The sequence below is a fragment of the Variovorax raffinosi genome, from assembly GCF_051216615.1.
Taxonomy (GTDB): domain Bacteria; phylum Pseudomonadota; class Gammaproteobacteria; order Burkholderiales; family Burkholderiaceae_C; genus Variovorax.
The window spans coordinates 1-55157 of record NZ_JBPJZR010000007.1 but is presented as its reverse complement, the minus strand read 5'-3'; the positions used below and the strand labels follow the sequence as shown (position 1 = coordinate 55157).

The window sequence follows — 55157 nt, the reverse complement described above, 5'->3', positions numbered from 1 at the left end:
GGCGGTCTCGGCTTCGGCCGAGGCGAACTCGTCGCGCACCCAGCGCAGGATGATGCCGCCGTTGTTCACCGGTCCGCCCACCACCCAGCGACGCTCGGCCAGCGCATAGCAGAAGGTGCGGCCTTCGGGGTCGGTCATCGGGTGGTCGACCACGGTGCGCATCGCGCCGCTGGTGCCGATGGTCACGGCCACTTCGCCGGGCGCCACTGCGTTTACGCCGAGGTTGGAGAGCACGCCGTCGTTGGCGCCGATGACGAAGGGCGTGTCGCGCGACAGGCCCAGTTGCGCCGCGACGTCGGCTGCAAGGCCCTCGATGTGCCAGGTGGTCGGCACCGGGCGCGGCAACTGGTCGGCGCGCACGCCGGCGAGCGCGAGCGCGCCTTCGTCCCAGTCGAGCTGCTCGATGTTGAAGAGCCCCGTGGCCGAGGCGATCGAATGGTCGACCTGCCACTGGCCGAAGAGCCGGAAGAACACGTATTCCTTGATGCCGACGAAGCGCGCCGCACTGGCGAAGAGTTCGGCGCGCTCGTGGCGCAGCCACACCAGCTTGGCCAGCGGCGACATCGGATGGATCGGCGTGCCGGTGCGGCGGTAGATCGCGTCGCCGCCCCATTCGTCGCGGATGCGCTCGGCCCACGCCGACGCGCGGTGGTCGGCCCAGGTGATGCTGCGCGTGAGCGGCTTGCCCGCGGCGTCGATCAGGATCAGGCTGTGCATCGCCGCGCTGAACGACACGGCGAGCACGTCGGCGGGCGCCGCCTTGCTCTCCTTCACGCAGCCGGCGATGGTGGTGAGCACCGCCTGGAAGATCAGCTCCGGGTCTTGCTCGGCGGCGCCGGCCTCGGGCTGCAGCAGCGGGTATTCGACCGTGTCGTGCGACAGCACGCGCCCGGCCGGCGTGAAAGCCACCGCCTTGGTGCTGGTGGTTCCGATATCGACCCCGATGACGATGCGGCCCATGGCTTCGGTCTCCTTCGCTTATGCGATCTTGTTCATGCGGTCACCTTCAGACGACCATGCTCAGCAGCATGATGAGCACGATGGCCACGACCGAGATCAGCGTTTCCATCACCGTCCAGGTCTTGAAGGTCTCGGCCACCGTCATGTTGAAGTATTGCTTGACCAGCCAGAAGCCCGCGTCGTTGACGTGCGAAAGAATCAGCGACCCCGCGCCCGTGGCCAGCACCAGCAGCTCGCGGTTCACGCCCGGCACCATGGTGGCGAGCGGCGCGACGATGCCCGCGCCGGTGATGGTGGCGACCGTGGCCGAGCCGGTGGCGATGCGGATCACCCCCGCAACGAGCCACGCCAGCAGGATCGGCGAGACCTGCGCATGCAGCGCCATCTGACCGATCGCGTTGCCCACGCCGCTGGCCACCAGCATCTGCTTGAAGCCACCGCCCGCGCCGATGATCAGCACGATGGCTGCGGTGGGCGCCAGGCTGTCGTCGACGAACTTCATGATCTGTTTGCTGGTGAAGCCGCGCGCATAGCCGAAGGTGTAGAGCGACAGCAGCAACGCCGCCAGCAGCGCGGTGATCGGGTGGCCGATGAAGTCCATCCACAGGCGCACGATGTTCTTTTCGTCCAGCGCCACGTCGGCGAAGGTTTTCAGCAGCATCAGCGCCACCGGCAGCAGCACCGTGACCAGCGTGATGCCGAAGCCCGGCAGCTCGCGTGCCTCGGGTTCGCGCGCCAGTTGCTCCAGCAGCTCGGGCGAGGCCTCGCCCGGCACGTACTTCGAGATGAACTTGCCGAAGATCGGGCCCGCGATCATCGCGGTGGGCAGGCCGACGATGAGGCCGTAGAAGATGGTCTTGCCGATGTCGGCGCCGAACACGCCGATGGCCAGCAGTGGCCCCGGGTGCGGCGGCACGAGGCCGTGCACCACCGACAGGCCCGCCAGGAGCGGAATGCCGATGCGGATCAGCGACACGCCGGTGCGCCGCGCCACGATGAACACCAGCGGAATGAGCAGCACGAAGCCGATCTCGAAGAACAGCGGAATGCCGACCAGGAAGGCCGCGAACATCATGGCCCAATGCACGCGCTCCTTGCCGAAGGCGTCGATCAGCGTGCGCGCGATGCGGTCGGCACCGCCCGACTCGGCCATCATCTTGCCGAGCATGGTGCCCAGGCCGAGCACGATGCCCACGAAGCCCAGCACGCCGCCGAAGCCGTCCTGGAAGGACTTCATCACCAGCTCCACCGGCATGCCGGAGGTCAGGCCCAGGAAGCCCGCGGCCAGCGTCAGCGCGATGAAGGGGTGCACGCGCCAGCGCGTGATCAGAAGGATCAGCCCGAGGATCGCCACCAGGGCGTCGACGAGCAGAAAAACCTCTTTGCTCATTCCGAACATGTGTGTCTCCTGAATCCGGGCGCTGCGAGGGCGGCCGGTGATCGATGAATGGGATAGCGCTATCCCGCACAATCCAAAAAAACCAGCTCTTTGGCGCGCTCGGGTTTCTCCGAATCGGCCAGGAGGCTGGACAGCGCTATCCTAGGACAGCGCTGTCCAATCCAATCTTGGTACTAACCCTTAGACCTCATCGACCATGGCCGACGCCCCCGAGCGCCCTCGCTCCCGTTCCTCCAGCCACGTTACGCTCGATGACGTGGCCCGTGTGTCAGGCGTCAGCCCGATCACGGTGTCGCGCGCCCTGCGCGGCGCGCGCAATGTGTCGCCCGACCTGCAGGCTCGCGTGCAGGCGGCGGTCGACCAGCTCGGCTACGTGCCCAACGTGGCGGCGCGCGCGCTGGCTTCGGCGCGCAGCTCGCACGTGGCGGTGCTGATCCCGTCGCTGACCAACCAGCTCTTCGTGGAGTTGCTCGAAGCGGTGCAGGACGCGCTGGCGCCGCACGGTTTTCAGTCGCTCATCGGCGTGACCCACTACGACCCGGCGCAAGAAGAGGCGCTGCTGCGCAGCTACCTCTCGCAGCGGCCGGCGGGCGTGCTGCTCACCGGCTTCGACCGCAGCGCCGCCGCCTTGCGGATGCTCGAGCGCAGCGACGCGCCCTGCGTGCACCTGATGGAAACCTCGACCGCGCCCGGCATCCACAGCGTGGGGTTCTCGCAGCAGGACGCGGGCCGTGCCATCGTGCAGCACCTGCTGCAGCGCGGCCGCCGGCGCATCGCCTATGCCGCGGGCCAGCTCGATCCGCGCGTGATGCTGCGGCTGGAGGGCTATCGCGAGGCGCTGCGCGCGGCCGGCTGCCACGATCCGGCGCTCGAGCTGCTGGTGCCGGGGCCGACTTCCATCGCGCTGGGCGGCCGGCAATTCGAGGACCTGCTCGCGCGCCATCCCGACGTGGACGCCATCTTCTATTGCAACGACGACCTCGCCCAGGGCGCGTTGCTCGCCGCGCTGCGTGGCGGCGTGCCGGTGCCGCAGCGCGTGGCGATCGCCGGCTTCAACGACCTGGGCGGCAGCGACCAGATGCTGCCGCCGCTGACCACGGTGCGCACGCCGCGCCAGGCGATCGGTGAGCGCGCGGCCTCCATGCTGCTGGCGTTGATGCGCGAGGAAGCGGTGGCCGAGCGCACGGTGGACCTGGGCTTCGAGTTGATGGTGCGGCAGAGCAGTTGAGTCGAGGGGGCGCGGCCTCGCGGCACGTCGAACCGTTCGTGTTCGTGTCGCCCTGGTCCCTCTTCGCAGGCGCGCCCGTCCGCGACCGTTCCGCTGGGCGAAAAAATCATTTGCACCCTGGTGCTTTCAGCGCGAGGAGGTGCGGCCTACAGTGCGCCGTATCGACAAGACAACAGGAGACGCCACGATGCGCAACCTCAACCAGGACAACATCACGCAAGCCGTGCTCGCGCGCTTTGCCGACACGCCCGACCCGCGCCTGCACGAGATCATGACCAGCCTGGTGCAGCACCTGCATGCCTTCGCGCGCGAGGTGAAGCTGACCGAGGCCGAGTGGTTCCAGGGCATTCAGTTCCTCACGGCCACCGGCCAGAAGTGCGACGACAAGCGCCAGGAGTTCATCCTGCTGTCGGACGTGCTGGGCCTGTCGATGCTGACCATCGCGATGAACAACGACAAGCCGGCCGGCTGCACCGAAGCCACCGTGTTCGGCCCGTTCTACTTCGAGGGCGCGCCCGAATACGAAAACGGCGCCGACGTGGCCAACGGTGCCATCGGTGCCCCTTGCGACGTGCATGCGACGGTGCGCGGCCTTGGCGGCGAGCCAGTGCCCAGTGCGGTGGTCGACGTGTGGCAGGCCGACGAGGGCGGGCACTACGACGTGCAGCTCGAAGGCCTGGACCACGCCGAGAACCGTGGCCGCCTGCGCACCGCATCCGACGGTTCGCTGCACTTTCGCAGCGTGCTGGCCGAGGCCTATCCGATCCCGGTCGACGGGCCGGTGGGCGACCTGCTGCGTGCAACCGAACGCCATCCGTGGCGGCCCGCGCATCTGCACTTCAAGATCGAGGCGCCGGGCTACGAGCGGCTCATCACCCATGTGTTCCGCGAGGGGGACCAGTGGCTCGATTCCGACGCGGTGTTCGCGGTGCGCCAGTCGCTGGTGGCGCCTTGGACGTTGCAGGACAACGGGCGGTGGCGGCTTGACTTTGACTTTGTGCTGAACCCCGAGGTGCAGACTGCCTGAATTGGTTGTCTTGGGGTGTTGGGCGTTGCTGTTCAGGGCGGGTGCGAATGACACCAGGAGCTCCCCTCCGCGAATGTCCCCCGCTTCGCTCCTCCTTTATTTCGCTGCGGGGAGCACCTGGTGTCATTCGCACGTGGACACGCTCTGCGTTTGCGGCCGATCAACCAGTGCTCTGAGCGCTCACGTCGATACGGGGCTCTTTTTCGCGAAATAAAGGAGGAGCGAAGCGGGGGACATTCGCGAAAAAGAGCACCGTGTCGGCGTGAGTGTCGCCCTGAACAACGCGCTGCAAACCCGCCCCAGGCCTGCTACGCTCGCCAAGCCTGCCGCCACGGCGGGCTTTTTTCTGCGCTCTTCATTCCCATGGCCTTTCCCCTCATCACCGATCCGCATTTCTATGCGGTCGCCATTCCCGCCGTGCTGCTGCTCGGCATCAGCAAGAGCGGCTTTGGCGCCGGCTTCGGGTCGCTCGCTGTGCCGATGATGGCGCTGGCGGTCACGGTGCCGCAGGCCGCCGCGATCCTCATGCCGCTGTTGCTGCTGATGGATCTGCTGGGCCTGGCCGCATTCCGGCGTGACTTCGACCGCTCGCTGCTGAAGTTCCTGATCCCGTTCGGGCTGCTGGGCACGGTGATCGGCACGCTGCTGTTTCGCATGCTGTCGCCGCACTCGGTGGCGGGCATCGTCGGCGTGTTCACGCTGCTGTTTCTTGCGCAACGCCTGCTGTTTCCGCCCAAGCCCAATGACCCGTTGCCTTCGCGCGGGGTGGGGGCGGTGCTGACGACCGTATCGGGCTTCACCAGCTTCATTGCCCATGCGGGCGGGCCGCCGGTCAATGCTTACGTGATTCCGCTGCGGCTCACACCGGTGGTGTTCACCGCGACGATGGCCTACTTCTTCTTCGTGGTGAATCTCAGCAAGTGGATTCCCTATGCGTGGCTCGGGCTGCTCGACTTTCGCACGCTGGCCACCTCGCTGGTGCTGATGCCGATTGCGCCCTTCGGCGTGTGGGTCGGCATTCGCATTGCACGCCGCATCGATGCGACCTGGTTCTATCGCTTCGTGTACCTGGGCATGTTGCTCACGGGCCTCAAGCTCGTGTACGACGGGTTCATCGCCTGAGCTTGAGGCCGGTGCTGCGCAAGCTCAGAGTTCGACGATGGATGTGAAGCCGCCGTAGATCATCCGCTTGGCATCGAAGGGCATGGTCTTTGGGTCCATCGATGTGATGCGCGGGTCTGCCATGACCTTCGCGTTCACCGTGTCGCGGTGCTTGCGCGATTTGTAGGTGATCCACGAGAAGGCCACTGTCTCGTCGGCCTTCAGCTTCACGCTTTGCGGGAACGATGTGAGCTTGCCGGGCTTCACGTCGTCGGCAATGCACTCCACGTATTCGAGTGCGCCGTACTCCATCCAGACCTTGCCGGCCTTGCGTGCCAGCTTGCGATAGGCCTCGACATTTTTGGTGGGAATGGCAACGATGAATCCGTCCACATAGCGAGCCATGGGTGATCTCCTGAACATTGAATAGAAGCGTTGAAGAAAAAACACGGGCGTTGGCATGGCGTCGCGTTCACGACGCCGCCGTTTCGCCCGCCGTGCCTGGGGTTGCCGTTTCTTCGTTGTTCTGCATTTGCCCCGGCGAAGCGGTGCGAAGCAGCAAGACCCCGATCAGACCTGCCACCGCCGCGAATACGGCGCCGACAAGAAACGCAAGGTTGTAGCCACCGGTGAGCGCCAGCGGCATCTGCGCGCCGGCCGCTTCCATGGAGCCGGTGCGTGCCGCCGCGGCGCTGGCCAGCACGGCCAGGCCCAGCGCGCCGCCCATCATGAAGGCGGTGTTGACCACGCCCGAGGCCAGGCCCGAATCGGCCGGATCGACCTCGCTCATGGCCGCCAGCAGCATCGGGTTGAACGCCATGCCGGCGCCCAGGCCCAGCAGCATCATGCCGGGCAGCACATCGGTCACGAAGTTGCCGTTGACCGGCGCGCGCGCGAACAGCGCCAGGCCGATGGCCGCGAGCCACAGCCCGGCCGCGAGCGGCCGGCGGATGCCGAAGCGCATCACCAGCTTGGCCGACAGGCCCAGCGAGAACACCGCCATGATCACGTTGGCCGGCAGGAAGGCCAGCCCGATCTGCATCGGCGTGTAGTTCAACACCAGCTGCATGTAGAGCGCGGAGATGAAGAACCACGCGAACATGGCCGCGGCCCAGAGCACGCCCACCACGTTCGCCACCGACACGCTGCGCAGGCGGAACAGGCCCAGCGGCATCAGCGGATGCTGCACGCGCGCCTCGATGGTGATGAACACGGCCAGCAGCACGACGGCCGCGCCGAGCAGGCTCACCGTTTGCGTGGAGCCCCAGCCGGCCTCGTTGCCGTTGACCACGCCATACACCGCCAGCATGAGCGACAGCGTGACGGTGACCGCGCCGGCCACGTCGAGCTTTTCGCCATGCGCCTGGCCGCGCGCGTTGGGCAACAACGCCACGCACAGTGCGTACACGGCAATGCCGATCGGCAGGTTCACGAGAAAGATCCAGTGCCAGCTCAGCGTGCTCGTGAGCAGGCCGCCGAGCAGCACGCCGATGCTGCCGCCGCCGGCGCAGACAAAGCCGTAGACGCCCATCGCCTTGGCGCGCTCGGCCGGCTCGGTGAAGAGATTCATGATCAGCGAGAGCGACACGGCGGAGACCACCGCGCCGCCCAGCCCCTGCACCGCGCGCGCCGTGACCAGCAGCACCTGCGAGTTGGCGATGCCGCAGGCCAGCGAGGCGAGCGTGAACAGAACGAGGCCGATCAGGAAGAGCTTGCGGTGGCCGTACAGGTCACCGAGCCGGCCGCCCAGCAGCAGGAAGCCGCCGAAGGTCAGCATGTAGGCATTCACCACCCAGACCAACGAGGTTTCGGTGAAGCCCAGGTCGGTACGGATAGAAGGCAATGCCACGTTCACGATGGTGGTGTCGAGCACGATCATCAGGACGCCGAGGCAAAGAACCATCAATGCGAGCCAGCGCTTGCGGCCGTCGAGTGTGTCGGTCATGGGAGGTGGTCTCCAGGAGGCGCGAAAAGAAAAAGTGAAAGGGTCAGACCAGCGGCTTGCCGCCGTTGATCAGCCAGGGCGTGCCGAAGCGGTCGGTCACCATGCCGAAGGCCTCGACCCAGAAGGTCTTGCCGAAAGGCATCGTGACGTTGCCGCCGTCGGCGAATGCGTTGAACACGCGCTGCGCGTCGGCCACGGTCTCGATGGTCAGCGCCACGCCGAAGCCCTTCATGCCTTCATAGGGCTGGCCGGGCATGGTGTCGGAGGCCATCAGCATGCCGTCGCCGTAGGTCAGCGCCGCATGCATGATGCGACTCGCCGCGCCGGGCGGGAACTGCTCGGCACCGGGCGCTTCGCCCATGGTCATCATCATGTGCATCTTGCCGCCGAGTGTCTTCTCGTAGAAGCGCATGGCCTCTGCTGCATTGCCGTCGAACGTGAGGTAAGCGTGAATGGGGGACATGGTGAGGTTTCCTTCGAGGTGAGTGGATGTGGGTTGCGTGGATGCGCGTCGAGTGGGCCGGTCTACTTTTCTGTCGCGGTCTTGAGGTTGGCAAGGCCGGCCTCGAAATCCTTGCCGATCATCTGGTCCATGTTGAAGAAGATGCCCATCAGCTTGGCGACGTAGGGGCTCTTGCCCTGCATCGACCAGGTGACCTGCGTGGCATCGCCTTGCGGCTGCAGCGTGAACTCCGCCAGGTTGTGGCCTTCCATGGGGCTGGTGAAGTCGAGGTTGATCGCGATCTTCGAGGAAGGCGATGACTCTGCGATTTCCATGCGGCCCGCGCCTGCCTTGCCCTTGCTGTCCCAGGCATAGGTGGCGCCCTTGCCGCTGGCGCTGCCGCCGAAGGTGCGCTTCATGTCGGGGTCGAGCTTTTCGTAGGGCGACCATGCGCCCCAGCGATGGAAGTCGTCGATCAGCGGAAAGATCTTCTCGGCCGGTGCCTGGATGCGCGCGGTGCGTTCCACGCGGAAGGTGTCGGGCCGGGTGGCGGCGTAGATGAGCAGCACGGCGATCAGCGCGAGGACGACAAGGGCGATTTTCTTGAGCATGAAAAAACTCCGAAGGCAGGGTCAGGCAGTGGGATGGCCGAAGGGCCGCATCAGTCGGCGTTGACTACCAGCAGCCAGCCTACGCCGAAGCGGTCGCTGAGCATGCCGAAGCTGGAGGTGAAGAAGGTCGGGATCAGCGGCTGCATCACCTGGCCGCCGTTGGCCAGCGCATCGAACCACTTGTGCGCTTCGGCATCGGTCTTGGCGGTGAGCGCCAGCATCACGCCCTTGAACTCGGGCTGGCCGGAGCAGCGGCCGTCGGAGGCCATCAGCTCGGTTTCGCCGATGCGAACGACCGCGTGCATCACCTTGTCGGGTGCAGGGGCGGCACCGGCGCAGCCGGCTTCGGCGTTGTTGCCGGGGGCGCCTTCGGCCGGCGCTTCGCTGTAGCGCATCAGCTGGACGACTTCGGCGCCGAGCGCCTTCTTGTAGAAGGCGAGGGCTTCGTCGCAACGGCCCTCGAACGAGAGGTAAGACTGGACTTTCATGGCGTTTCCTTTGGCGAAGAGGTGTGGGGATGGCCTCCGGTGTCTCAGGCCGCAAACAATCGGATTACTTTGTGTACACCGTCCACAAAGAATAACAGAGATAATGGACAGTGTCCACATGGAGAGGCAATGAAGCTCAACAACGTCCCCGCCGGCCTGCCCGCCGCCCGCAGCACTTATCGCCACGGCGATCTGCGCCGTGCGCTGCTGGACGCAGGCATTGAATTGGCCCGCGATGGCGGCCCGGACGCTGTGGTGCTGCGCGAAGCCACGCGGCGCGTGGGCGTGGTGCCGAACGCGGCGTACCGCCATTTCGGCAGCCGGCAGGAACTGCTGCTGGCGGTGCGCGAAGCGGCCCTGTCTGCCGCTGCCAGCGCAATGGAAAAAGAACTGGCGGTGCTGCCCTGCGACCAGCCGCCCGCCGACTTTGCGCGGGCGCAGGTGCGCGCCATCGGCACCGCCTACCTGCGGTTCGCGCAGGCCGAGCCCGGCCTGTTCCGCACGGCGTTCGTGATTTCCGACGAGGGCAATGGCGAGCTGGGTCCGGCAAGGGCCGGTGCCAGCGGGCTCGACTCCTTCCAGTTGCTCGGCGCGGCCATCGACCGGCTGGTGGATGCGGGCGTGCTCGATCCGGCGCGCCGCCCCGACGCTGAATACTTCGCATGGTCGGCCGTGCATGGCCTGGCGCTGCTCGTCATCGATGGGCCCTTGCGCGGCACCGATGCCGCCGCTGTCCATTCGCTCGGCCAGCGCCTGATCGACATGGTCGAGCGCGGCCTTTGACCGCGTTGGCTACAGGTAGATCTTCTGCAGCAGCTTGATGAGCGTCTCGCGCTCGCGCGCCGTGAGCTTGGCGCTGGCATCGGCTTCGAGCTGCACCACGGCCTGCTCGGCTTCCTGGATCAGTGTTTCACCGGCCGGCGTGAGGTGCAGCCCGACCGCGCGGCCGTCGTGCGGGTGCGGGCGGCGCTCGATCAGGCCCCGGCTGTCCAGCGTGGCCACCAGGCTCACGAGGTTGGGCGGCAGGATGTCGAGCGTGTTGCACAACTGCCGCGAGGTGGCACCCGGGTTGTGCGCCAGCAGTGACAGCACCGAAAAGTCGATCTGCTTGAGCCCATAGGGCGCCATGCGCTCTGCAAAGAGATCGCTGACGATCAGCCAGGCGCGACGGGCGTTGTAGCCGACCAGGGTTTCGAGCATGCTCGCGTCGAGCCGGTCGGACTTGCCTTGCGGCGCCGCGGTCAGCTCGCCTTTCGCGGGGACGGGTTTCGTTGAAGGGCGCATGGCAAGAGCGTAACCGCCCGCGCGGTCGCTGGATGCCTATTGCGCGACACCGGCAGCTTTCGTCGTTCCTGCCGAGTGCGTCAGGGCCACGGTTTCGCAGGCCCGCTTGACGATGCCCAGGCGCATCTCGAACTCGGGCAGCACCCAGCGCCGGAAGGCCGCTGCTGCCCGTGTCCGCATGGCGCGGCCCGGGTCATTCGGGGCGGTCGCTTCGTCGGCCACCTCGATGCGTGCCCAGGCCCAGGCCATCATCGTGAGCACCACCACGCGCAGGTAGTCGTCGGCCACTTCATATGGCAGCACGGGGTTGGCATGTGCGGCCATCGCCACGGTGGTGCCCAGGTAGCGCAACTGCGCCAGCCGGCGCTGCACGTCGGCATCGGCCTCGCGCGAGGCATCGAGCGTGTCGCGCAATTCGAGCAGCACCGCCGACATGGCGGTGCCGCCATCGGGCAGCACCTTGCGCACCAGCAGGTCGATGGCCTGGATCTCGTTGGTGCCCTCGTAGATCATGGTCACGCGCGCATCGCGCACCACCTGCTCGATGCCCCATTCGCGCACATAGCCGTGGCCGCCGAACACCTGCAGGCATTCGCTCGCGCCCTGAAAGGCCTGCTGCGTGCACGCCGCCTTCAGCACCGGCGTGACCAGCGAGCACCAGCGCTGCGCGCGCTCGCGGGCCTTGGGGTCGGCGTCGTGCGCGGCGATGTCGAGCATCAGCGCGCTGCGGTAGGCAAGGGTGCGCGCGCCATCGATCCAGGCGCGCTGCGTGTCGAGGATGCGGCGGATCGCGGGATGCTCGCCGATCAGGTCGGCAGGCTCGCCGCCCCGGCTCGCGGGCACGGGACCGGGTGCGCGCATCTGGCGGCGCTCGGCTGCATAGACGTCGGCCTTCTGCCAGGCGGCATCGAGCAGGCCGATGCCCTGCAGCGCCACATGCAGGCGCGCCGAATTCATCATCACGAACATCGCAGCCAGGCCCCGGCCCGGTTCACCCACCAGCCAGCCGGTGGCTTCGTCGAAGCGCATCGTGCAGGTCGGACTGCCGTGCAGGCCCATCTTCTCTTCGATGCGTTCGCAGTGCACCGCATTGCGCGTGCCGTCGGGCAGCAACTTGGGCACGAGCACCAGCGACAGGCCCTTGGGGCCGGCCGGCGCATCCGGCAACCGGCACAGCACGAGGTGCACGATGTCCGGCGTCAGGTCGTGCTCGCCGCCGGAGATAAAGATCTTGCTGCCGCTCACGCGCAGGCTGCCGTCGGCTTGTGGCGCGGCGCGCGTGCGCACCTGCCCCAGGTCGCTGCCCGCGTGCGCTTCGGTCAGGCACATGGTGGCCAGCCATTCGCCAGTCGCGATCTTCTGCAGATAGCGCCGCTTCAGTTCCTCGCTGCCGTGGTGCTTGAGGCAGGCATACGCGCCATGCAGCAGGCCCGGCGCCATCGTGAGGCCGTGGTTCGCGCCCGCGAGCCATTCATAGAGCACGGCTTCGAGCACGGCGGGCAGGCCCTGTCCGCCATCTTCGGTGGCCGCCGAGAGCGCCGGCCAGCCGCCATCGACAAAGGCCTGGTAGGCCGCGCGAAAGCCCGGCGGCGAAACCACCTCGCCATTGGCGAATCGGCAGCCGACTTCATCGCCCTCGCGATTGATCGGTGCGACCACCTCGCCGACGAAGCGCGCGGCCTCTTCGAGCACCTGCGACTGCAGGGCTTCGTCGACCTCGGCAAAGGGCGCGAGCGCAGCGAGGCGCGTTGGCGCATCGAGCACGGCGTTCAGCAGAAAGCGGACGTCTTCGGGGCGGGGCTTGTAGTCCATCGGGGCTCTTGAAAAATCTAGGGTGCGGGGCTCTTGCAGGCGAAGCTGCTGGCGCGCTCGGTGTCGCCGCCGGTGTAGGTGGCGACTTGCGGATACGGGCACAACGGTCGTGTGCGTTGCGGCGACCAGTTGGCCGGCACCTCGGTGTTGGGCACCGGTGAACCCGCGCCGCGCGCGGAAGCGGTGATGGACGCGGGCGCCTTGCCCTGCTCGACCCAGTCGACCAGCGCGCCCAGCATGTCGAACTGGTCGGTGGCCGGGCCGCCCGCGCAGTGGTTCATGCCGGGCACCGGGAAGTAGCGCGCGAACGAAGAGGCATCGCCGCCATTTGCGGCCTGCACGCGCTCGTACCAGGTGGCCGTGTCGTCCGAAGAGAACACCGGGTCGCTGGTGCCGTGGTACACGATCATCCGGCCGCCACGCTCGCGCAACGCGCTCAGGTTCGCGGCATCGGGTGGTATCATGAAAGACAGCGCCGATTCGCGGAACACGCCATCGATCGCCGCGATGCGCGGTGCGTCGCGGTCCATGTCGAAGCCCAGCGCGAAGGGCAGGCCCTGCGGCCGGTCGGCCAGCGGCGGCGTGCTGAAGATGAAGGCCATCGCACCGGCATCGCGCGTCGGCGGGCTCGCGAACTTCCACTCGCGCCAGTTGCTGCCGCTGATGCCCGCGTCGAACGGGAAGCTGCTGTAGATCGGCTGGCCCGCGCTGTTGCGTGCGCCCTTGAACACGTTGGCCAGCGCATTCTTCTGCGGTGCGCTGAGACACTGGCCGTTGCGCGTACCCGCAGCACACGTCGGCACGGCGGCCTGGATGTCAAAGCGCGTGCGGCAGGCATTGACGTTCGACACGATGCCGTCGGCCAGTCCGTCGAGCGCATCACAGCGCTCCAGCACTTTGTCGGCCACGAGCTTCAGCTCTGCCGGCGTGAAGGCGCTCTGCAGGTCGGGTTGGCCGGTGGACGTCTTCGCGCTCGCGACGGCCGCGTACTGCTGCGCGCCGTAGAGCTGTGCCACCGCCGCCTTCGGCAGATTGAAACCGGGGTCGCCCGCGAGGATGCCGTCGTACTGCCCCGCCGAGCGCACCGCCGCCACCATCGCATGCCGTCCGCCATTCGAGCAGCCGCCGAAGTACGAGCGGTCCGGTTCACGGCCGTAGGCCTTGGCGATCAGGTTCTTCGCCATCGGCGTGAGCTGCGCGACCGCGTTGTAGCCGTAGTCGAGCCGCGCCTGCGGATCGAGCCCGAAGCGCGGACCCATTGAACCCGCATGGCCCGCATCGGCGCTGATGACGGCAAAGCCCATCTGCAGCGCGCTGCTGCGCGGACCGCCACCACCGATGCCGCCCAGCGCAGGCACCACCACGCCATCGAGGCCGCCGTTGGCCTGGTAGAAGAAGCGGCCGTTCCATGCGACGGGCAGGCGCATCTCGAAGCCGATGGCGTAGCGCTGGTTGTCGACGGGGCTCGTGCGTTCGTTCATGCGGCCCTGCACGAGGCAGTGCGCGGGTGCGGCCATCGCGATGCCGCCGACCGTGACGGTGCCGGCAGGCACATCGGTGACGGAGGTGTAGACGGTGCCCGGCAACGCGGCACGCGCGGCAAGGTCGGTGCAGGCCTGCAGCGTGCCGGGGCGAGCAGCGGCCAGTGGCGCATGCGGTGCAGGCGCGCGACTGGCGCACGCCACGAGCAATGCAGCAACGCCGAGCGCGGTCGCGCACAGGCCGAGGTGAAGGTGGCGCTGTCGGGTCATGTCGTCTCGTCTCCTTGCCGCGAATGCCGCGGCTTCTTTCTTCAGGCCGCCTTGCGTGCCGCACCCAGGTAGGTGTCGATCACGCGCGAATCGACGGCCAGCTTCTTCGCTTCACCTTCGAGACTCACGCTGCCCATCTCCAGCACATAGCCATGGTCCGCAACTTCGAGCGCGGCGCGCGCGTTCTGCTCCACCAGCAGGATGGTCACGCCGGTGGCGCGCAGTGCATCGACGGTGCGGAAGATCTCCTGCACCACCAGCGGCGCGAGGCCAAGGCTGGGCTCGTCGAGCATCAGCAGCGTGGGGCGCGACATCAGCGCGCGACCCACCGCGAGCATCTGCCGCTCGCCACCCGACAACGTGCCGGCCAGTTGCGCGCGGCGTTCCTTCAAACGCGGGAACAGCGTGTAGACCTCGTCGATGCGGTCGCGCCATTGCTTGTTGCGCAAGCGCACCTGACGAAACGCGCCAAGCACGAGGTTGTCTTCGACCGGCATGGTGGCGAACAGCTCGCGCTTCTCGGGCACCAGCGCAATACCGAGCATCACGCGCTCTTCAAGCGTCATCGCCGAGATGGGCTGGCCCTTGAATTCGATGACGCCCTTGGAGGGCAGCACGCCCATGAGCGCATTGAGCAGTGTGGATTTGCCCGCACCGTTCGGGCCGATCACGGTGACGACGCTGCCCTGGTCGGCCCGCAGGTCGATGCCATGCAGAACTTCGGCGCGGCCGTAGCCGGCGTGCAGGTCGCGGATGCGGAGCAGGGGCGTGTTGTTGTTCGTCATGTCAATGCTCCGTGCCCAGGTACGCGGCGCGCACCTTGTCGCTGTTCTGCACCTCGGTGGGCGTGCCCTCCATCAGGTGCGTGCCGAACTCCATCACCACGATGTGGTCGCAGATGTCCATCACCAGTCCCATGTCGTGCTCGACCAGCAGGATGCTCATGCCCTCGCCGCGCAGTTGCCGCAGCACCTGGCCCAGCGCTTCCTTCTCCTTGTGGCGCAGGCCCGCAGCAGGTTCGTCGAGCAGCAACAGGGCAGGGTCGGCACACAGCGCGCGTGCAATTTCAAGCAGGCGCTGCTGGCCCATCGCGAGGTTGCCCGCCAGTTCGTGCAGCAAGGCGCCCATGCCCACGCGCTGCAACTGGCGCTCGGCTTCGCGAAACAGCGCGCGTTCTTCGGTGCGGTCGATGCGCAGCATCGCGGCGATGGCGCCCTTGTGGCCACGCAGATGCGCGCCCAGCGCCACGTTCTCCAGCACCGTCATGTCGGCCACCATCTTCACGTGCTGGAAGGTGCGCGACACGCCGCGCTGCGCGATCTGCCGCGCGCCCAGTCCCCCGATGGCTTCGCCCCGAAAGCGCACCGCGCCGCCCGACAGGCCGAGCACACCGGTCACGAGGTTGAAGGTGGTCGACTTGCCCGCGCCGTTCGGACCGATCAGGCCCACGATCTGGCCGGCGCGTGTCTGGAAGCTGATGTCGTTCACCGCCACCAGCCCGCCGAAGGTCTTGCGGATGGCCTGCACGTCGAGCACCACTTCGCCGGCGGCCGGCTTGGCGCGCGCGGGCAGGTCCTTCGCCCCTTGCCAGTCGACACTGCGGCGCGGACGCGGCAGGCGCCGGTCGACAAAGGCCCACAGCCCTTCGGGCAGGTACTTGAGCACCAGCACGATCATGATGCCGAACACGATCAGTTCGTAGCTGCCGGCGGTGCCGATGAGCTTGGGCAACAGCACCTGCAGCTGGTCTTCGAGCAGCTTGACCACACCCGCGCCGGCAATCGCGCCCCACACATGGGCCGCGCCACCGAGCACCGCCATGAAGAGGTACTCGATGCCCATCTTCAGCCCGAAGGGCGAGGGGTTCACCGTGCGCTGGAAGTGCGCGAACAGCCACCCAGAGATCGACGCCAGCATGGCCGCCAGCACGAAGATGCCGATCTTGAAGCGCAGCGTGTTCACGCCCATCGCCTCGGCCATCTGCGAGCCGCCCGCCAATGAGCGGATGGCACGGCCGCTGCGCGAGTCCAGCAGGCGTATCACCGCGAACGCCGCAAGGATCGCGAAGGCCCAGACCACGCCGTAGAACAGGCGCTGTTGGCCGAACTCGAAGCCGAACACCGACAAACCCTTCACGCCCAGGATGCCGTCGTACTTGCCCAGCGCATCGAGATTGCCCATGAGGTAGTACAGCGACAGCGCCCACGCGATGGTGGCCAGTGGCAGGTAGTGGCCCGACATGCGCAGCGTGATCGTGCCGATGATCGCGGCGCTGATGCCGGTGAGCGCGAGCCCGATGAACAGCGTGACCCACGGCGACAGGCCGGTGTTCACCGTCAGGTAGGCCGTCGTGTAGGCACCGATGCCCACGAAGGCCGCCTGCCCGAAGGAGGTGAGACCGCCGACGCCGGTGAGCAGCACGAGGCCCAGCACCGGCAGCGTGTAGATGCCGATGTAGTTGAGCTGGATGATCCAGAAGTCGGGCAGCGGCAGGAACGGCAGCGCGATCAGTACCAGGATCAGCGCGAGCGGGCCCCAGGTGCGCAGCAGGCTCTTGTCTGGCGCTTGTGCCGAAGACGGGTTCAGTAACGCTTCCATGTCAGTGGTCTGTTGCCGGTTGTGTTTTGAGTGCGGCTGTTCGGGGCGAGTGCGAATGACACCGGGTGCTCCCCTCCGCGAATGTCCCCCGCTTCGCTCCTCCTTTATTTCGCTGCGGGGAGCACCCGGTGTCATTCGCACATGGACGCGCTGCTGGTGTGCAGCCGATCAACGACTGCTCTGTCCAGCGCTCGCGCCGATACGGGGCTCTTTTTCGCGAAATAAAGGAGGAGCGAAGCGGGGGACATTCGCGAAAAAGAGCCCCGTGTCGGCGTGAGTGCCGCCCTGAACAGCAACGCTCAGAACGCACAACGCGACGAACAGAAGAGCCGGTCTTCATCAATGCTCCTCATCCGAATGACCGCTACGCAGCGAACGCCAAAGCAGCACCGGCAGGATGATGGTGAACACGATCACTTCCTTGAACGAGCTGGCCCAGAACGAACCGAAAGCCTCGATCACCCCAACGGCCAGTGCACCCAGCAGCGCACCCGGATAGCTCGCAAGCCCGCCGATCACGCCGGCCACGAAGCCCTTCAGGCCGATGAGAAAACCCGAGTCGTAGAAGATCGTGGTCGTCGGCCCGATCAGCAGGCCCGACAGCGCACCGATGAGCGCAGTCATTGCAAACGTGAGCTGCCCGGCCGCCTGCGTCGAGATGCCCATGAGCCGCGCACCCAGCCGGTTCACGGCCGTGGCGCGCAGCGCCTTGCCATACAGGCTGCGCTCGAAGAACAGCCACAGCAACACGATCAACGCTGCCGACATTGCAAAGATGATCAGCGCCTGCCCGCTCACATTGAGTGGCCCCAGCGCCATGCGCTCGTCCCAGAACGGCGGATTGCGAAAGCCTTCAGCGCCGAAGAACAACAGGCCCAGCCCCGTCATCGCGAAGTGCACGCCGACCGAGACGATCAACAGCACCAGCGAACTGGCACCGGCCAATGATTGATACGCCACCCGGTACACCAGCGGCCCGAAAGCCGTGACGATGAACACGGTAAGCAGCGCCTGCACGCCCAGCGGCAGGTTGCGCGGCCCGGCCCAGGCCGACACCGCGCAGATCACGGCGGGCGCCGCGAAGGTGCGCAACGCCGCCATGAGACCAGCCACCGCACTGCCGCGATGGCGCCAGACCGTGACCAGGTCCATCAACGCGGCAACGCCCGCCAATATCAACAGCAGCCACACCGTGCCCGGCGTCTTGCCCGTCTGGAAGATCGCCAGCGTCAGCGCGCCGTACGCCACGAACTCGCCCTGCGGAATGAAGATGACGCGAGTCACCGTGAAGACGAGCACGATGCCCATGCCCAGCAGGGCATAGATCGCGCCATTGGTGAGTCCGTCCAGCGTCAGGATGCTGGCGATTGAAAAATCCATGGCGTGGGTTCGCGGCGCGGGCTTGTTGGGAAGATTACTGTTCGACCTTGAAGGCGCCGTTCACGACCTTGAGCATCACGCCCGTTTCCGTCGTGTAGCCCCAGTGGTCTTGTGCGGTCCAGTTCAGCACGCCGTGCGCGAGCACCGTGCGGCCCATGCCTTCGAGCGCGTCGCGCAGCGCGGCGCGGAATTCCGGCGTGCCGGGCTTGGCCTTCTTGAGCGCGACCGGCACGGCCTTTTCGAGCACCGTGAGCGCGTCGGCCGCGTGGCCGGCGAACTGGTTGCGCGAGCCGGGGCCGTAGGCCTTTTCATAACCCTGCACGAAGGCCACGGCCGCAGCCTTCGACGGATGGCTGTCGGGCAATTGCTCGGCCACGGTGGCGGGGCCCGACACGACAAAAGTGCCCTCGGCGTCCTTGCCGGCGGTGCGCATCAGGTCTTGCGTGGCGGCGGCGTGCGTCTGGTAGACCTTGCCCTTGTAGCCGCGCTCCATCACGGCTTTTTGCGGCATGCCCGCGCCGCTGCCCGAGGCCACGATCAGGATCGCGTCGGGGTTGGCCGACGTGAGCTTGAGCACCTGGCCGGTCACGCTGGTGTCGGCGCGTGCAAAGCGTTCGGTGGCCACGATCTTGATGCCGTTCTTGGCGGCTTCGGCGGTCAGTGCCTTGAGCCACAGCTCGCCGTACGCGTCGGTGTAGCCGAGGAAGCCGACCGTCTTCACGTTCTGCTTCTTCATGTGCGCGACCACCGCGAAGGCCATCACGTCGTTCGATTGCGGCAGGCGGAAGAACCACTTGTCCTTGCCCGGCGGCAGGCCGGCCGGTGCGGTCGACAACTGCGGCGTGCCGGCTTCGGCGGTCACGTCGGCCATCGGGATGGCGACCGGCGTGGCGCTGGAGCCGACGATCAGGTCGACCTTGTCTTCGGTGACCAGGCGCTGCGCGTCCTTCACGCCGGTGGTCGGGTCGGTGGCATCGTCGAGCACGACGACCTTCAGTGTTTCACCCGCGATGGTCTTGGGCCAGATCGCGATGCCGTTCTTCACCGGAATGCCCAGGCCCGAGGCCGGGCCGGTGAGCGGCTGCACCACGCCGATGGTGATGTCGGCATGGGCCATGCCCATGGCCATGAGCGCCAGCACGGCGGCGAGGGTGGTCTTCTTGAAGGTCATCGGTGTCTCCTGATGTGTTGGAAGTGAAGCGGACTGACGGGCGGACGAAAGCTCAGCTCAGCGCGGCGCCATGCGCAAGGCGCCGTCGAGGCGAATCACTTCGCCGTTGAGGTGGCCGTTGGTGACGACGTGGCAGGCCAGCTCGGCGAACTCCGAAGGCTTGCCCAGGCGCGGCGGGAAGGGAATGGACGCGGCCAGCGAGTGCTGCACCGCCTCGGGCAGCTCCAGCAGCAGCGGCGTGGCGAACAGGCCCGGCGCCACGGTGCACACGCGGATGGCGTGCTGCGCGAGGTCGCGCGCCATCGGCAGCGTCATGCCGACGAGGCCGCCCTTCGAGGCGCTGTAAGCCTGCTGGCCGACCTGGCCGTCGAAGGCCGCGACTGAAGCGGTGAAGAGCATCACACCCTTCTCGCCGTTGTCGAGCGCATCGAGCTTCGCGCAGCGGGCCGCGAACAGGCGCGCCATGTTGTAGCCGCCGATCAGGTTGATGTTGACCACGCGCACGAAGTCTTCGAGCGGCGCCGGGTTGCCGTCCTTGCCGACGATGCGCTTGGCGCTGCCGATGCCGGCCACGTTCATCAAAATGCGCGCGGGGCCGTGCGCGGCGGCGGCCTTGTCGAGCGCGGCGTTCACGCTGTCGGTGTCGGTGATGTCGCAGACGCATGCAACGCCGCCGATCTCCGCCGCCACTTTCTCCGCCAATGCGGCATTGCGGTCGAGCACCGCAACCTTGGCGCCCAGGCGCGCGAGTTCGCGTGCGGTGGCTTCGCCGAGGCCCGATGCGCCGCCGGTGACCAGTGCGGCTTGTCCTTCGATCTTCATTCTTGTGTCTCCTGGATGGGGTTAGCGGGGCGTGAGGGTGAAGGGCAGGGTGCCAGCGTGCATCGCGTCGGCCAGCGCCGCGCGGTGCTTGAGCACGGCGCGCTGGTTGATGGAGCCCTTGTCGGTCACTTCGCCCTTGTCGATGGAAGGCGGCTCGGCCATCAGGTGCAGCCGCGCGATGCGGTTCGCGCTGCCGGTGCCGGCCGCAGCCAGCGCGTTGGCCACTTGCTGGAAGTGCGCCTGCACGGGTTCGCTTTCGAGCACCTGCTGCATGGTCGCGTCGGCGCTGAGCCCGGCGAGTTGCCGCACCTTCTGCGTCGGAAAGATCAGCGCGCCGACTTCCTTCAGGTTGATGCCGGTCAGCACCGCGTCCTGCACATAGGGCGCACCGGCCGCGATGATCTTCGCGCGCAGCGGGCCCACGCTCACGAAGGTGCCGGTGGCGAGCTTGAAGTCTTCGGCGATGCGGCCATCGAAGCGCAGGCCGCGGTGGATGTTGTCGTCGGCGATCCACTTCACCGCGTCGCCGGTCGAGAAGAAGCCTTCGTTGTCGAAGGCCTCGGCCGTGGCCTCGGGCGCGCGCCAGTAGCCGGGCGTGATGTTGGGGCCGCGATAGCGCACCTCGGTCTTGCCGTCGACCTCGATCAGCTTGATCTCGATGCCGGGCGCGGGCAGGCCCACGTCGCCCGACTTCACTTCGGGGCCGGTCACATACAGCGCGAAGGGGCCCGACTCGGTCATGCCCAGGCCCGTGCCCATGACGATGCGTTCGCCGACTTCGGCTTCCTGCGTCTTGTGCAGGCTGTCCCACACGGGCTGCGACAGCGCGGCGCCCGAGTAGAAGAACATCTTCACGCGCGACAGCAGGTTGCGGCGCAGCACCGCATCGGTTTCCATCGCCTGCGCGATGGCCTCGAAGCCGGTGGGCACATTGAAGTAGATGGTGGGCGCGATCTCGCGCAGGTTGCGCAGCGTCTCGGCCATGCCGGCGGGCGTGGGCTTGCCGTCGTCGATGTAGAGCGTGCCGCCGTTGTCCAGCACGATGCCCACGTTGTGGTTGCCACCGAAGGTGTGGTTCCAGGGCAGCCAGTCGACCAGCACCGGCGGCTCGTCGCCCAACGCGGGAATCGACTGGCGCAACTGCTGCTGGTTGGCGCACCACATGCGGTGCGTGTTGATCACCGCCTTGGGCATCTTGGTCGAGCCCGAGGTGAAGAGAAACTTGGTGATGGTGTCGGGGCCGGTCGCCTGCATCGCCGCGTCGATGGCGGGCGTGGCCGGTGTGGCGGCGAAGGCGTTGAACGCGGTGGTGGCGCGGCCTTCGAGCGTGCCTTCGGCCAGCACGACTTCGGTGCCGGCCGGCACGGTCGCCTGGATGGCGCGGCCATAGCGCGCGGCATCGGTGGCGAACACCAGGCCGGGGGTCAGCGTGTCGAAGACGTGGCGCAGCTTTTCGAAGTCCTGGCTCACGAGCGAATAGGGCGGCGACACCGGGCAGTAGGGCACGCCGGCGTAGAGGCAGCCGAGCGCGAGCAATGCGTGCTCGATGCCGTTCTCGCTGAGGATCGCGACCGGGCGTTCCGCGTTCAGGCCGCGTTCGAGCAGTGCCTGTCCGATACCTCGCGCCTCTTGCAGGGCCTGCGCATAGCTCACGCGCAGCCAGTTGCCGGTGCTGCCGTCGGCCAGCCGTTCGCGGCGGGCGATGAAGGTGCGCTCGGGCGTGGCTTCGGCCCAGTGCTGGAGCCGGTCGGTCATGCGCTCGCGGTAGGCCTGCAGCGGTGTCTCGGCTTGCAGATACTGCGTGCCCGGTACGCCGTCGCGCAGCACCGCGCGGGTCACGCCGAAGGCCAGCGGGCGGTATCGAACGGCGGCGGTCATCCCTTGCTCACCTTCGCGCCCCGGCCTTCGAGGAAGTCGCGCACGCGCGCCTTGGCTTCAGGGGCGGCCTGCACGATGCCGGAGATCAGCGCCTCGGTGAAGAAGCCGTGGTCGGCCGACTGCTCGGCGATGCGCGGCAGCGCGTGCATCAGCGCGTAGTTGGTCAGCGGTGCGTTGGTGGCCACGCGCTGCGCGAGTTCGAAGGCCTTGTCGAAGGCCGTGCCTTCGTCGACCAGGTACTGCGCGAAGTTGGCGCGCTCGCCGTCTTCCGCGTTGTAGACGCGGCCGGTCATCATCATGTCGGTCATGCGGGCCACGCCGATCAGCTTGGGGATGCGCACCGAGCCGCCGCCGCCCACGAAGATGCCGCGCGAGCCTTCGGGCAGCGCATAGAAGGTGCTCCGGTCGGCCACGCGGATGTGGCAGGCGCTGGCCAGCTCGAGCCCGCCGCCGACCACAGCGCCGTGCAGCGCCGCGATCACCGGCACCGGGCCGTGCTGGATCAGGTCGAGCGCCGCGTGCCACATGCGCGAGTGCTGCATGCCCTGGCCGGCGTCGCGCTCTTTCAGTTCGCTCAGGTCGAGGCCGGCGCAGAAGTGCGGGCCTTCGCCGTCGATCACGGCGGCGCGCACGGTGGACGGCAATTGCTCGAAGGTGTCGCGCAGTGCGAGGATGAGTCCGTCCGACAGCGCATTGCGCTTGGCGCCGCGCGTCAGGCGGACGATGGCGACTTCGTCGCGGATGTCGAGTTGCAGGTCTGGATGGGTCATGGTGATGTTCGGGGTTGCGTTGGATTATGGTTATGAGAAATAATCAATTCAAGGCACTTGAGCCTCCTGAATCCTAGGGACTTACCCGTACCGGAGACAACGACATGGACCACCAGAACCTGATCGCCATCGACATCCACACCCACGCCGAAGTGAGCTGCTGGAACCCGTTCGACAACTACGGCGAGGAGTACGACCGCGCCGCCGACAAGTACTTCGGATCGAGCGGCCGCCCGACCATTGCCGAGAGCGTGGCGTACTACCGTGAAAGAAAGATCGGCCTGGTGATGTTCATGGTCGATGCCGAATCGAACATGGGCCGCCGCCGCATCCCGAACGAAGAGATCGCCGAGGCCGCGCAGCAGAACAGCGACATGATGATTGCCTTCGCCAGCATCGATCCGCACAAGGGAAAGATGGGCGCGCGCGAGGCGCGGCGGCTCATCGAGTCGCACGGCGTGAAGGGCTTCAAGTTCCACCCGACGGTGCAGGCTTTCCACCCCTACGACAAGATGGCCTGGCCGCTCTACGAGGTGATTGCCGAGTACAAGCTGCCGGCCATCTTCCACACCGGCCACAGCGGTATCGGCTCGGGCATGCGCTGCGGCGGCGGCCTGCGGCTCGAATACAGCAACCCGATGCACCTGGACGACGTGGCCATCGACTTCCCCGACATGCAGATCGTCATGGCCCACCCCAGCTTTCCGTGGCAGGACGAGGCACTGAGCGTGGCCACGCACAAGCCGAACGTGTGGATTGACCTGTCGGGCTGGAGCCCCAAGTACTTTCCGAAGCAACTGGTGCAGTACGCCAACACGCTGCTGAAAGACCGCGTGCTGTTCGGCAGCGACTACCCGCTGATCACGCCCGACCGCTGGATGAAGGACTTCGAGGCCGCCGGCTTCAAGCCCGAGGTGATGCCCGGCATCCTCAAGGGCAACGCGGTGCGGCTGCTGGGGCTCGACAAGCCCGCGGCCTCAGCGGCATCAGCGACCTGAAGGCGCACGGCGCGCCGGATCGGCCGCGTCGTTCCAGTGCTGCTCCCAGAGCGCGTCGCCGCGCTCCAGCGCCGCGCCCATTTCTTTCTTGCGCCGCTGCGCCACGGCCGTGATGAGCGCATTGCAGACCGACAGCGCGGCCGTGTATGAATCGAAGGGCGATGCGCTGGAGGTGCGCACCAGCAGCAGGTGATCGGCCGACGCGGCTGCGGGGGCGGTCGGTCCGTCGGTGATCACGACGACCTTCGCGCCCTTCTGGCGAAAGTACTTCGCCGCGCGCGCGATCGCGAGCGAATGGCGCCTGAAGGTGGGCGTGAGCAGCAGGTCGTGTTCATCGATCCACAGCAACTGGTCTTCGAGCAGCAGCGGGCTCGTCGACGTCATGAGCCGCACGTCGGGCAGGCACATGTTCAGGTGCAGCGCCAGATGGCTGGCGATCGAGGCGCCGTGCCGCTGCCCGAGCACATGCACGCGCACCTTGCGCTGCGTGAGCAGCCGCACCGTGGCCTCGAACGCGGCCACGTCGAGCGATGCGAAGGTGGCGGCCAGGTTGTGCTGGTCGTGCAGCAGCGCGTTGTCCAGGCAGGAGCGGATGGAAGCGTCGTCGTTGATGACGGCGTCCGCGCGCGTGGCGGGCGACGCCAGCAGGGCGGTCACCTCCAGGCGCGCTTCCATCTGCGCCTGGGCATAGCTTTCGTAGCCCAGCTTGGCGAGCAGCCGCACCACCGTCGATGCGCTGGTGCCCACCTTTTTTGCAAGGCTCGTTGCAGATTCGAGCAAGCCCTGCGGGTGGTGCGCCTGCAGCTCCTCGATCAGGAGCCGCTCGGTCTTGGTGAGCTTCTTGCCGTAGCCCGAGATGCGTTGGTTCAGATTCATGGTCGCGGGGCATTCTGCATGCGGAATCGGGGAAACCTGATTTTTGCAACGAGTATTGCAAAAATATGACTGTCTTGCAAAAATGCGCGCACGAATCCGAGCCGGATTCGCAAGTTCCCCATGCACCAGGACACAAGGACGTTCCCATGAGCCCCACCACCGCAGCGCCCGCCCTCCGGCGGCGCGAGATCATCGGCGCCGGATTGACGGCGTTGTTGTTGCCCCTGGCCGCGCATGCCCAGGCCTTTCCTTCGCGGCCGATCACGCTGGTGGTGCCGTTCCCGGCCGGTGGCTCGGTGGACCTGATCGCGCGGCTCTACGCCGAGCCGCTGTCGAAGGCGCTGGGCACGGCGATCGTCATCGACAACCGTGGCGGTGCCGGTGGTTCCATCGCCAGCGCGCAGGTCGCGCGTGCCAAGCCCGATGGCTACACGCTGGTCGTGTCTTCGCAGAGTTCGCACCTGGCCAATCCGCTCACGCAGGCCAACCCGGGCTACGACCCGATCAAGGACTTCGCCTCGATCAGCCAGCTCGCCCGCTCCATCAACGTGCTGCTGGTGAACCCGGCGGTGCCCGCGAAGACCTTCAAGGAATTCGTCGCGCTGGTGAAGGCGCGCCCGGGCGAGCTGAACTTCTGCAGCGCCGGGCCGGGCAGCATGGGGCAGCTCAATGTGGAGTTGATGAAGTCGCAGTTGCAGCTCAATGCCACGCACGTGCCCTACCGTGGCGGCGGCCCGCTGGTGACCGCGCTGATCGGCAACGAGGTGCAGTTCGGGCTGGACAACCTCGCGCCTTTCCTGCCGCACATCCAGGCCGGCAAGCTGCGCGCGCTGGCGGTGGCCGCGCCGACCCGCTTCGCGGCCTTGCCCGATGTGCCGACCTTCGCGGAGCTGGGCTACCCGGTGCTGAACACCACGTCGTGGATCGGTCTGGCCGCGCCCGCGAAGACGCCGCCCGAGGTGATCGCCGCGCTGCACAAGGCGGTGCGCTCGGTGGCGGACCAGCCGGTCATGGTCGAGGCGCTGCTGTCGCGCGGCTCGCTCGCGCCGGAGGTGCAGTCGCCCGCGCAGTTCACCGCGATGATGTCGGAGCGGCTGGCGCTCTACGGCGACATGGTCAGGCGCGCCGGCATCCGCGGCGAGTGAGTGAGCGCATGACGCACGCATCGTTCGCTCCCGACACCGCGCCGCTCGAGGTGCTTCCGCGCGACATCTCGGCCTACCGGCAGGGCAACACCGGCATCGACTACGTGCACCGCTTCGCATCGGGCCGGCCGGGGCCGCATGTGCTGGTCAATGCGCTGACGCACGGCAATGAAATCTGCGGCATGGTGGCCGCCACGCACCTGCTCGATGCGGGCGTGCGCCCGAAGATCGGCACGCTCACCGTGAGCTTTGCGCATGTGGAGGCCTATAACGCCTTCGACATCGACCGGCCCTACGAGAACCGCCAGCTGGTGCACAACCTCAACCGCATCTGGTCGACGGACATGCTCGACGGCACGCAGCAAAGCCCCGAGCTGCGCCGCGCACGCGAGTTGCGGCCCGTGCTCGATGCGGCCGACTACGTGCTGGACATCCATTCCACGCGCGCACCCGTGGCGCCCTTCTGGGTGTACCCGGAATTCGAGCGCAATGCGGGCCTGGCGCTGGCCGTCGGCCGGCCGCTGGTGCACCTCGTCATGCCCGTGGGCGCCGCGCCCGGCACGGGCGTGACGGGCTACGGCCGTCACGGCGAGGCGGGCATCGATGGCGGCGCGGTGGTGGTCGAATGCGGCCAGCATTTCAGCCAGTCGGCCGCCGACCTGGCGACCGATGTGTCGCTGCGCTTCCTGGCGCACCTGGGGCTCATCGATCCGGTGCGGGACGTTGCCACAGCCGCAGAACCGGCGCGCCGGTTCCGGCTGCTCGAAGTGCACATGGTGCAGTCCGATGCGTTCGCGTTCGTGCGGCCCGTGATCGGCTTCGAGGTCTTCCACAAGGACGAGCTGATCGCCGTCGATGCGGGCCGCGAGATCCGCTCGCCCTGCGACGGCTGCACGATCTTCATGCCGACGCGCGCGCCGGTGGTCGGCCGCGAAGGCGTGTACCTGACCATCGCGGTCTAGGACCAGCGCCGTGGCGCCGCAGGGCGACGGGCTGCGGCCAGGCCGTGGAACCTGTGGACCCACCTGGCCAGCGGCTTGGTCACGAGTCACTTCACCTCGACGATGGAGCCAAGGGCAAAAGCGCCCAGTTGTGCATCCCAACGTTGGCCGGCCGCCGTGTTGTCCGCATTGGCCCAGCGGATCGCGAAGCGGGCATCGGCGGCCAGGCGCGCGTCGGCATCGGGCAGCGCGAGCCACAGTTGATAGCTGCCGGTGGGAAGATCGGCTGGCAGCGTGGTGGTGAGTGTCGCGGCTTGATCGCTGGTGCCGGGCATCCACGTGCGCGGATCGGCGCCGGTCGCGTCCAGGCGGCGGACGTCGTTGGTCACGGCATGCTTGAGCACCAACTGCACTCCGCGCGGATTGAAAATACGCGCCCAGCCCCCGTTGCGCAGTGAAAGCTGGACGCTCAGCGTCTGGCCACGCACGACAGCGCTGGCATGGGAGGCTTTCGACAGCACCAGCCGGTAACCCATCTTGCGGCGCACCTCGACCATGCAGTCGTTTTGTACCCAGTTGGCATGGAACATCTTGCGGTAGTACTCGTCGTTGAGGTAGGTCAGCTTGTACCTTGCGCCCTCGCCAAGAATGTCGGCGCATTGGGTGCGAAGCACGGCGTTCTTCTCGTCAACCGGGTTGCAAGTCTCGCCACCGAAAGGAGCGAAGTTCCCCAGACGGTCAACGTAGTCGCGTTGCTTCGTCGCGATCGTGGCGTCGTCGTCGTAGGTGCCGACGTCGGTCTTGCTCGCGAGGAAGCAGTCGTTGTGTACGCCGATGCGCTGCGTGCCGGTGTGCGCGGCACTCCATGTCGGCAGCTCCGGCGTGCCTTCCATCACATACGAGGGATAGCGCAGCTGGATGAAACGGCTCGTTGGCAGCGCGTCGAGCAAGGCATCGCGGATCTTGTTGCGAGGGGCCGCTTCGGTCAGGTTGTTGGAAGAGGTATGCCACTCACCCCAGGCGCCGATGAAGCCGGCCTGCATGAACGCGATGACGTCGGCATTGCGCTGCAGTACCGGTTTGAGCTGCTCGATGTGGGCAAGCACGCGGGACAGCGGCGCGTCCTGTGCGTTGCGGTAGTCGACTTCCGATTCCGGATAGTTGTAGACGACGCGTATGACCAGTTTCATCCCGGCGGCGCGTGAGCGGCCCAGGGCTGCTTCCACCTGCGCGAGCAGTGTCGGGGGCAGCTCTGCATCGCGATAGGCCGACAGGTTCAGCTTGGAGAGCAGCAGGCGGTACCCGTTCTTGTAGGCATCGTCCGCGTCGTCGCGGGTGACCGTGTCCAGGTCGGTCCAGCTCCAGCGGTAGAAGCCGCGCTCGGGATTGGGGAGATCGTCGTCGGTCGCGGTGAATGTGACGGCGGTCTGTGGTGCGTCATTCATGGAAGGCGCGGAGATGGGACGTGGTGGCGGGAGTGCGCCCGAATCCGAACCGCCGCCACCGCCACCGCAGGCGGTGAGGATCACCATCGAGAGGACGGTTGCGAGGCGGCGCATGACTGGGAATGGACGGCGAAGAAGGTGTTGCTTCTGCATGGTTGTGACTGGTTTGTTGGTTGATCCTGCGTGCATGAAGTCCCGGTGCGGGTGATTCAAGGGCCGAACCAATAGAAAAGCCATACGGCAAGGACCCCGAGGGTCGCGAGCAGAAGGATGGTGTGGGACCCGAAGCGCAGCCGCGCAGCGGCAAACAAAAGCAGCAGGAAGAAGCGCTCGATGCGCGACAGGAAGCGAGGCGCAACAGCGAAGGGCTGGATGGTTGCGGGATCTGAAGCGGTATTTGCTGGCGAGAACAACATTCGAGGATGCCCGGGTCCGGTCGGACGCCTGGGGAAGATGGTCTGAAACCTGATGCTCGCGCGCTCATGTTCAGAAGCTCTGCAACTTCCATCAAGATTGGGTCAAGCCGCATGTGCTGCCGTGTGTCTTGCCTTGCGCGCGAAAAATCCTGGCGCGTTAAGATTCCGCGGGTGCGACGGATATGGCTTGCGCGCCGCGCGAGGGCAGTGGCACACGCGGGGCTTTGGCGATGTTCTGGCGGCGCGAGCGCCGAGGCGTCGATGTGTCGGTCCCGCACATTGACAGTTCTATGACCGACGAACGCATCCTGATTGTCGAAGACGATCCTCAGATCGCCGATGTGCTTTCCGCCTACCTGCGGCACGAGGGTTACCAGACGGCGCACTGCCTCGATGGAGAAGAGGCGTTGCGTGTGTTCAGGCAGTGGCAACCGGCCTTGGTGCTGCTGGACTACATGCTGCCGCGGTTGAGCGGCAGCGACGTGCTTGCTGCCATTCGGCGCGCGGGCGATGTCCCGGTCATCATGGTCTCGGCTGTCAATGAGGAAGCCGACAAGCTTGGCGCGCTTCGATACGGAGCGGACGACTACGTGGTCAAGCCCTTCAATCCGAAGGAAGTCGTTGCCCGCGTGCGGGTTGTCCTGCGACGTACCCGGACGCCTCCCCTCGCGCCGCCGGCCCGGCTGTCCTGGGGCGCTCTCGAACTCGATCTCGACGCCGTGACCGTGCAAGCCGCCGGCGATGCAGCCCCGCTCGATCTGACGATCACCGAGTTCAAGCTTCTGTCGGTCATGATGCAACACCCACGCAAGGCCTTCAGCCGGTTCGAACTGCTGCAGGCCTCCCTGCCCGAGAGCGATGCGCTCGAGCGTGTTGTCGACACGCATGTGCATAACCTGCGCCGCAAGCTGGAGGAGCGCGGTGTCACCGGCATTCCCCTGGCGGTTCGAGGTGTCGGCTATCGCCTGAGCAGTTCCTAGCCATGCCGTCGCGAAGATCGCTGTGGGCGTGGCTTACCTGGCGCATGGTTGCCCTGGCCGTCGCCGCGACGGCGGCCGTGCAGGTCGGGATGTGGATCCGCTACGAAATCTGGTCGGACAGAATCAACTCCCAGTTGCCCCCGGAGATCGCGGCAGAGTTGGGACGGCTTGAAGATGCGCCGAAAGAGAATACAAAGCGGCTCCACGAGATCTACACGCAGTATTCCGATCTCTTCGTTTCCCCCACCGATACCGAGGACCTGCTCGTCCAGGCGCTGTTGAGCCTGGCCATCATCCCGTTCGTGGTGGTGTTTGCTCTTATCCTGGCGCGTCGCATCGCGCAGCCGCTCTCACATGTGGTCGTGGCCGCCGAGTCGGTTTCGGTCGGGCAGTTTTCGACGCGTGCACCCGTTCCAAAGACCGCTCCCGCCGAGCTTCAACGTCTGGCCACCCATTTCAACAAGATGGCTCAGCAGTTGGAGTCGTACGACAGGGAGCTTCACGATTCAAGCGCTGCCATCGCACATGAGCTTCGGACACCCCTGACCGCGGCGATGGGACGGTTGCAGGGCATCATCGATCAGGTATTTCCATTGGAAGAGCAGCAGATCGCCACGGTGCTGGACCAGCTCGTGCAGATCCAGCACATCATCGGTGACCTGCAGGTCCTGTCGCTCGTTCAGGGCGACAGGCTTCGACTGGAGATCACCGAGTTCGCCGTGCGCGAGTTCGTCGATGAACGGATCTCGTGGGCCGGCCCCGCCCTGCGCAAGTGCGGCATGCGGGCCGTCAATCATGCCGATTCAGTGCAGACGCTGCGCGGCGACAGGAGCCGGCTCGGTCAGGTCCTGTCGGCGCTCATTGACAACGCGGTGCGCCATGCAAGCGACGGAGGCATCGTGGAGATCGACTTCGAGGCGGGAGACCTGAGCGTCGAACTGATCGTGAGGGACCGGGGCGCGAGCATCTTGCCCGACGACAAAGACTTCTCGCGTTTCTTCGAGCGCTTCTGGCGCGGCGAGAAATCCCGCTCGCGGCACGCCGGCGGAACGGGTCTTGGCTTGTCGGTCGTCCATGCGATCTGCAAGGCGCATGGCGGGCACGCGATGGCCGCGGCACGCGCCGGCGGCGGCACGGAAATCCGGATCCGCTTGCCGCGTGCGGGGATGGCGGCAAGCACTACTGGCAAGCCGGTGATCTAGAGGTCTTGTCCCCGGACTTCCAGCTCGCGACGCCATTCAGGCGGCGCGGGCACTTCAGGGTGTTTGTTCCGCCCGGGCTTCTTCCTCCTCCAGCCGGTCCCAGTCGCGCCCCGAGCGGCGCTGCCGCTCTTCGCGCTCGCGCGCCATCTGTTCCTCGAACTGCTGTCGGCCCGCCTTGTTGGCCGCGATCAGCTTGGCGCGGTCCTTGTAGTGCGGATAGATCTCGTCGCTGAGCTTGATGTTCCGGCGGCGGAACCGCATGGTCGACTCGCGCGCCTCGTGTGCCGGCCAGCCCAGCGCTTCGAGCGTGGAGCGGGCGCTGCGCAATGACGACTCGAACACCTCGCGCTCCACGTCCGTCACGCCACGGTCGCGCAACTGGAACAGATGCGTCACGTTGCGGGCCCGCGCGATGATTCGCGCCTGCGGAAAGTTTTCCTTCACGAGGTCGACGATCTCCAGCGATTGCTCGATGTCGTCCACCGCCACCACGATGGCCTTGGCCGATCCGGCACCGGCGGTGCGCAGCAGGTCGAGTCGCGTCGCATCGCCGTAGAACACGCGAAAGCCGAACTGGCGCAAGCCTTCGACGGTGTCGGCGTCGTGGTCGAGCACCGTCACGCGCAGGCCTTGCGACATCAGCATGCGCCCGACGATCTGGCCGTAGCGGCCGAAGCCGCAGATCAGCACCTTGGCGTCTTGCTGCTCCGAGATTTCTTCGAGCTGCGGACCCTGGTTGCGGCTGTAGCGCGGCAGCACGAACTTGTCGAGCAGCACCAGCAGCAGCGGCGACAGCAGCATCGACAGCGCCACCGCGCCGATCAGCAGCGAGGTGATCTCGGGCGGCAGCACGTCGGGTCCGGCGGCCTGGAACACCACGAAGGCGAATTCGCCGCCCTGCGCCAGCAGCAGCGTGAACACCGGCCGTTCCTGGTAGGCCAGGCCCATCGCCTTGGCGAGCGCATAGATCACGACCAGCTTGATGACCATGAAGCCGACCACCAGCGCGGCCATCAGCCAGGGGCTGGCGATCAGCACGCCGAAGTTGATCGACATGCCCACGGCAATGAAGAACAGGCCGAGCAGCAGGCCCTTGAAGGGTTCGATGTCGGTTTCGAGTTCGCGCCGGTATTCGCTTTCCGCGAGCAGCACGCCGGCGAGGAAGGCGCCGAGCGCCATCGACAGGCCCACCAGTTGCATCAGCGCCGCGATGGCCACCACCAGCAGCAGCGCCGCGGCGGTGAAGATCTCGGGCGTGTTGCTGCGCGCGATCCAGCGCAGCAGCGGGCGCAGCAGCAGCCGGCCGCCCAGGATGATGCCGGCGATCACGCCGATGATCTTCGCGGCCTCCAGCGCACGGTCGAGCCCGCTGATCGACTGCTCGGCGGCGGTGGCACCGGCCAGCAGCGGCAGCAGCGCAAGGATGGGAATGGCCGCCACGTCCTGGAACAGCAGGATCGAGAAGCCGGCCTGCCCGCTGGGCGTCTTGAGCAGGTTGCGTTCGCCGAACACCTGCAGCGCGATCGCGGTGGACGACAGCGCCAGGCCCAGCGAGGCCACCAGCGCCACGCGCCATTCGGCGCCGACCGCCCAGCCTGCGGCAAAGAGCACGGCGGCGCAACTGAGCACCTGCGCGGCGCCCCAGCCGAAGATGGGCCGGCGCAGGTTCCACAGGCGCTTGGGTTCGAGTTCGAGGCCCACGAGGAACAGCATCAGCACCACGCCGAATTCGGCGAAATGCAGCACGTCTTCGACGCTGGACACGAGGCCCAGGCCCCAGGGGCCGATGGCGATGCCGGCCACGAGGTAGCCGATGATCGAGCCCAGGCCCAGGGCCTTGGAAAGGGGCACCACCAGCACGGCGGCGCTCAGGTAGATCAGGCTGTTGGTCAGCCAGGCGGGTGCGTGTTCCATGCTCAGGCCGTGCCTTCCTTGGAGTTCGCCTCGTTGGCGGCGGTCACGGAGGCCAGGCTGCGGCTCATCGCGGAATGGAAGGCGCCGGCCACCACCTTGCCGATGTCGTCGGCGTCGCTGGGGCGGTCGGTTTCGGGCACGGGGCAGGCCACGCAGACATCGAGTTCGTCGAGTTCGGGCCATGCGGGGTAGCTGCCCAGTCGTTGAGCGAACACGTCGACATGCGCCTGCACGTCGGCCTCGCTGGCGCTGCGCGCGCCGTAGAAGATCAGCGGCGGCAAAAAGCGCATGCCGCACAGCGCGGCGGTCTGTTCGTAGGGCGGCAGGAAGGCGTCGAAAAAGTAGCGGTGGTAGCTCTGCGGGTGGTAGCTGGGCTCGGGGCTGCCGGTGGTGGCGACCAGCCAGAAGTCCTTGCCCTGCAGGGCCGTGCCGCCGGGGCCGTAGGCCCAGCCGTAGCCGAGCACGTCGTCGAGCCAGAGCTTCTGCAGCGCCGGCATCGAATACCACTGGATCGGATGCAGCAGAACGACCAGGCTGGCCCGGGCGAGCCGGGCCTGCTCGGCTTCGATGTCGATGGCGAAGTCGGGGTAGCTGCCGTAGAGGTCGTTGACATCGACCCCCGGCACGCCGCGCGCGGCGGCCAGCATGCGTCGGTTGACGCGCGAATCGCGCCAGTGCGGGTGGGCCGCCAGCACGTAGATGCCGCCGGCGTCGCCGGCGGGGTTTCCCATGGATGTTGTTGTCGTCATGGCGCGAACATTAGCGCAGTCGCGGGCGGTTTGTCGGCCGGATCGGGCGAGGCACTACGATGCTGCCCTGTTCCAGCTCTGGAGGAGATCCCCATGCCGGTGGTTCTGGTCGCCAACCCCAAGGGTGGCGTTGGCAAGTCGACGATCGCGACGAACATCGCGGGCTACTTTGCAAGCCGCGGCCATGCCGTGATGCTGGGCGATGTGGATCGCCAGCAGTCCTCGCGGCTCTGGCTGGGCCTGCGTCCGCCGATGGCGCGGCCCATTTCCACCTGGGAGGCCACGGGCGAAAGCACCGTGGTGCGGCCACCGCGCGGCACCACGCACGCGGTGCTCGACACGCCGGCCGGCCTGCACGGCTGGCGCTTCAAGGAGGTGCTGGCGCTGGCCGACCGGGTGATCGTGCCGCTGCAGCCGAGCATCTTCGACATCTACGCGACGCGCGATTTCCTCGATCGGCTGATGGAGCAGCGCCGCGCCGAGAAAACGAAGATCGGCCTGGTCGGCATGCGGGTGAACGCCCGCACGCTGGCGGCCGACCGGCTGCACGAGTTCATCGAAGGCCTGGGCGTGCCGGTGCTGGGCGAGCTGCGCGACACGCAGAACTACGTGCAGCTGGCGGCACGCGGGCTCACGCTGTTCGACATCGCGCCCGGCCGCGTCCAGCGCGACCTGGAGCAGTGGCAGCCGATTTGCGATTGGCTCGAAGCCTGAGCGCCTGCTGTTTTCCCTGACCCCGGTTGTCGCAAGCCCGACAGCCGGCCGCACACCCTTGGCACCAGAATGCCCCGCATGACAAAAAAGACATTCCAGACCCTTCAGGATCTCTCCGCCTGCGTCGGCCAGGAAGTCGCCGTGAGCGACTGGATCACCATCACGCAGGAGCAGGTCAACCTGTTCGCCGAGGCGACGGGCGACCACCAGTGGATCCACGTCGACGTCGAGCGGGCCAAGGCCGGCCCCTTCGGCGCGCCGATTGCTCACGGCTTTCTCACGCTGTCGCTGCTGCCGCGATTCTTCGAGGCGGCCATCGAGGTGGTCGAGTCGCGCATGGGCGTGAACTACGGCATGAACCGGGTGCGCTTCATGTCGCCGGTGCCGGTGGGCAAGCGGCTGCGCGCACGCATGAAGCTGCTGAGCTCGGAGCCGATTGCCGACGACGGCTTCCAGATGACCTGGGAAACCACCATCGAACTGGAAGGCGCCGCCAAGCCGGCCTGCGTGGCCGAGTCGGTGGCGCGGCGCTACCGCTGAGGCGGCGGGCGCTTTCTTCCTTCTTCCTTTCTTCTTACATCCGGCGGTCGGTCACGTCGCCGTAGGTGGCGGCGCCGGCACGCGTGATGCCGAGCGCCCCGGTGCGCACCGTGGCGCGATCGACATTGCCCGTGGTCGCGCGGGCCACGCCGGTGCCGCCATTGCTGATCTGCAGCGGCTGGCGCGCATCGGCCTGCACCTGGGCACGCGAGAGCGTCGACTGGAAGGGCGCGGGCGGCAGCGGATTCTGTTCACCCTGGAAAGCCTGGGCACCGGTGCTGAGGGCGAGGGTGGCGAAGGTCGCGAGGGCAATCGACTTGGCGTTCATGTGAAACTCCTTGGGGCAAAGCGTTGAGAGGCCGGATGCCGGACCCGATGCGCTGATCGCATCGCGTGCCTGCATGTCTTCCATACGGCGTGCCCTGTCGATCGGATGTGCCCCTTTTGCCGCAAGGGGCGACTTCTTTGTTTCCTTGTGTCAGCCGAAGCCGTTCTGGCGCCAGGCCTCGAACACCGTCACCGCCACCGCGTTCGAGAGGTTCAGGCTGCGCTGGCCTTCGCGCATCGGCAGGCGCAGGCGCTGCGGCTCGGCGAAACCGTCACGCACTGCGGGTGGGAGCCCGCTGGTCTCCGAGCCGAACACCAGCCAGTCGCCGGGCTGGAAGCGCACGTCGTGCACGGCGCGCGTGCCGCGCGTGGTCAGGGCGAACATGCGGTCGGCGGCAGGCCGTTCCGCATCGAGCAGCGCCTGCCAGTCGGCGTGGCGCTTGACCTCGGCGTACTCGTGATAGTCGAGCCCGGCGCGGCGCAGCAGGCGGTCGTCCATCGAAAAGCCGAGCGGCTCGACCAGGTGCAGGGCGCAGCCGGTGTTGGCGGCCAGCCGGATCACGTTGCCGGTGTTCGGCGGAATTTCGGGGTGGACCAGGACGATATGGAACATGCGGCGATTGTCGACGGGCCGAGGTCGTGATTCGTAGCTTGTCAGCGCGGCGGGTCAGTGCGTGCAAGCGCAATCGCGGTGATGTGGGCTGCGCCGGCCAGCCGCAGGGCTTCGGCGGCCGAGAACAGCGAGGCGCCGCTGGTCATCACGTCGTCGACCAGCACGATGCGCCGGCCCCGCACCTTGTCCGCGCGCAGGGGCTCCACGGCAAAGGCGCCGCGCAGGTTGCGCAGGCGTTCCGCGCGTGCGAGGCCGGTCTGGGCCGGTGTTTCGCGGGTGCGCAGCAGCAGGGTTGCATCGGTCTTGGCGGGCGACAGGCGCCGCGCCAGTTCGTGCGCCTGGTTGAAGCCGCGCTCGCGCAGCCGGTCGGGCGCCAATGGCATCGGCAGCACGATGTCGCACTGCTCCAGCGCGGGCTCCACCCACGGCGCGCTGCGCAGCAGCGTCGCGAGCGGGCCGGCCCATCCGGCGTCGCCATCGAACTTGAAGCGGGCGATGCAGTCCGGCCAGGGCCACGCGTAGGTACAGGCGGTCAGGCAGGCGTCCAATGGCGGCGGGTGGCGCAGGCATTCGCCGCATCGGGCCACGCCCTCGGGCACCGGCAGGGCGCAGCCGCTGCAGCGCGCCATCGGCGGGGCGAAGCGCGCCACGCAGGCATCGCACACGGGCTGCGAGGGCCACGCGCGGCAGACCTCACACTGGCTGGGCAGCCGTGCAAGCAGCGAGGTGAAAGGCCGGAATGGCCTCAGGGCCCGATGGAGGAGCATGGGCTCAATATACTCACGGCCCCATGGCCACCGACCCCGCAAGAAGACCGCCGACCATCGACCCCACGGCGGCTGCCCGCTGGCGCCGGCTCGCGCCCGCCGACGGCTCGCCCTGGCTGCACGAGGAGATCGGCCGCCGGATGGAAGACCGGCTGCAATGGATCAAGGCCCAACCCGCCTCATGGGCCGACTGGGCGCCGCTGCGCGGCGGCCTCGAGGCGCATGAGCTGGTGGCCAAGCGCTATCGCGATGCCGCCTCTTTCGTGATCGAACCCGAGCCGGCGCTGGCCGCCGCGACCAGTGAGGCGCTGGCCGCCCCCTGGTGGAGTGCGCGCCGCTGGCAGGGCGGCAAGGCGCGCTTCGATGCGCCGCCGGAAGAGGGCGTCGACCTGCTCTGGGCGAACATGTCGCTGCACATGGCGGCCGACCCCGAGGCGCTGATCTCGCAGTGGCACCGGCTGGTCGCGACCGACGGCTTCCTGATGTTCTCCTGCCTCGGACCCGACACCGTGCGCGAACTGCGCGCGTTGCATGCGCGGCTGGGCTGGCCGGCCGCCGGCCACGAGTACACCGACATGCACGACTGGGGCGACATGCTGGTGCATGCCGGCTTCGCCGAGCCGGTGATGGACATGGAGCGCATCGTGCTGACCTGGGCCACGCCCGAGGCGGCGCTGGCCGAGCTGCGCACGCTCGGGCGCAACCTGCATCCGGCGCGCTTCGGCGCATTGCGCGGCAAGGCCTGGCACAAGGCGCTGAAGACGGCGCTGCCCGAACTCGCGCCGGCCGAAGGGGCCGACGGCCACATCGCGCTGACCTTCGAGGTCATCTACGGCCATGCCTTCAAGCCGACGCCGCGCGTGTCCTTGTCGGCCGAGAGCGCGGTGTCGTTGCGCGAGATGCGATCGATGTTGCAACAAGGCCGTCCGGGCGCGTGATCGGCTGTTGATTTGCGCGGCAAAAACGCCTGACGCACAGGCTGTTTTTTGCCTACTAGTAGTGACCCGTAGGCGTCCCACAGGGCACTCGGGCGCAGGTATCTACCCGCTACAATCCGCCGTTGCGTGAAACTCGCGGGTATTGTCCCGCGATCGAGGGGTGTCGGATCCTGTTTGTACGAGGCTTGTACGAGCGGTTTTGGCAGCCATCGACGCTCCGATTTGCTGAACTCGCCCGTGTCGAATTCCGTGTTTCGATTTGCCACCGTTTCAGGCCAGAGCATCCACTGGTTCCTGAAGCGAAATTGCTCGGTGACGCCGAGCCAGCTCGCCTGGCTCTACGCCTCGCTGTGCGTGGTATCGCTCGGCACAGGCACGGTGTTCTGGCTGCACGGTGCGCCGCTGGTGCTGCCATTTGCCTGGCTCGAACTGGCCGCTGTCGGGTTTGCGTTCATGGTGTACGCACGGCACGCGACCGATGGCGAGAAGATCGCGCTGCAGGGTGGGCGCCTCGTTGTGGAGCTCGAGAACGGTGGGCACTACGAACGCACGGAATTTCTTCCGCACCAGGTGCGGATCGAACCGCAGACCGGCGATCGCTCGCTGATCGAGGTCTCGGGACAGGGTCGATCGGTCAGGGTGGGGCGCTATGTACGCCCGGAGTTGCGAGCGGCGTTGGCCCGCGAGATTCGAATGGCGTTGCGCGGCGCCTGAGGGGGCTCGCGCAGTGCTGCACGGTTGGGTTTGTCGAAAAATTGAAGAAACGTGAACACGATGAAGAGCATTTGGCGCAATAAGTACAGGCCGGCGAATCTGTTGCTGGCGGCCGGCGCGGCTTTCAGCAGCGCGGCGCACGCAGTCAACGATCTGCCCGGCGGCCCTTCGGTTCGCCAGTTGAATCTTCCGGTCGGTGTGACCAAGATCGCGCAGGAACAGCATTTCCTGCACACGATCATGATGATTCTGTGCACGGTCATCTTCGTCGCCGTGTTCGCGGTCATGTTCTATTCGATCTGGAAGCACCGCAAGTCGGTCGGCCACAAGGCCGCCAACTTCCATGAATCGGTGGTGGTCGAAGTCATCTGGACCATCGTTCCCTTCCTCATCGTGATCGTGATGGCGCTGCCCGCCACCAAGGTGCTGGTGGCCCAGAAGGACACCACCAACGCCGACCTCACGATCAAGACCACGGGCTACCAGTGGAAGTGGGGCTACGACTACCTGAACGGCGAAGGCGAGGGCCTGGCCTTCATCTCCACGCTCGACAGCTCGCAGCGCGCCATGTCCGACGCAGGCGCCAAGGGCGCGATGCCCGACGACTACCTGCTCAAGGTCGACTACCCGCTGGTGGTGCCGGTCAACAAGAAGATCCGCATCATCACCACCGCCAACGACGTGATCCACGCGTTCGCCGTGCCGCAACTGGGCCTCAAGCAAGACGCGATTCCCGGCTTCGTGCGCGACACTTGGTTCCGTGCCGAGACCATCGGCGACTACTACGGCCAGTGCCAGGAACTGTGCGGCAAGGAGCACGCCTACATGCCGATCCACGTGAAGGTGGTTTCGGCCGGCGACTACACGGCCTGGGTGGCCGACCAGCGCAAGGTTGCCGCCGCCAAGCTCGACGACCCGACCAAGGTCTGGACGCTGCCCGACATGCTGGTTCGCGGCGAGAAGGTCTATGCCGCCAACTGCGCCGCCTGCCACCAGGCCAACGGCAAGGGCGCGGGCCCGATCAAGGCGCTCGACGGCGATCCGAAGGTGCTCGACGCCGATCACTCGGTGCAATTGCACGTGCTGCTCAACGGCCAGAACAACGGCGCGATGCCGTCCTGGAAACAACTGAGCGATACCGACCTCGCGGCAGTGGCGACCTACACCAAGAACAGCTGGTCGAACAAGACGGGCCAGCTGGTGCAGCCGGCCGAAGTGCTGGCCCTGCGCGGCAAGTGACCCGGCAGCGCCCCGCGAAGAAGAAATTGCAAGGAACAACGAAATGAGTGCAGTCCTCGACCCCCACGGTCACGCAGTCCCCGGCGACCACGCACACGACGAGCATCACGATCACCACGCGCCCACCGGCTGGCGCCGCTGGGTGTTCGCGACCAACCACAAGGACATCGGCACGCTCTACCTGCTGTTCAGCTTCACGATGCTGATGGTGGGCGGCGTGCTCGCGCTGCTGATCCGCGCCGAGCTGTTCCAGCCCGGCCTGCAACTGGTGAACCCCGAGCTGTTCAACCAGTTCACCACCATGCACGGCCTGATCATGGTGTTCGGCGCCATCATGCCGGCCTTCGTGGGCTTCGCGAACTGGATGATCCCGCTGCAGGTGGGCGCGTCCGACATGGCGTTCGCGCGCATGAACAACTTCAGCTTCTGGCTGCTGATTCCCGCGGCGCTGATGCTGGTCGGTTCGTTCTTCATGCCCGGCGGTGCGCCGGCTGCAGGCTGGACGCTCTACGCGCCGCTCACGCTGCAGATGGGCCCCTCGATGGACGCCGGCATCTTCGCGATGCACATCATGGGCGCCTCGTCGATCATGGGCTCGATCAACATCATCGTGACCATCCTCAACATGCGCGCCCCCGGCATGACGCTGATGAAGATGCCGATGTTCTGCTGGACCTGGCTCATCACCGCCTACCTGCTGATCGCCGTGATGCCGGTGCTCGCAGGCGCCATCACCATGACGCTGACCGATCGCCACTTCGGCACCAGCTTCTTCAACCCCGCCGGTGGCGGCGACCCGGTGATGTACCAGCACATCTTCTGGTTCTTCGGCCACCCCGAGGTCTACATCATGATCTTGCCGGCCTTCGGCATCATCAGCCAGGTGGTGCCGGCCTTTGCCCGCAAGAAGCTCTTCGGCTATGCCTCGATGGTGTACGCCACCTCGTCGATTGCCATCCTGTCGTTCATCGTGTGGGCGCACCACATGTTCACGACCGGCATGCCGCTCACCGGCCAGCTGTTCTTCATGTACGCGACCATGCTGATCGCGGTGCCCACGGCCGTGAAGATCTTCAACTGGATCGCAACGATGTGGCAGGGCTCGATGACCTTCGAGACGCCCATGCTGTTCGCGGTCGGCTTCATCTTCGTGTTCACGATGGGCGGCTTCACCGGCCTGATCCTCGCGGTCGCGCCGATCGACACGCAACTGCAGGACACGTACTACGTGGTGGCCCACTTCCACTACGTGCTGGTGGCCGGCTCGCTGTTCGCCATGTTCTCGGGCTTCTACTACTGGGTGCCCAAGTGGACCGGCGTGATGTACAACGAAACGCGCGGCAAGGTCCACTTCTGGTGGTCGCTGATCTCGTTCAACGTCACCTTCTTCCCGATGCACTTCCTGGGCCTGGCCGGCATGCCGCGACGCTATGCCGACTACCCGATGCAGTTTGCCGACTTCAACGCCGTGGCGTCGGTCGGTGCCTTCTTCTTCGGTTTCGCACAGGTCTACTTCTTCCTGTTCGTCGTGCTGCCAACGATGCGCGGCAAGGGCGAGAAGGCTGCGCAAAAGCCATGGGAAGGCGCTGAAGGCCTCGAATGGGAAGTGCCTTCGCCCGCACCGTTCCACACCTTCGAGAACCCGCCCAAGCTGGACATCACCGCCACCAAGGTGATCGGTTGATCGACAGCCCACAGAGCCAAGCGACCGCACCACGATGACCACGCCTGAGCAAAGAAAGAACAACCGACGCATGGGGCTCACGCTGGCTTCCATCGCGGTGATCTTCTTCATCGGTTTCATCGTCCGCATGGTCTTCTTCGGCGGTCGTTGACCGCCGGCAACCGAACGGGAGCAGCAGCATGAGTCTCGGTCAACGCATCCAGCGCGCCAACGTCCGCATGGTCGGCAAGCTGGCCGTCGTGGCCTGCGGCATGTTCGCCTTCGGTTATGCGCTGGTGCCGATGTACCGCGCCATCTGCGAGATGACGGGCATCAACATCCTGGCGCTCTCCGAGCTCGAAGTGCCCGGTGGTGCCAGCGGCGGCAAGAACGTGCGCGTGCCCGACAACACGCAGGTCGACATGAGCCGCACCATCACGGTCGAGTTCGACTCGAACGTGCGCGGCGGCCTGTGGGACTTCAAGCCCGCGGAGCGGACCATCGAAGTGCATCCGGGTCAGCTCAACACGGTGATGTACGAGTTCCAGAACGTGCAGAACCGCCGCATGGCCGCGCAGGCCATCCCGAGCTACGCGCCGCAGCAGGCCGCGCCGTACTTCAACAAGCTCGAGTGCTTCTGCTTCAACCAGTACACGCTCGATCCGGGCGAGAAGAAGCAGTGGCCGGTCGCGTTCGTGATCGACCCCAAGATTTCCAAGGACGTGAAGACCATCACCCTGTCGTACACCTTCTTCGAGGTGGGCGGCAAGACGCCGCCGGCGCCGGTGGCGGCCAACTCGAATGCCGCCAATGAGCCGCGCTCGTGACCGCCGATCCTTCAGGCAAGCCAAAGGCTTCGAAGGCTTCGCTGTGGGACACGGTGAAGGCGGTGGGGTGGTCGTTCTTCGGCGTTCGCAAGAACAGCGCCTACCAGGAAGACCTGGGCAAGCTGAACCCGCTGCACATCATTGCGGTGGCGTTCGCGGCCGTGATCGTCTTCGTGGTCGCTCTGGTGTTGCTGGTGCGCCTTGTGGTCGCTGCCTGACGAAGATACCCACGCTAGCCAGAATCCATTGAATCGAGAGAAGAAAGAAAGCCAGGAGCTGATATGAGTTCAACCACCCACGGCACCACGCCCTACTACTTCGTGCCCGGACCATCGGCCTATCCGGTCATGGCTGCGACCGGCCTGTTCTTCGTCATCCTCGGCGCCGCGCAATGGATCAACGGGCACGCGTGGGGCTCCTGGTCCCTGCTGGCCGGCATGGTGATCTGGCTCGGCACGCTCTTCGTGTGGTTCCGCGCCTCCATCCGCGAGAGCGAAGGCGGGCAGTACGGCCACAAGGTCGACCTCTCGTTCCGCTGGAGCATGAGCTGGTTCATCTTCTCCGAAGTGATGTTCTTCGGCGCCTTCTTCACCGCGCTGTGGTGGGCCCGCACCCACGCGCTGCCGACGCTCGGCAGCCTGGACAACGCGATCCTCTGGCCCGACTTCAAGGCCGTGTGGCCCAGCGTGGCCGCTGGTGCTACCGGCTCGCCCGCCGGCATCGTCGAGCCCTTCCAGACGGTCGGCCCGTTCTGGCTGCCCACGATCAACACCGCGCTGCTGCTCAGCTCGGGCGTGACGCTCACCATTGCCCACCACGCGCTGCGTGCCGGCCATCGCGCACAAACGATCCGCTTCATGTGGCTCACCGTGCTGCTCGGCATCGTCTTCCTGGGCGTGCAGGGTTATGAATACCACCACCTGTACACCGAACTGAACCTCAAGCTCAGCTCGGGCACCTACGGTTCTACCTTCTTCATGCTGACCGGCTTCCACGGCCTGCACGTGTTCATCGGCATGCTGATGCTGCTGTTCATCACGCTGCGCCTGCAGAAGGGCCACTTCACGCCCGAGCGTCACTTCGGCTTCGAGGGCGCGGCCTGGTACTGGCACTTCGTGGACGTGGTCTGGCTCGGCCTCTACATGTTGGTCTATTGGCTTTGAGCGAAGAACCCAGGGTCTGTCACCAATGAAACGCCCTCGCGCTGGCTCCGCCATGCGGTGGATGTGCGGAGGGCGGCGCAGCCCATGGTCATCCATGGGCAAGCCGGCCGACAAAGCAGACGCCGTATGGCGGAGCCAGCCCGGAGGGAAGCCCTGCTGCGCGGTGCATTGCGGCGTTGCCCTTCGCTTGCGTAGCGGACTACGCGGCGCTCAGGGCGCCTTGCACTGCACCGCGCAGCAGGGCTTCGCGAGGGCGTTTCATTGGTGACAGACCCTGACGGCATTCCGCAAAAAAGGCGCCGCAAGGCGCCTTTTTCATGGTTCTCCTGGAACGAGCACCACCTACTTGCCGAGCGGGAGTCCGGTGGGCTGGATGTAGCCGAGTTTCCAGGCGAGCAGCATGCAGAGGAACAAAAAGACCGAGAGGCCGATCCGAAAGGTGAGCGCTCGCGCCATGCCACCGCTTTTGGCGCGCCCGTCGCGCCCGTCCTTCAGCATGAAGAACAGCGCAAAGGCGAGGCTCGCGAAGATGCCCACGAACACCAGGGCAACGAAATATTTCATGACCCGCATTATCGGCCGCACGCCCCTTTCTCTCCAGTGACTCCTGAACCCCTGTACCCCGAAGAACGCCGCCGTCCCGGTCGCTTCTGGCTCATCACCATCGCGGCCGTGCTGACGCTCGCCGCCACCGTTTCACTTGGCCGCTGGCAACTGTCGCGCGCCGCGCAAAAAGAAGCGCTGCAGGCCGACATCGACGCCCAGAAGCAGAAGCCGGCGCTGGCCCAGGCCGACTTCCTCGCGCTCGAAAAAGCCTCGGACTCGCTGCACCGGCCGGTGCGCCTGCGCGGCCTGTGGCTGCCGACGCAGACCGTCTACCTGGACAACCGACAGATGCACGGCGTGCCCGGCTTCTATGTGCTGACGCCGTTCGCACTTGAAGGCAGCGAGCAGGCGGTGATGGTGCAGCGCGGCTGGGTGCAGCGCAATTTTGTCGACCGCACGAAGCTGGGCGATGTCGAGACGCCGGCCGGCATCGTCGAGGTCACCGGCCTGATCGAGCCGCCGCCGAGCCACCTGCTCGAACTGGGAACGGCGGCAGCACCGGCAGCGGCCGCATCGGCACCCGCCGCAGGGGCCTCGGCACCGGCCGCCGAAGGGGCTTCGTCCATCCGGCAAAATCTCGACCTGGAGGCCTTCCGCGCCGAGACCAAGCTGCCGCTGCGAACCGATGTGTCGCTGCAGCAGACCGGGCCGGCCTCCGAGGGCCTGCAGCGCGACTGGCCGGCCCCGGCGCTGGGCTTGGAGAGGCACTACGGTTACGCATTCCAGTGGTTCGGCCTTTCGGCACTCGTCGTCATCCTCTATGTCTGGTTCCAATTCATCACCCCCTTCCGCCGCTCAAGGCGCCGCGCACGCGATGGCCGCTTCTGACGAGCCGCTGGGCCTGACGGTGCACTCGATGCCGTCGCCCAACCAGGCGCTCGACGGCGCCGAAGGGCGGCGTACCGTGAGCGGGCGCTGGAAGATGATCGCCGTGATGCTGATGTGCGCGGCACCCGTCATTGCCTCGTACTTCACCTACTACGTGATCCGGCCTGAAGGCCGCAGCGTGTATGGCGAGCTGATCGATCCGCAGCGCGAACTGCCCAAGCTGACCGCCACCGACCGCGATGGCGCGCCGGTCGACATCGCCACGCTCAAGGGCCAGTGGCTGCTGGTCGCGGTGGCGGATGCGGCCTGCGACGCGCTGTGCGAGCAACAGCTCTACCTTCAACGCCAACTGCGCGAAAGCCTGGGCCGCGAAAAGGACCGCATGGACCGCGTCTGGCTCGTGAGCGATGCCGCGCCCGTGCCCGAGCGCCTGAACAACGGCCTGCACGGCGCCACCGTGCTGCGCGTGCCGGCCGACCAGTTGGCCAAGTGGCTGGCGCCGGTGGCGGGCCATACGCTGGCCGAGCACCTCTTCGTGGTCGACCCGATGGGCAACTGGATGATGCGTTTCCCGGCCCGCATGGACGCCGCGGGCGCCAGCCGCGCCAAGCGCGACATCGACCGCCTGCTGCGCGCCTCGGCCTCGTGGGACGAGCCCGGCCGCTGATTCCCCATGGACACGAGCTCGCTCTACGATCTGACGCCGATCGCCTGGCTGATGGCCGCCGGCATCCTGATCGCGCTCGGCCCGCTGGTCTGGGTGTGGCGCCGCAATGCGGGCGCCGGCCCGGTGCGACGGCTGCACGCGCTGACCGTGCTCACGCTGTTCCTCACGTTCGACCTCACGCTGTTCGGCGCCTTCACCCGCCTGACCGATTCGGGCCTGGGTTGTCCTGATTGGCCCGGCTGCTACGGCAACGCCAGCCCGGCCGGTGCACGGCACGAGATTGCGATGGCGCAGGCGGCTCAGCCGACCGGCCCGGTCACGCACAGCAAGGCCTGGGTCGAGATGGTTCACCGCTACCTGGCAACGGGTGTCGGCGTGCTGATCCTCACGCTCGCCGGCGCGACCTGGATCGTGCGTCGCCGCCAGCGCCGTGCCCCGGCGCCTTCGGGAGAAGAGGGCGGACACCACGCCACGCTGAGCGCATGGTGGCCGGCCTTCACGTTGGTCTGGGTCTGCCTGCAGGGCGCCTTCGGTGCGCTCACCGTGACCTGGAAGCTCTTCCCCGCGATCGTCACGCTGCATCTGCTCGGTGCCGTGGTGCTGCTGGCGCTGCTTTGCATCCAGGCCGTGCACTACCGGCAGGCGGCGGCGCAGCGGCTGCCCACTGCAGTGTCGCCCGCGCTGCGCAATGGACTGATCGCCACTACCGTCTTGCTCGTGCTGCAGATCGCCTTGGGCGGCTGGGTCAGCACCAACTACGCAGTGCTGGCCTGCACGCAGTTTCCGACCTGCCAGAACAGCTGGTGGCCGCCGATGAATTTCGCGCAGGGCTTCGAGATCTGGCGCCACCTGGGCGTGACCGGCGAGGGCCAGCCGCTCGACTTTTCCGCGCTCACGGCCATTCACTACGCGCATCGGCTGATGGCCTATGCGGTGTTCGTGGCGCTCGGCGTGCTGGCGTGGCGCATGCGCCGCATCGAGCCGCTGCGCTCGCAGGCGCACTGGCTTGCCGGACTGGCGCTGCTGCAACTCGCAACGGGCCTGGGCAATGTGCTGCTCGGCTGGCCGCTGGCCGCGGCCGTGCTGCACACCGGCGGCGCCGCGGCGCTGGCCGTGGTGCTGACCTGGGCGCTGTGCGAAAGCCGCCGCGAAGCCGCATCCACAACCGTGGCTCTGCGCGCCGACGACAATGCACGCGCGACCCCCAACCCGAAGAAAGCAACCGCGTGAGCACCCCGATCCCCGTTCAGCACACCAGCACCGCGAACGTGCTGCGCCAGTTCTACGCGCTGACCAAGCCGCGCGTGGTGCAGCTGATCGTGTTCTGCGCGCTGATCGGCATGGTGCTGGCCGTTCCCGGGCTGCCCTCGTGGGCCGATGTGCAGCGCGGCGTGCTGGCTTGCATCGGCATCTGGCTGGTGGCGGGTGCGGCGGCGGCGTTCAACTGTCTGGTCGAGAAGGGCATCGACGCGAAGATGAAGCGCACCGCCTGGCGCCCCACGGCGCGCGGGCAGCTCAGCGACATGCAGGCGCTGCTGTTCTCGGCGCTGCTGTGCGCGGCCGGCTCGGCGCTGCTGTGGTTCACGGTCAACCCGCTCACGATGTGGCTCACGTTCGCCACCTTCGTCGGCTACGCGGTGGTCTACACCGTGATCCTCAAGCCGCTGACGCCGCAGAACATCGTGATCGGCGGCGCCTCGGGCGCGATGCCGCCGGTGCTCGGCTGGGCCGCGATGACGGGCGATGTCGGTCCCGAGGCGCTGATTTTGTTTCTCATCATCTTCCTGTGGACGCCGCCGCATTTCTGGGCGCTGGCGCTTTACCGCGTCGAGGACTACCGCAAGGCCGGCCTGCCGATGCTGCCCGTCACGCACGGCAACGAGTTCACGCGGCTGCAGGTGTTGCTGTACACCTTCATCTTGTTCGCGGCCTGCCTCATGCCCTTCATCTACGGCATGAGCGGCTGGCTGTACCTGGCGGTGGCCATCGCCGTGAGCATCGGCTTCACCGGCTACGCCTTCGCGCTCTGGCGCAACTACTCCGACGCGCTGGCACGCAAGACCTTCCGGTTTTCGCTGATCCACCTGAGCGTGCTTTTCCTGGCGCTGCTCGTCGACCACTACCTTCATTGAATTGAATTGAACACCGCTCCCATGAACAAGCGAAACGCTCTCAAACTGATTGCCGCAAGCGTGGGCGTGGCGGCTCTGGGCGTGGGGCTTTCGGCTTGCGGCGAGGCCAAGCAGAATTTCAATGCCGTGGACATCACGGGTGCCGACTATGCCAAGGGCTTCTCGCTGAAGGACGCCGATGGCAAGGTCCGCACCATGGCCGACTTCAAGGGCAAGGTGGTCGTGCTGTTCTTCGGCTACGCGCAATGCCCCGACGTGTGCCCAACCACCATGACCGAGATGGCGCAGGTCAAGCAGCAGCTCGGCAAGGACGGCGACAAGCTGCAGGTGCTGTTTCTCACCGTCGACCCGGCGCGCGACACGCCCGAAGTGCTGAAGGCCTACATGGGCGCGTTCGACCCGAGCTTCGTGGCGCTCATTCCTACGCCCGAAGAACTCGCCGCGGTCGCGAAGGACTTCAAGGTCTATTACAAGAAGGTCGACGGCAAGACGCCGACCAGCTATTCGATGGACCACTCGGCCGCCAGCTATGTCTACGACACGCAGGGCCGGTTGCGGCTGTATGCGCGCTACGGCGCGGGCGTGCCGACCATGGTGTCGGACGTGAAGGCGCTGCTCGCTTCCTGAGGGGCTGCACATGGACGCCGCAGTGGCCTTGGTCGGCTCGGTCGATCACCTGAAAGGGCGCAAGGGTGCCTTTCGCATCGCGCTCATTCCACCCGAGGTGCTGCGCGCACTCAACGACGGCCTGCTCGAAACCGTCAACCTCAATGAATTCATGGCGCTGGAGCTGCCGCAGCTCGCGCGCAGCGTAGCGGGGCACATCGGCCTCGACGCGGAGAGCGAGCGGCTGGTCGACACGCTGGCGATGCTCAGCGCCTTCAAGCCGATGCAGCGGCACAGCCACGTCGCGCGTGCGCTCTATGACCTGACGGCTCTGCACGCCGAGCGTGATGCTGTCGCCCACAAGCTGGCCACGCATGCGAGCGATGTCGCGCGCTGTTGGGCTGCCCAGTGGGTCACGCTCTCGGGGCTGTCGTTGCCGGCGCAACTGGAGGCGGTGCGCCGCTTTGCAGCCGATCCGCATTTCGGTGTGCGTGAGATCGCCTGGATGGCGGTGCGCGACGCAGTCATCGCGTCGTTGGACGAAGCGCTGGCGCTGCTGCAGCCCTGGGTCTTCGACGCCGACCCCAACATCCGCCGCTTTGCTAGCGAACTCACGCGCCCGCGCGGCGTGTGGTGCGCACAGATCGAGGCTCTGAAAACCGAGCCCTGGCGCGCGCTGCCGCTGATCGAGCCGTTGCGCGCCGACCCGAGCCGCTACGTGCAGAACTCGGTCGCGAACTGGCTCAACGACGCGAGCAAGACCCAGGGCGAGTGGGTCGACAGGCTGTGCGCGCGCTGGGTGGCCGAGTCGGACACGGCCGAAACCCGCTACATCGCCAAGCGCGCCCTGCGCACGCTCTCCAAATGAAAAAGCCCGGCTTGCGGCCGGGCTCGTTCGGGAAGAGGGCGGAAAATGCCGCTTATGCGTAGTCGGCGAGCGCCTTCTTCATCTTCTTCATTGCAGCGACTTCGATCTGGCGAATGCGCTCGGCACTCACGCCGTACACAGCGGCCAGGTCGTGCAGCGTCATGCCGCCCGAGCCGTCGTCGTTGACCTTGAGCCAGCGCTCTTCCACGATGCGGCGGCTGCGATCGTCCAGCGCTTCGAGCGCGGTCGCGATGCCGTCGCTCGACAGGCGGTCGCGCTGCTGCGATTCGAGCAGGGCGGTCGGCTCCTGCGTGGCGTCGGCCAGATAGGCGATTGGGCCGAAGCCTTCGTCGCCGTCGTCCGACGGACCCGGATCGAGCAGCACGTCGCCGCCCGACAGGCGGGTTTCCATCTCGACCACTTCTTCAGGCTTGACGTTGAGCCGGGTCGCCATTTGCGACACCTCGTCGGGGCTCAGCGTTTCGCGGTGCGTGCCGTTGTCGGCCGCGGCCGAATCGGCCTTGAAACCCTGCTTCATGGACCGCAGGTTGAAGAACAGCTTGCGCTGGGCCTTGGTCGTCGCGACCTTGACCATGCGCCAGTTCTTCAGGATGTACTCGTGGATTTCGGCCTTGATCCAGTGCATGGCGTAGCTCACCAGCCGCACGCCCTGGTCGGGGTCGAAACGCTTCACGGCCTTCATCAGGCCCACGTTGCCTTCCTGGATCAGGTCGCCGTGCGGCAGCCCGTAGCCAAGGTACTGGCGGGAAATGGAGACGACCAGGCGCAGGTGCGACAGGATCAGCGCACCGGCGGCGTCGAGGTCGTTCTGGTCGCGCAACTTGCGTGCGAAGCCCTGCTCTTCTTCGAGCGTGAGCAGCGGCAGGCGGTTGGCGGCCGAAATGTAGGCATCCAGGTTACCCAGCGGGGGGACCATCGACCATGGATTGGCGACGGCCAGCTGGTTGGCAGAGACTCCAGACAGCGTTGTCATCAGGGGAAACTCCTTAGTGTTGGCCATATTAGCACTCGGTTAGAGGGAGTGCTAAACCAAGGGTTCCCTTGAGTTTCTATCGCGGCGATAGCTTCTGGCTCGGGAGGTGTCGATTTTCATTGGGGATGGAATTTCTTTCACTGGGAATGGAACCGTGATTCTTTTGAAATCAACGACTTAGCGGCGTATTTCGGACCCGGCCGCCGGCCAGCTCGCCGAATTTGGGGCCTGCCGTCAGGATTTGCTCGACGGGCCATGTCGGCGCGCTGGTGGCCATGGTTGCCGAACTGCGCAAGTGCGCCGGCTTCTTTCGTGACCACCTGCGCTCATCGTGATTCAGGGCGGCACTTCTCTCCTCCGGCGGATCGCAGGCCGTCGCTTCGAGCCTTGCAGAAGATGCACCTACCAGTCGAATGCTCGAGTCTTTGCCTGGCAAGCCCGGCTAGGCCGGGATGGGCTCGGGCGCGGCAGAGTTTTCTCCGAGGGCCGCGCTCGGCCATAGGCTGCCGCTCACGAGCAGCCCTTGCGCGATGCTGGTGTCCCTAGGCCATGGGCCTGTGGTATCGTCAATGCTTAGCGGGGCTGAGCGTCCCTGTGCCGCCTCCAACGGCATCGTTTTCAATGAACGCTCTGGTTAGCTGGATACCCGACCGTGAAGGTATGAATGCCCAAATCAGGTCGACCAAGGAGGCACGTCGGCCATGAATTGGAGCTTTCATGACTCGCGTTTATTTCCAATCGGATTCGATTCCGAAGTTTGCTGCCAAGCGCCTGAAGTACGGCTTGGCCATTCCGCAAGCAAAAGCCGAACTCTGGACCGCCCAGATTTTCAACTACCGTGACTGGCACGACATGCTCAACATGTTGGGCAGGCAGGAGCCGACCCTACTGGACGAGCACATTCCTCCGTCTGCCTTGCAGGAGCGCCGGGAATTCCAAGCACAGGCACTTCGAACCTGCTTTTCGAAGGACAACTTCGCCTACTTCGCGCCCACGGTCCTTGCGCAGTGGCAGCCTTCTGCAGCACGCCCAGGCCCTTACGCAATCGACCTGCAAGCACCGTCGGCTCTGAACGTGCTCGCCCAGTGGAAAGCCCTCGCGGCGCAGGGCGTAGCAGACTACGCTTTCCGCCTCGCATGGGTGCTGGCTCCTGATGGTCCGCAATCCCGGCACGAACCGCTCAGCGCAGTGCAAGAGGAGGCCACCCTGCTCTATCGGCAGGCCGCGGAGGCCGAACACGTGGAAGCGATGTTCAACTTAGGACTGTTCATGCTGCCGCGTGTAATGCGACTGGATAGCCCTGAGGTGCGAGCCACAACTTGGTTGCATCGAGCTGGTCAACTCGGCGACAGTCGTGCCAAGGCCTACGAACGCGAAGATGATGACCGCAAGGAAGACATTCTGAACAGCCTCCTCGCCGGCACCTTGGAGCCCACCACTCTCTCCGCACAAGAGGACGCGTGGATTCGCGGGGTCTGGCGCCGGCCATACTTCTGAGCACCCAACTGGAAGGCGGGCCGGCGGGAGCCGGCCCGTCTGCCTATGCGGATTGAGAAATACTTTGCACGGACTCGCACGAAATTAAGCGCCGATCAGCGTCGCGCTGCAGTCACTGGAGTCAGCGGACGCAGCAATGTAGCCGCTAAATTCCAAAGTTGGTGAGTCAAAACCCGAGGAGTTCCATTTTCAGTGAAACGGCGGTTCCGATCTCAATGATTGATCCATGCGTAGGTGGTTCACTCCAAAGGGATGAGAGTTCCACACTTCGTGAAGCTCGACAAGTTGCTCCACCATCGCCGCGCCCTCCAGGCGGTCCGGCCAGAGCCAATACTTGCAAGCGGTGTCTTCCAGGGCGACTCGTTTGACCTGTGTCACGTCAAAAGCGGAGGGTGTGAATGCCCGCAGGTCGATCTCGAGCGCGGGTAGTTGCATGTTCTCGTATGCCCGACGCTTCTCCATGTCGCAGAAGGAAGAGTAGGCGATCTCGATTGCCACGCCGATACCATCCGTTGTGGTCGCAAGCAAGTCGGGTCCCCAACGCAATTAAATCGAGGCATAGTCGATGCATCTTCCAAAGATTGGCAACACCTACACGCAGGAACGTTTGGGCATCGCAGCGGTGCAGCGTTATGCGGCGTTGCGCCAGCAAATTTGGCGTGAGACTGGAACCGGCGATGTCGGCATCGATGGGAATCTTGAGTACGTGAGCACCGACGGCTTCGCGACGGGTCGGCTTGTGGCCGTGCAGGTGAAGGCCGGGCCATCTTACTTCGCGCATCCTACGACTCAGGGGTGGAAGTTCTATCCCGAAGAAAAGCACCGACGCTATTGGGAAGGATTTCCACTGCCAGTCTTGCTCGTTTTGCACGACCCGGCCTCGGGTGCTTCGTATTGGTCCGACGCCCGTCAGACCCTTCGCACACCTCGGGCTGAGCAAAGCTTCATCGAGGTGCCGTCGCGGAACCTTCTCGAAGCTACTGACGCGATCAGCTTGTTTGAGAACGCCGGGGTGCAGAACCAGCCATTCATCGGCGATATCGGCAAAGTCCTGAGCGCGCTGCTCACCACAAAGTCAAACGATGCCGGCTTTCCACTGAGCTACTTCGATCTGTTCACGCATGGGCTGACGAACATTTGCCGCAGCATCTATTACGGGATGGACGTTGTCAGCAATGCCGTTGAGTACAACCTTGGCGCGGCCGAATCCGAGTTCGGCATGGGCATGGGGGATGCCGAGCACCAGTTCACCTTCGGCTTTGTGAAGTTCTTGGTAGCGCAAGATCTCGCGCAGATCGACTATGCCGACTGCCTTATAGACTGGCTGGATCGGATGATGCATCCGCATTTTGTGGCGCCGCTTACCTCACGCGGAAGAGCTCTTGTGTCACTGATACATGAGCAAGAGTCCGTCCTTGTCACTGCGGGCAAGCTACCGGATGAAGGTGGGATTCATGTGGCGCAGGAAGGGTTTTTCGGCATGGTTCCGCAGTCTTACATGCGACGATTTGCGCTCATCCACAGCTTCCAACTCGCGCAAGTTTCTTGATCGCACCGTGTGCTACCGGGCGAGGCGCTGGCGCCGCACTGAGAACCTTGCGCTTCGGACCTGAACCGCCTCGATGTGGTGGACGTCGACGGAGGATGGCACTACTCGCAGGGCAGGTTGGCGAAAATCTTCGCCGACGATCGGGGTCCACGGAGCGGATGGGTTCGCGCCCCCAAATGCGTTGTCAGCGGTCGGGTTGCCTTCTGGAACCTCTTCCCAGACTAGGTAGTCGGAATGGACCTGGTCGTCGCTGTAGTCCAGAGATCTGGCAGACACTTTGGTACCGTCGGGCAGATCGAGCTTTTCCACGAGCGCCGCAGCATGGAAAAGGACGACGTTACGACCGTGCTTCGTTTGAGCTGACGCGTAGATGATCCCGTCGAGCTGCGGCTGGTTCTCTGTGGCGAGGAAGTCCGCGATGGCCTGCGTGATGAGGTAGTCGAACGCTTCGTCGTCGGGCATGACTGGCCGTGTCAAGCGCTCGCCTAGCGTCTGCAGGAACGCAACCCGTTCCAAACGCGTTTTCAGCGTGCGGTCGAAGATGCTGCCTCCATCCGTCACGTGGTCCAGGGCAGTCAGGTCGAGAAGACGCAGCGTCCGAATGATGTCGAAGCGCGCGACGGCGACCCTGCTGCCAACGGGTGGTCGGACCTCAGCCAGCGCGCTAGCGCTATTCGTTGCACCATAAAACACGGAGATGCCATTTGCGTTCATCCGGCCGGCATTGGCCAGGCGTGCCGGAGGAGGACCGATCTGAACGTCGGGGTGGGCGATGGCTTCCTCAAGCTTGACGTACGACTGGAAGACCCGAGCGCGGTACAGATGGCTGATGCGGTGACCCGGGCCCGCCGTGACGACCGATGGGTGTCTTGGCTTCGTACGCAGTTGGTCGATGTCCTTGAAAATCCGGCTCAGCAGGGCCGCACCGCCCCGATTGAAGAACCGAGCCTCGCTCTGCAGCGCATGCTCAAACGTCAACCATTCCCAATGCCACTCATTGGCGTCGGTGCGCCTCTCTTCATAACAGGCGTCGGATGCAAAGGCTGTCTCCGCACCCATGCGTGCCCGTTCAACGTCATCGTGGCGGTCTTCCAGAATGGCCTGTATGTCTCTGGCCGCCTCGGACGGAATAGAAGCCGAATCCTCGATCGCGTCAGTCGTCTCTTGCCCTTCGCGGTACCAAGCAAGGCCTAGCTCCTTGTCCGCGTAGAGTGCCCGTTCGTTCTCCGGCGGCTCGGTCCCAGTGCGCACCATGTGGTCGTCGAACGCGGACTCAACCGCGTCCGCCAGGTCACCCGCAGACCAAGTCATGGCATCCGCATCACCACAGTAGGTGCATTCAGTGACGCTGCCGCGAGCTTTGATCAGTCCGGACAAGAAAACTTCACCGACGCAGTTGCAGCAGATGCGTTTCGATGTGAGGGTCTCGAGGGCGTCGGGATGCATGGAGCGGGAGGCTTTTGCTTTGAAGTGCAGTTCTGATTATCGTGGCGTGGCCGGCGCAGCCGCTTGATCGCGTGCGTAGGCTCGCTTCAAACGGAAAGCCGTCTTCTATTTTTCTTTTCGCAACGACTGCTGATACCAACACTGCTCTCTGAGCAAGTGCTGTGCAGCTCACTCCGCTTCCAGCCCTCTATAGCTAGAAATTGATTCGAACCCCGGGGCGATCGCGCCGGTGCAATCGTGATACCCCGCCAACAACCCAGGACTCAGTAGCCCCAGTCCTCATGCCGCACTGGCAACCTGTTGAGCTGCTTACGCAAGTGCTGCCACTGAGGCAAGTACATCGCCATGATGGACGCAAACCGCTCGTTGTGCGTCGGCTCCAGAAGGTGGACCAACTCATGCACCACGATGTACTCCAGGCACTCGGGCGGCTTTTTGGCCAGGTCGGTGTTGAGCCGGATGTAGCCTGATTCGGGCGTACAGCTGCCCCATTTAGTTTTCATGCGTTGAACGAACACCCGGGCTGCCTTCACGCCCAACAGCGGCTCCCACTTGGCGAGCAGCGCGGGCACCACGTCCCGCACCTGTTGCCGGTACCAGCCATCTAGCACCTCTTCACAACGCGCCGGGTCGGAACCGGGGCGCACTTGCAGCTGCAGCTTGCGCGGCGTCAGGCTCACAGCCGGTGCCGCATCGGCAAAGCTGATTTCAAGGAGGTAGCGTTTGCCCCACAGATAGTGGCTTTCCCTATTCAAAAATTCGCGGGGCGTTTCGCGCTCCTGGTTCTGAAGCTTTCGCTGCTGCGAGCGGATCCAGGCGAGCTTAGAGATGACGAAAAGTCGGAGCGTGTCCAGCGCCATGCTCTGCGGCGCAGCCACGCGTACCTTGCCTGCGGGCGGCAGCACGCTCAGGTGGACGTGCTTAATCGCCTTGCGCGTCACCTCGGCATGCAGCTCGCCCAAATCCAGCACGTCGCGCATCAGTATTCCTTTTGCGCGAAGACTATGGGTGTTAGTGCCGACGCAATCTTGACCAGCTAAACCGCAAAGTGCCGATCCAATATTGACCAGGGTGTTCCACTGACCTGCTGAGAATTTCAGCAGGGATTCAAGGTGATCACCATGGA

Annotated in this window: 57 protein-coding genes (1 of these 57 running past the window's edge); 27 read left to right on the top strand and 30 right to left on the bottom strand. The window is 66.0% G+C overall.

The window, feature by feature from the left end; all coding sequences use genetic code 11:
* Together gntK and ACSFB7_RS20840 are read right to left on the bottom strand one after the other, a co-directional pair.
* Nucleotides 1-960 carry the 5' portion of a gluconokinase gene (gene gntK / locus ACSFB7_RS20845; protein WP_435473517.1) on the bottom strand. The gene continues 600 nt to the left of window position 1, outside the view, so the window shows 960 of its 1560 coding nt (coding positions 1-960); its start codon is at nt 958-960; its stop codon lies beyond the left edge, outside the window.
* A 46-nt stretch (nt 961-1006) separates the two neighbouring features.
* Nucleotides 1007-2359 carry a GntP family permease gene (locus tag ACSFB7_RS20840; protein ID WP_435473515.1) on the bottom strand — a complete coding sequence of 451 codons (1353 nt, stop codon included), beginning with the start codon at nt 2357-2359 and terminating at the stop codon, nt 1007-1009.
* 196 nt (nt 2360-2555) lie between these two features.
* Between ACSFB7_RS20840 and gntR the strand changes: the two genes are divergently transcribed.
* From gntR to ACSFB7_RS20825, 3 genes are all read left to right on the top strand, one after another.
* Nucleotides 2556-3587 carry an HTH-type transcriptional regulator GntR gene (gntR, locus tag ACSFB7_RS20835; protein ID WP_435473513.1) on the top strand — a complete coding sequence of 344 codons (1032 nt, stop codon included), beginning with the start codon at nt 2556-2558 and terminating at the stop codon, nt 3585-3587.
* 187 nt (nt 3588-3774) lie between these two features.
* Nucleotides 3775-4614: an intradiol ring-cleavage dioxygenase gene (locus tag ACSFB7_RS20830; RefSeq protein WP_435473511.1), complete on the top strand. Its 840-nt coding sequence runs from the start codon at nt 3775-3777 to the stop codon at nt 4612-4614.
* Between the two features lie 363 nt (nt 4615-4977).
* A complete protein-coding gene (locus tag ACSFB7_RS20825) occupies nt 4978-5736 on the top strand; it encodes a sulfite exporter TauE/SafE family protein (RefSeq protein WP_435473509.1) in 759 nt (252 codons plus the stop codon).
* A 24-nt stretch (nt 5737-5760) separates the two neighbouring features.
* Here ACSFB7_RS20825 and ACSFB7_RS20820 read toward each other — a convergent pair whose 3' ends face one another.
* The 5 genes from ACSFB7_RS20820 to ACSFB7_RS20800 form a co-directional block, all read right to left on the bottom strand.
* On the bottom strand, nt 5761-6120 hold the full coding sequence (locus ACSFB7_RS20820; protein WP_435473507.1) for a DUF1428 domain-containing protein: 360 nt from the start codon (nt 6118-6120) through the stop codon (nt 5761-5763).
* 67 nt (nt 6121-6187) lie between these two features.
* Nucleotides 6188-7660, bottom strand: a complete 1473-nt coding sequence (locus tag ACSFB7_RS20815; protein ID WP_435473505.1) for a DHA2 family efflux MFS transporter permease subunit — start codon at nt 7658-7660, stop codon at nt 6188-6190.
* A gap of 43 nt (nt 7661-7703) precedes the next feature.
* The gene (locus tag ACSFB7_RS20810; protein ID WP_435473503.1) at nt 7704-8123 is read right to left on the bottom strand and encodes a VOC family protein; all 420 of its coding nucleotides are present in this window, start codon (nt 8121-8123) and stop codon (nt 7704-7706) included.
* A gap of 62 nt (nt 8124-8185) precedes the next feature.
* Nucleotides 8186-8713 carry an SRPBCC family protein gene (locus ACSFB7_RS20805; protein ID WP_435473501.1) on the bottom strand — a complete coding sequence of 176 codons (528 nt, stop codon included), beginning with the start codon at nt 8711-8713 and terminating at the stop codon, nt 8186-8188.
* Nucleotides 8714-8763: 50 nt separating this feature from the next.
* The gene (locus tag ACSFB7_RS20800) at nt 8764-9201 is read right to left on the bottom strand and encodes a VOC family protein (protein ID WP_435473499.1); all 438 of its coding nucleotides are present in this window, start codon (nt 9199-9201) and stop codon (nt 8764-8766) included.
* A gap of 129 nt (nt 9202-9330) precedes the next feature.
* Between ACSFB7_RS20800 and ACSFB7_RS20795 the strand changes: the two genes are divergently transcribed.
* Nucleotides 9331-9984 (top strand): TetR/AcrR family transcriptional regulator, encoded by a 654-nt coding sequence (locus tag ACSFB7_RS20795; RefSeq protein WP_435473497.1) that lies wholly within the window; start codon nt 9331-9333, stop codon nt 9982-9984.
* Nucleotides 9985-9993: 9 nt separating this feature from the next.
* Here ACSFB7_RS20795 and ACSFB7_RS20790 read toward each other — a convergent pair whose 3' ends face one another.
* The 10 genes from ACSFB7_RS20790 to ACSFB7_RS20745 all read right to left on the bottom strand — a co-directional run bounded on the left by ACSFB7_RS20790 (nt 9994) and on the right by ACSFB7_RS20745 (nt 22667).
* Nucleotides 9994-10485: a MarR family winged helix-turn-helix transcriptional regulator gene (locus tag ACSFB7_RS20790; RefSeq protein WP_435473495.1), complete on the bottom strand. Its 492-nt coding sequence runs from the start codon at nt 10483-10485 to the stop codon at nt 9994-9996.
* A 36-nt stretch (nt 10486-10521) separates the two neighbouring features.
* Entirely contained in the window at nt 10522-12297 is a 1776-nt protein-coding gene (locus ACSFB7_RS20785) for an acyl-CoA dehydrogenase family protein (protein ID WP_435473493.1), read from the bottom strand.
* 17 nt (nt 12298-12314) lie between these two features.
* A complete protein-coding gene (locus tag ACSFB7_RS20780) occupies nt 12315-14048 on the bottom strand; it encodes a tannase/feruloyl esterase family alpha/beta hydrolase (RefSeq protein ID WP_435473491.1) in 1734 nt (577 codons plus the stop codon).
* A gap of 41 nt (nt 14049-14089) precedes the next feature.
* Nucleotides 14090-14833, bottom strand: a complete 744-nt coding sequence (locus ACSFB7_RS20775) for an ABC transporter ATP-binding protein (RefSeq protein ID WP_435473489.1) — start codon at nt 14831-14833, stop codon at nt 14090-14092.
* A gap of 1 nt (nt 14834) precedes the next feature.
* Complete coding sequence (locus ACSFB7_RS20770) at nt 14835-16646, bottom strand: branched-chain amino acid ABC transporter ATP-binding protein/permease (RefSeq protein WP_435473486.1); 1812 nt, start codon at nt 16644-16646, stop codon at nt 14835-14837.
* A 339-nt stretch (nt 16647-16985) separates the two neighbouring features.
* A complete protein-coding gene (locus ACSFB7_RS20765) occupies nt 16986-18026 on the bottom strand; it encodes a branched-chain amino acid ABC transporter permease (protein WP_435473484.1) in 1041 nt (346 codons plus the stop codon).
* A 34-nt stretch (nt 18027-18060) separates the two neighbouring features.
* Complete coding sequence (locus tag ACSFB7_RS20760) at nt 18061-19197, bottom strand: ABC transporter substrate-binding protein (RefSeq protein WP_435473482.1); 1137 nt, start codon at nt 19195-19197, stop codon at nt 18061-18063.
* 57 nt (nt 19198-19254) lie between these two features.
* Nucleotides 19255-20019, bottom strand: a complete 765-nt coding sequence (locus tag ACSFB7_RS20755) for an SDR family NAD(P)-dependent oxidoreductase (RefSeq protein WP_435473480.1) — start codon at nt 20017-20019, stop codon at nt 19255-19257.
* A 21-nt stretch (nt 20020-20040) separates the two neighbouring features.
* Nucleotides 20041-21897 carry a feruloyl-CoA synthase gene (locus tag ACSFB7_RS20750; protein WP_435473478.1) on the bottom strand — a complete coding sequence of 619 codons (1857 nt, stop codon included), beginning with the start codon at nt 21895-21897 and terminating at the stop codon, nt 20041-20043.
* Nucleotides 21894-22667 (bottom strand): crotonase/enoyl-CoA hydratase family protein, encoded by a 774-nt coding sequence (locus ACSFB7_RS20745; protein WP_435473476.1) that lies wholly within the window; start codon nt 22665-22667, stop codon nt 21894-21896. Before ACSFB7_RS20745 ends, ACSFB7_RS20750 begins: the two co-directional genes overlap by 4 nt.
* 104 nt (nt 22668-22771) lie before the next feature.
* On the opposite strand from ACSFB7_RS20745, the gene ACSFB7_RS20740 reads away from it, so the two are divergent.
* On the top strand, nt 22772-23665 hold the full coding sequence (locus ACSFB7_RS20740) for an amidohydrolase family protein (RefSeq protein ID WP_435473475.1): 894 nt from the start codon (nt 22772-22774) through the stop codon (nt 23663-23665).
* Here ACSFB7_RS20740 and ACSFB7_RS20735 read toward each other — a convergent pair.
* Nucleotides 23654-24541 (bottom strand): MurR/RpiR family transcriptional regulator, encoded by an 888-nt coding sequence (locus ACSFB7_RS20735; protein ID WP_435473473.1) that lies wholly within the window; start codon nt 24539-24541, stop codon nt 23654-23656. The genes ACSFB7_RS20740 and ACSFB7_RS20735 overlap by 12 nt on opposite strands.
* Nucleotides 24542-24687: 146 nt before the next feature.
* Between ACSFB7_RS20735 and ACSFB7_RS20730 the strand changes: the two genes are divergently transcribed.
* Both ACSFB7_RS20730 and ACSFB7_RS20725 read left to right on the top strand, forming a co-directional pair.
* On the top strand, nt 24688-25686 hold the full coding sequence (locus tag ACSFB7_RS20730) for a Bug family tripartite tricarboxylate transporter substrate binding protein (protein WP_435473471.1): 999 nt from the start codon (nt 24688-24690) through the stop codon (nt 25684-25686).
* Between the two features lie 8 nt (nt 25687-25694).
* A complete protein-coding gene (locus ACSFB7_RS20725) occupies nt 25695-26648 on the top strand; it encodes a M14 family metallopeptidase (protein ID WP_435473470.1) in 954 nt (317 codons plus the stop codon).
* Between the two features lie 86 nt (nt 26649-26734).
* Here ACSFB7_RS20725 and ACSFB7_RS20720 read toward each other — a convergent pair whose 3' ends face one another.
* On the bottom strand, nt 26735-28225 hold the full coding sequence (locus ACSFB7_RS20720) for a DUF4832 domain-containing protein (RefSeq protein WP_435473468.1): 1491 nt from the start codon (nt 28223-28225) through the stop codon (nt 26735-26737).
* 56 nt (nt 28226-28281) lie between these two features.
* Nucleotides 28282-28488, bottom strand: a complete 207-nt coding sequence (locus ACSFB7_RS20715; protein WP_435473466.1) for a hypothetical protein — start codon at nt 28486-28488, stop codon at nt 28282-28284.
* 290 nt (nt 28489-28778) lie between these two features.
* Between ACSFB7_RS20715 and ACSFB7_RS20710 the strand changes: the two genes are divergently transcribed.
* Together ACSFB7_RS20710 and ACSFB7_RS20705 are read left to right on the top strand one after the other, a co-directional pair.
* Nucleotides 28779-29468, top strand: a complete 690-nt coding sequence (locus ACSFB7_RS20710; protein ID WP_435473464.1) for a response regulator transcription factor — start codon at nt 28779-28781, stop codon at nt 29466-29468.
* 2 nt (nt 29469-29470) lie between these two features.
* Nucleotides 29471-30670 (top strand): ATP-binding protein, encoded by a 1200-nt coding sequence (locus tag ACSFB7_RS20705; RefSeq protein ID WP_435473462.1) that lies wholly within the window; start codon nt 29471-29473, stop codon nt 30668-30670.
* Between the two features lie 54 nt (nt 30671-30724).
* Here ACSFB7_RS20705 and kefC read toward each other — a convergent pair whose 3' ends face one another.
* Together kefC and kefF are read right to left on the bottom strand one after the other, a co-directional pair.
* Entirely contained in the window at nt 30725-32584 is a 1860-nt protein-coding gene (gene kefC / locus ACSFB7_RS20700) for a glutathione-regulated potassium-efflux system protein KefC (RefSeq protein WP_435473460.1), read from the bottom strand.
* A 2-nt stretch (nt 32585-32586) separates the two neighbouring features.
* The gene (gene kefF, locus ACSFB7_RS20695; RefSeq protein WP_435473458.1) at nt 32587-33333 is read right to left on the bottom strand and encodes a glutathione-regulated potassium-efflux system oxidoreductase KefF; all 747 of its coding nucleotides are present in this window, start codon (nt 33331-33333) and stop codon (nt 32587-32589) included.
* Between the two features lie 93 nt (nt 33334-33426).
* On the opposite strand from kefF, the gene ACSFB7_RS20690 reads away from it, so the two are divergent.
* Both ACSFB7_RS20690 and ACSFB7_RS20685 read left to right on the top strand, forming a co-directional pair.
* Nucleotides 33427-34047, top strand: coding sequence for a ParA family protein (locus ACSFB7_RS20690; RefSeq protein WP_435473456.1), 621 nt, complete (start codon nt 33427-33429; stop codon nt 34045-34047).
* Nucleotides 34048-34116: 69 nt separating this feature from the next.
* Nucleotides 34117-34587 (top strand): MaoC family dehydratase, encoded by a 471-nt coding sequence (locus ACSFB7_RS20685; RefSeq protein WP_435473454.1) that lies wholly within the window; start codon nt 34117-34119, stop codon nt 34585-34587.
* A gap of 34 nt (nt 34588-34621) precedes the next feature.
* Here ACSFB7_RS20685 and ACSFB7_RS20680 read toward each other — a convergent pair whose 3' ends face one another.
* The 3 genes from ACSFB7_RS20680 to ACSFB7_RS20670 form a co-directional block, all read right to left on the bottom strand.
* Entirely contained in the window at nt 34622-34915 is a 294-nt protein-coding gene (locus ACSFB7_RS20680) for a DUF4148 domain-containing protein (protein WP_435473452.1), read from the bottom strand.
* 150 nt (nt 34916-35065) lie between these two features.
* On the bottom strand, nt 35066-35527 hold the full coding sequence (gene trmL, locus ACSFB7_RS20675) for a tRNA (uridine(34)/cytosine(34)/5-carboxymethylaminomethyluridine(34)-2'-O)-methyltransferase TrmL (protein ID WP_435473450.1): 462 nt from the start codon (nt 35525-35527) through the stop codon (nt 35066-35068).
* 41 nt (nt 35528-35568) lie between these two features.
* Entirely contained in the window at nt 35569-36294 is a 726-nt protein-coding gene (locus ACSFB7_RS20670; RefSeq protein ID WP_435473448.1) for a ComF family protein, read from the bottom strand.
* A 23-nt stretch (nt 36295-36317) separates the two neighbouring features.
* On the opposite strand from ACSFB7_RS20670, the gene ACSFB7_RS20665 reads away from it, so the two are divergent.
* The 8 genes from ACSFB7_RS20665 to ACSFB7_RS20630 all read left to right on the top strand — a co-directional run bounded on the left by ACSFB7_RS20665 (nt 36318) and on the right by ACSFB7_RS20630 (nt 42838).
* On the top strand, nt 36318-37232 hold the full coding sequence (locus tag ACSFB7_RS20665) for a class I SAM-dependent methyltransferase (protein ID WP_435473446.1): 915 nt from the start codon (nt 36318-36320) through the stop codon (nt 37230-37232).
* Between the two features lie 237 nt (nt 37233-37469).
* On the top strand, nt 37470-37946 hold the full coding sequence (locus ACSFB7_RS20660) for a DUF2244 domain-containing protein (RefSeq protein WP_187112123.1): 477 nt from the start codon (nt 37470-37472) through the stop codon (nt 37944-37946).
* Nucleotides 37947-38006: 60 nt separating this feature from the next.
* Complete coding sequence (gene coxB / locus ACSFB7_RS20655; protein ID WP_435473443.1) at nt 38007-39185, top strand: cytochrome c oxidase subunit II; 1179 nt, start codon at nt 38007-38009, stop codon at nt 39183-39185.
* A gap of 43 nt (nt 39186-39228) precedes the next feature.
* Entirely contained in the window at nt 39229-40869 is a 1641-nt protein-coding gene (gene ctaD / locus ACSFB7_RS20650) for a cytochrome c oxidase subunit I (protein ID WP_435473441.1), read from the top strand.
* Nucleotides 40870-40903: 34 nt separating this feature from the next.
* Complete coding sequence (locus ACSFB7_RS20645) at nt 40904-41020, top strand: cytochrome oxidase small assembly protein (protein ID WP_222622010.1); 117 nt, start codon at nt 40904-40906, stop codon at nt 41018-41020.
* A gap of 28 nt (nt 41021-41048) precedes the next feature.
* Complete coding sequence (locus ACSFB7_RS20640; protein WP_435473439.1) at nt 41049-41675, top strand: cytochrome c oxidase assembly protein; 627 nt, start codon at nt 41049-41051, stop codon at nt 41673-41675.
* Nucleotides 41672-41893, top strand: coding sequence for a DUF2970 domain-containing protein (locus ACSFB7_RS20635; protein WP_435473437.1), 222 nt, complete (start codon nt 41672-41674; stop codon nt 41891-41893). The genes ACSFB7_RS20640 and ACSFB7_RS20635 overlap by 4 nt, the downstream gene beginning before the upstream one ends.
* Nucleotides 41894-41956: 63 nt before the next feature.
* Complete coding sequence (locus ACSFB7_RS20630) at nt 41957-42838, top strand: cytochrome c oxidase subunit 3 (RefSeq protein ID WP_435473435.1); 882 nt, start codon at nt 41957-41959, stop codon at nt 42836-42838.
* A gap of 342 nt (nt 42839-43180) precedes the next feature.
* Here ACSFB7_RS20630 and ACSFB7_RS20625 read toward each other — a convergent pair whose 3' ends face one another.
* Nucleotides 43181-43411 carry a twin transmembrane helix small protein gene (locus ACSFB7_RS20625; protein ID WP_187112117.1) on the bottom strand — a complete coding sequence of 77 codons (231 nt, stop codon included), beginning with the start codon at nt 43409-43411 and terminating at the stop codon, nt 43181-43183.
* A 27-nt stretch (nt 43412-43438) separates the two neighbouring features.
* Here ACSFB7_RS20625 and ACSFB7_RS20620 point away from each other — a divergent pair, with 27 nt between their 5' ends.
* The 6 genes from ACSFB7_RS20620 to ACSFB7_RS20595 are packed head-to-tail and all read left to right on the top strand — an operon-like array spanning nt 43439 to nt 48545.
* Entirely contained in the window at nt 43439-44272 is an 834-nt protein-coding gene (locus ACSFB7_RS20620; RefSeq protein ID WP_435473433.1) for an SURF1 family protein, read from the top strand.
* Nucleotides 44259-44939: a hypothetical protein gene (locus ACSFB7_RS20615; protein ID WP_435473431.1), complete on the top strand. Its 681-nt coding sequence runs from the start codon at nt 44259-44261 to the stop codon at nt 44937-44939. The genes ACSFB7_RS20620 and ACSFB7_RS20615 overlap by 14 nt, the downstream gene beginning before the upstream one ends.
* Nucleotides 44940-44945: 6 nt before the next feature.
* On the top strand, nt 44946-46169 hold the full coding sequence (locus ACSFB7_RS20610) for a COX15/CtaA family protein (RefSeq protein WP_435473429.1): 1224 nt from the start codon (nt 44946-44948) through the stop codon (nt 46167-46169).
* Nucleotides 46166-47071 (top strand): heme o synthase, encoded by a 906-nt coding sequence (gene cyoE, locus ACSFB7_RS20605; protein WP_435473427.1) that lies wholly within the window; start codon nt 46166-46168, stop codon nt 47069-47071. Before ACSFB7_RS20610 ends, cyoE begins: the two co-directional genes overlap by 4 nt.
* 21 nt (nt 47072-47092) lie before the next feature.
* A complete protein-coding gene (locus ACSFB7_RS20600) occupies nt 47093-47698 on the top strand; it encodes an SCO family protein (protein ID WP_435473425.1) in 606 nt (201 codons plus the stop codon).
* 10 nt (nt 47699-47708) lie between these two features.
* Nucleotides 47709-48545, top strand: a complete 837-nt coding sequence (locus ACSFB7_RS20595; protein WP_435473423.1) for a DNA alkylation repair protein — start codon at nt 47709-47711, stop codon at nt 48543-48545.
* A gap of 52 nt (nt 48546-48597) precedes the next feature.
* Here the strand turns inward: ACSFB7_RS20595 and rpoH are convergent, their stop codons facing one another.
* A complete protein-coding gene (gene rpoH, locus ACSFB7_RS20590; RefSeq protein ID WP_435473421.1) occupies nt 48598-49539 on the bottom strand; it encodes an RNA polymerase sigma factor RpoH in 942 nt (313 codons plus the stop codon).
* A 717-nt stretch (nt 49540-50256) separates the two neighbouring features.
* Between rpoH and ACSFB7_RS20585 the strand changes: the two genes are divergently transcribed.
* Entirely contained in the window at nt 50257-51036 is a 780-nt protein-coding gene (locus ACSFB7_RS20585; RefSeq protein ID WP_435473419.1) for an SEL1-like repeat protein, read from the top strand.
* A 189-nt stretch (nt 51037-51225) separates the two neighbouring features.
* On the opposite strand, the gene ACSFB7_RS20580 is transcribed toward ACSFB7_RS20585, so the two are convergent.
* On the bottom strand, nt 51226-51534 hold the full coding sequence (locus tag ACSFB7_RS20580) for a hypothetical protein (RefSeq protein ID WP_435473417.1): 309 nt from the start codon (nt 51532-51534) through the stop codon (nt 51226-51228).
* 67 nt (nt 51535-51601) lie between these two features.
* Between ACSFB7_RS20580 and ACSFB7_RS20575 the strand changes: the two genes are divergently transcribed.
* Entirely contained in the window at nt 51602-52585 is a 984-nt protein-coding gene (locus ACSFB7_RS20575) for a DUF4365 domain-containing protein (RefSeq protein WP_435473415.1), read from the top strand.
* A 12-nt stretch (nt 52586-52597) separates the two neighbouring features.
* Here ACSFB7_RS20575 and ACSFB7_RS20570 read toward each other — a convergent pair whose 3' ends face one another.
* Together ACSFB7_RS20570 and ACSFB7_RS20565 are read right to left on the bottom strand one after the other, a co-directional pair.
* The gene (locus tag ACSFB7_RS20570) at nt 52598-54031 is read right to left on the bottom strand and encodes an RES family NAD+ phosphorylase (protein WP_435473413.1); all 1434 of its coding nucleotides are present in this window, start codon (nt 54029-54031) and stop codon (nt 52598-52600) included.
* Nucleotides 54032-54294: 263 nt separating this feature from the next.
* Nucleotides 54295-55157, bottom strand: an 863-nt coding sequence (locus ACSFB7_RS20565) for a M48 family metallopeptidase (protein WP_435473411.1), incomplete at its 5' end; no start/stop codon positions are given.

Bases quoted from the DNA above. Each gene is read 5' to 3' on its own strand.
- ACSFB7_RS20740 (WP_435473475.1), top strand. From the start codon at position 22,772: ATGGACCACCAGAACCTGATCGCCATCGACATCCACACCCACGCCGAA.
- ACSFB7_RS20685 (WP_435473454.1), top strand. From the start codon at position 34,117: ATGCCCCGCATGACAAAAAAGACATTCCAGACCCTTCAGGATCTCTCC.
- ACSFB7_RS20780 (WP_435473491.1), bottom strand. From the start codon at position 14,048: ATGACCCGACAGCGCCACCTTCACCTCGGCCTGTGCGCGACCGCGCTC.
- ACSFB7_RS20790 (WP_435473495.1), bottom strand. From the start codon at position 10,485: ATGCGCCCTTCAACGAAACCCGTCCCCGCGAAAGGCGAGCTGACCGCG.
- kefC (WP_435473460.1), bottom strand. From the start codon at position 32,584: ATGGAACACGCACCCGCCTGGCTGACCAACAGCCTGATCTACCTGAGC.
- ACSFB7_RS20800 (WP_435473499.1), bottom strand. From the start codon at position 9,201: ATGAAAGTCCAGTCTTACCTCTCGTTCGAGGGCCGTTGCGACGAAGCC.
- ACSFB7_RS20575 (WP_435473415.1), top strand. From the start codon at position 51,602: ATGCATCTTCCAAAGATTGGCAACACCTACACGCAGGAACGTTTGGGC.
- ACSFB7_RS20820 (WP_435473507.1), bottom strand. From the start codon at position 6,120: ATGGCTCGCTATGTGGACGGATTCATCGTTGCCATTCCCACCAAAAAT.
- ACSFB7_RS20750 (WP_435473478.1), bottom strand. From the start codon at position 21,897: ATGACCGCCGCCGTTCGATACCGCCCGCTGGCCTTCGGCGTGACCCGC.
- ACSFB7_RS20840 (WP_435473515.1), bottom strand. From the start codon at position 2,359: ATGTTCGGAATGAGCAAAGAGGTTTTTCTGCTCGTCGACGCCCTGGTG.
- ACSFB7_RS20570 (WP_435473413.1), bottom strand. From the start codon at position 54,031: ATGCATCCCGACGCCCTCGAGACCCTCACATCGAAACGCATCTGCTGC.
- ACSFB7_RS20760 (WP_435473482.1), bottom strand. From the start codon at position 19,197: ATGACCTTCAAGAAGACCACCCTCGCCGCCGTGCTGGCGCTCATGGCC.
- kefF (WP_435473458.1), bottom strand. From the start codon at position 33,333: ATGACGACAACAACATCCATGGGAAACCCCGCCGGCGACGCCGGCGGC.
- ACSFB7_RS20755 (WP_435473480.1), bottom strand. From the start codon at position 20,019: ATGAAGATCGAAGGACAAGCCGCACTGGTCACCGGCGGCGCATCGGGC.
- ACSFB7_RS20600 (WP_435473425.1), top strand. From the start codon at position 47,093: ATGAACAAGCGAAACGCTCTCAAACTGATTGCCGCAAGCGTGGGCGTG.
- ACSFB7_RS20775 (WP_435473489.1), bottom strand. From the start codon at position 14,833: ATGACGAACAACAACACGCCCCTGCTCCGCATCCGCGACCTGCACGCC.
- ACSFB7_RS20825 (WP_435473509.1), top strand. From the start codon at position 4,978: ATGGCCTTTCCCCTCATCACCGATCCGCATTTCTATGCGGTCGCCATT.
- ctaD (WP_435473441.1), top strand. From the start codon at position 39,229: ATGAGTGCAGTCCTCGACCCCCACGGTCACGCAGTCCCCGGCGACCAC.
- ACSFB7_RS20715 (WP_435473466.1), bottom strand. From the start codon at position 28,488: ATGTTGTTCTCGCCAGCAAATACCGCTTCAGATCCCGCAACCATCCAG.
- ACSFB7_RS20645 (WP_222622010.1), top strand. From the start codon at position 40,904: ATGACCACGCCTGAGCAAAGAAAGAACAACCGACGCATGGGGCTCACG.
- ACSFB7_RS20670 (WP_435473448.1), bottom strand. From the start codon at position 36,294: ATGCTCCTCCATCGGGCCCTGAGGCCATTCCGGCCTTTCACCTCGCTG.
- rpoH (WP_435473421.1), bottom strand. From the start codon at position 49,539: ATGACAACGCTGTCTGGAGTCTCTGCCAACCAGCTGGCCGTCGCCAAT.
- ACSFB7_RS20640 (WP_435473439.1), top strand. From the start codon at position 41,049: ATGAGTCTCGGTCAACGCATCCAGCGCGCCAACGTCCGCATGGTCGGC.
- ACSFB7_RS20735 (WP_435473473.1), bottom strand. From the start codon at position 24,541: ATGAATCTGAACCAACGCATCTCGGGCTACGGCAAGAAGCTCACCAAG.
- ACSFB7_RS20625 (WP_187112117.1), bottom strand. From the start codon at position 43,411: ATGCGGGTCATGAAATATTTCGTTGCCCTGGTGTTCGTGGGCATCTTC.
- ACSFB7_RS20805 (WP_435473501.1), bottom strand. From the start codon at position 8,713: ATGCTCAAGAAAATCGCCCTTGTCGTCCTCGCGCTGATCGCCGTGCTG.
- ACSFB7_RS20770 (WP_435473486.1), bottom strand. From the start codon at position 16,646: ATGGAAGCGTTACTGAACCCGTCTTCGGCACAAGCGCCAGACAAGAGC.
- ACSFB7_RS20730 (WP_435473471.1), top strand. From the start codon at position 24,688: ATGAGCCCCACCACCGCAGCGCCCGCCCTCCGGCGGCGCGAGATCATC.
- ACSFB7_RS20610 (WP_435473429.1), top strand. From the start codon at position 44,946: ATGGACACGAGCTCGCTCTACGATCTGACGCCGATCGCCTGGCTGATG.
- ACSFB7_RS20810 (WP_435473503.1), bottom strand. From the start codon at position 8,123: ATGTCCCCCATTCACGCTTACCTCACGTTCGACGGCAATGCAGCAGAG.
- ACSFB7_RS20745 (WP_435473476.1), bottom strand. From the start codon at position 22,667: ATGACCCATCCAGACCTGCAACTCGACATCCGCGACGAAGTCGCCATC.
- ACSFB7_RS20665 (WP_435473446.1), top strand. From the start codon at position 36,318: ATGGCCACCGACCCCGCAAGAAGACCGCCGACCATCGACCCCACGGCG.
- ACSFB7_RS20630 (WP_435473435.1), top strand. From the start codon at position 41,957: ATGAGTTCAACCACCCACGGCACCACGCCCTACTACTTCGTGCCCGGA.
- ACSFB7_RS20595 (WP_435473423.1), top strand. From the start codon at position 47,709: ATGGACGCCGCAGTGGCCTTGGTCGGCTCGGTCGATCACCTGAAAGGG.
- ACSFB7_RS20690 (WP_435473456.1), top strand. From the start codon at position 33,427: ATGCCGGTGGTTCTGGTCGCCAACCCCAAGGGTGGCGTTGGCAAGTCG.
- ACSFB7_RS20830 (WP_435473511.1), top strand. From the start codon at position 3,775: ATGCGCAACCTCAACCAGGACAACATCACGCAAGCCGTGCTCGCGCGC.
- ACSFB7_RS20725 (WP_435473470.1), top strand. From the start codon at position 25,695: ATGACGCACGCATCGTTCGCTCCCGACACCGCGCCGCTCGAGGTGCTT.
- ACSFB7_RS20705 (WP_435473462.1), top strand. From the start codon at position 29,471: ATGCCGTCGCGAAGATCGCTGTGGGCGTGGCTTACCTGGCGCATGGTT.
- ACSFB7_RS20815 (WP_435473505.1), bottom strand. From the start codon at position 7,660: ATGACCGACACACTCGACGGCCGCAAGCGCTGGCTCGCATTGATGGTT.
- ACSFB7_RS20680 (WP_435473452.1), bottom strand. From the start codon at position 34,915: ATGAACGCCAAGTCGATTGCCCTCGCGACCTTCGCCACCCTCGCCCTC.
- coxB (WP_435473443.1), top strand. From the start codon at position 38,007: ATGAAGAGCATTTGGCGCAATAAGTACAGGCCGGCGAATCTGTTGCTG.
- ACSFB7_RS20615 (WP_435473431.1), top strand. From the start codon at position 44,259: ATGGCCGCTTCTGACGAGCCGCTGGGCCTGACGGTGCACTCGATGCCG.
- ACSFB7_RS20710 (WP_435473464.1), top strand. From the start codon at position 28,779: ATGACCGACGAACGCATCCTGATTGTCGAAGACGATCCTCAGATCGCC.
- ACSFB7_RS20720 (WP_435473468.1), bottom strand. From the start codon at position 28,225: ATGCAGAAGCAACACCTTCTTCGCCGTCCATTCCCAGTCATGCGCCGC.
- ACSFB7_RS20785 (WP_435473493.1), bottom strand. From the start codon at position 12,297: ATGGACTACAAGCCCCGCCCCGAAGACGTCCGCTTTCTGCTGAACGCC.
- ACSFB7_RS20765 (WP_435473484.1), bottom strand. From the start codon at position 18,026: ATGGATTTTTCAATCGCCAGCATCCTGACGCTGGACGGACTCACCAAT.
- ACSFB7_RS20795 (WP_435473497.1), top strand. From the start codon at position 9,331: ATGAAGCTCAACAACGTCCCCGCCGGCCTGCCCGCCGCCCGCAGCACT.
- trmL (WP_435473450.1), bottom strand. From the start codon at position 35,527: ATGTTCCATATCGTCCTGGTCCACCCCGAAATTCCGCCGAACACCGGC.
- ACSFB7_RS20585 (WP_435473419.1), top strand. From the start codon at position 50,257: ATGACTCGCGTTTATTTCCAATCGGATTCGATTCCGAAGTTTGCTGCC.
- gntR (WP_435473513.1), top strand. From the start codon at position 2,556: ATGGCCGACGCCCCCGAGCGCCCTCGCTCCCGTTCCTCCAGCCACGTT.